Genomic DNA, 57,671 nt, shown 5'->3' with positions numbered 1-57,671 from the left:
GAGCCTGCTTACGACGGTTTTGAACGCTTTGATTGGGGCTTCTCACCAAAACTGGCTCAAACCCTAGGCAACCCTGAAGAGTTCTACCTGTTCAGTGTTGGTTTAAGTGGCAGCGCTTCTTACTGGCTGACAGATAACCTAGAAATTGGAGGCTCGCTATATTGGGATTGGTACAACAACTACGACAAGTTTAACTACGTCACCCCACCAGACGGCACTTCGATTCCTCGTGTACGTACCATGTTCCGTGCCTATCAAAATGAACACGCGGTAACCATGTCCAACCTACAGTTAACTTGGTTCCAAGAGTACTCAGATACCATGGACCAGCAGTTCTACGCTGGTTATCTAGAAAGTATGTTTGCGGGTGTGGGTACCGAATTCCTGTACCGACCGAAAGGCGCAAACTGGGCGATCGGTGCAGATGTAAACTTGATCTCTCAACGTGACCCACAAAGCTACTTCGGTGTATACGATGAGAAATGGCAATACGTTCCAGAATATGGACGTCCGTTTCAAGTTGTAGATAAAGGCTTTACTGGTTTTATGTCGGGTTATTACTACCCTCAATGGGACTTCCTACAAGATTTGATGATTCAAGTTGATGTTGGTCAGTTCTTAGGTGGAGACATTGGCACACAAGTGAACGTGTCTAAACAGTTCAAGAGCGGTGTCATTGCCGGTGCATTCGCATCAATCAGTGATTTGTCGGCTGACGAATTCGGTGAAGGTAGCTTTACTAAAGGCTTCTACATTTCAATTCCATTCGACATCATGACAGTGAAACCAAGCAACAACCGCGCGTTCTTTAGCTGGCAACCACTGACTCGCGATGGCGGTCAGAAGCTAGGTCGTAAGTACAGCTTGATTGAACTTACTGATGAACGTAACCCTTGGTACCAGAGACCAAACGCATCAAACGCTGAATAACAACACTATTTAAGGGAGCTTCGGCTCCCTTTTGTTTATACCCAAGCGCTCTATACCTTTCTTTTCCTTCCAATAGCGCTAATTTCTGTTTCTTGCTAGAATTCCTGAGAAAATTTTAATCTATGGTGGAAGTCTTATGATCATCGTAACTGGTGGTGCTGGCATGATCGGCAGCAACATTGTTAAAGCACTGAACGAAGCAGGTATTAACGATATTCTGGTTGTCGACAACCTAAAAAATGGCAAGAAGTTTAAAAACTTAGTTGATCTTGATATCACAGATTACATGGATCGTGATGACTTCCTTACTCAAATTATGGCAGGTGACGACTTCGGCCCTATCGAAGCTATCTTCCATGAGGGTGCTTGTTCCGCGACAACCGAGTGGGACGGCAAATACATGATGCTAAACAACTATGAGTACTCAAAAGAGTTGCTTCATTACTGTCTAGATCGTGAGATTCCATTCCTGTACGCGTCATCAGCAGCAACATACGGTGAGACAGATACGTTTGTTGAAGAACGTGAATACGAAGGCGCACTTAATGTATACGGTTACTCAAAACAGCAATTTGATAACTATGTGCGTCGCTTATGGCAAGATGCCCAAGAGCATGGTGAGCAGCTTTCTCAAATCACTGGTTTCCGCTACTTCAATGTGTACGGTCCACGTGAAGATCACAAAGGTAGCATGGCATCGGTAGCCTTCCACCTAAATAACCAAATCAATGCAGGTGAAAACCCTAAACTATTTGCTGGTAGCGAATCATTCAAACGCGACTTCGTTTATGTTGGTGATGTGTGCAAAGTAAACCTTTGGTTCCTAGAAAATGGTGTTTCTGGCATCTTCAACTGCGGTACTGGTCGTGCAGAATCTTTTGAAGAAGTGGCAAAAGCAGTGGTCAAACACCACAACAAAGGTGAAATCCAAACCATTCCGTTCCCTGATCACCTAAAAGGCGCTTACCAAGAATTCACTCAAGCGGACCTAACTAAGCTTCGTGCAGCTGGTTGTGATGTAGAATTCAAAACGGTAGCTGAAGGTGTTGCTGAATACCTAGCGATTCAAAACCGTTAATTCCCTTCAAAGGTGGTAGTTAACTCTCTACCACCTTTACTCTGATACGATTACTAGTATCATTTCTACAGACCCCCAATCGCCTTTCTTCAAAAATATAGGTACTTAAAAATTCATGACTAATCAACGTGATGATTTCGATCCTAAAGCTTATAACCCTGAATTTGAGCGCCACTTTTTAGCGCCGAAGTATTGGGGTACGTGGATAGGCATTGTCCTTTCTTTGCCGCTTGCTTTATTACCTTTAGGGATTCAGAAATGGCTAGCAAAAACTATCGCGAAGAAACTGGCTAAATCGCACAAAGGTCCGGCTCACCGAGCTCGAGTCAACTTTGAGCTGTGCTTCCCAGAGAAATCATTTGAAGAGCGCGAAGTACTGATTGAAAAAACACTTTATACCGCAGCATTGTTCTTTTTCCGTTTCAGCTTACTTAGCTTACGTTCATCTAAATGGTTACAGCAACGTTGCCAGATCCGAGGTTTAGACATCCTTCAAAAACACATCGACAATGATGAGAAAGTCATTTTGATGGTTCCACACTCATGGGCAATTGATATTCCCGCGGTATTACTTGCTTCGATGGGAATGCCCGTCTCTGCGATGGCAAAAAAGCAGAAAAATGAAGTGGCAGATTGGCTAATGCACGAACAACGCGTGCAATATGGCGGTCGCGTTTATGAACGCTCTGGTGGTGTTAAGCCGTTTTTGAAATCAGTTCGTGACGGTTACATTGGCTATTACTTACCCGATCAGGATCATGGTCCTGAACACAGCGTTTTTGTCGATTTCTTTGCGACCAGAAAAGCAACGCTTCCAGGCTTAGGTAAAATTGCCAAACTGTCACGCGCTAAAGTGTTACCTATGTTTGCTTCTATGAATACAGAAGATGGTACGTTTGATATCGAAATCTTACCGGCGTTTGAATTAGACAAGGGCGAAGAACAAGATGCTCGCACTTGTAACCAAGCTATTGAGTACTTTGTAGCAAATAAGCCAGAACAATACATGTGGGTGTTGCAGCTTTTACACTCTCAAGAAGATGGCAATAACTATTACAACTTGTTTAAACCAAGATATAACTCTGACTGGCAGCTAAAAAAATGAAAAAGATTTTAATAATTGGACCATCTTGGGTTGGTGATATGGTGATGTCACAGTCACTGTACATCGTTTTAAAGCAACTTCATCCAGAAAGCCAAATTGATGTAATTGCACCAGGTTGGTGTAAACCAATTCTTGAGCGCATGCCAGAGATCCACCAAGCCATTGAAATGCCTATTGGTCATGGTGAGTTCAACTTATTGGGTCGTCGAGAGATTGGTAAATCACTACGAGAAAAACAGTACGACCACGCCTACATCCTGCCGAAGTCTGCAAAGTCAGCACTGATTCCTTGGTTTGCTAATATCCCACTCCGCACTGGTTGGAAAGGTGAAATGCGCTACGGTCTACTCAATGACTTGCGCCCAAATATGAAATCTTTCCAGTTCATGGTTGAGCGCTATGTTGCATTAGCCTATTCACAAGCGGAGATGATCGACTCCTCTTCTCTGGGCGGCTTAGAAACATTGCCTCGCCCTAGCCTGTTTATTGATAAACAAGAACAAAGCGCTACGATTTCTAAGTTTAATCTCAACCAAGAATCTCCTGTTGTTGGTCTATGCCCAGGAGCGGAATTCGGTCCCGCGAAAAAATGGCCCGAAGCGCACTATGCAGAAGTGGCAATTCAAATGGCGAAATCAGGGCATCAGGTATGGTTGTTTGGCTCTCAGAAAGATCTCGAAACCTGCAACAACATCAAGCAATTAGTACCTCAAGAACATCAGCATCAGATTCACGTTCTAGCAGGGCAAACAAGCCTGATTGAAGCGGTTGATCTTCTGGCGGCTTGCCAGACCGTTGTTGCGAACGACTCAGGTCTGATGCACGTGGCAGCGGCCGTTGGCTGTAATGTCGTGGCGGTCTATGGCTCCACCTCACCGAAATACACGCCACCACTTGCAGAGAAGGTAGAGATTGTTCATACGGACATTGACTGCCGTCCATGCTTTAAGCGCGAGTGTCAGTTTAAGCATTTGAAGTGCTTAACTGAGTTATCGCCAAAGCAAGTTTTGGATAGTATTCAAAAACTAGAAGCGATCGCTGTTGGCTCATGTTAATTCGTATTCTTTATACTCTCTTGCTCACAATCGCATCGCCTTTCCTATTGTTTGGCTTATACAAAAGTAAGCCAAACAAACCCAAATTTGGTCAACGTTGGAAAGAGCACTTTGGTATTACTCCGAAATTAACAAGCGACGAAAAGCCGATTTGGATACATGCGGTCTCTGTCGGCGAAAGCATTGCTGCTACGCCTTTTATTAAGGCGCTTAAAGAGCAAAACCCTGAGCAGCCTATTCTGGTTACGACCACGACGAGTACCGGAGCGGAACAGATTGCTAAGCTGGGTGATTTAGTTGAGCACCGCTATATGCCGATTGACTTTGCCTTTTCGGTAAAACGCTTCCTGAAGACAACACAACCGAAGCAAATGCTGATCATCGAGACGGAGCTGTGGCCAAATACGTTAAACGAGGTCCATAAATCCGGTATTCCTATCAGCGTGGTCAATGCCCGCTTATCGGAAAAATCATATAGCAACTACGCCAAAGTTCAGCCTTTGTTTAACCTGATGTTGCCATGCCTAACTCAGGTTCTTTGTCAAACAGAGTCAGACGCAAACCGTTTTGAACGACTGGGAGTTGATAAAGACAAACTGAAAGTCACTGGCTCTATTAAGTTTGATATTCAAATCTCGGATGATGTGAAAGAAAAGAGCAAAAGACTAAGGCAAGAACTAGGTCAAAATCGCCCTGTTTGGATTGCAGCAAGTACTCATAAGGGCGAAGACGAGCAAGTCTTGGCAGCACATAAAAGAGTGTTAGAGTCACACCCAGATGCACTTTTGATCCTTGTACCTCGTCACCCAGAACGTTTTGATGATATGTACGACCTCTGCCAACAGCAAGGCTTTGAAACCGTGCGTAGAACCACACAAGAGAACGTGGCTAATTCAACTCAAGTTTATCTCGGCGATACAATGGGAGAAATGCTTCTATTGTTAGGTGCTGCAGATATCTGCTTTATGGGTGGCAGCTTAGTTGGAGATAAGGTTGGTGGACATAATGTATTAGAGCCAGCAGCTTTAGGCGTCCCTATTATCAGTGGTCCAAGCTTCTTTAATTTCAAAGAGATCGTCGAAACCATGTTGAGAGAAGATTGCATTTTGTTAGTTGACAGCGCACAAAGTCTGGCGTCCTCTATTACAGTGTTACTGCAAGATGTCCATCAACATAATTGTTTTCGTAAAAATGTGATTGAGTTTATGTCAAAGAATACCGGGGCTTTGAAGAAGACGATCAGGATTGCCAAAGAGGATTCATGATGAAAATATACGTAATTAACTTAAAAGAATCAGTAGAGCGTCGCGAACAAGTCAGTAAAGTATTAGATTGTATAAATTTTGATTTTTTCGATGCGGAAAATGTAAAGCAAGACCCTGACCATTTTATTTATGCACTTTATGATCAGAGCAAAACGCAAAGATATAAAGGTTACACACTAACAACACCTGAACTAGGATGCTGGGCTAGCCATATTTCCCTTTGGCGAAAATGCGTTTCAGATAATACAAACTTCCTTATCTTAGAAGACAACATTGAATTATTAGGCAATCTTAAAGAACAACTAGAAAATATCGATAGACTAACTACCCAATACGGATTAGTGAAACTTGGGAATATTTTTGAACGCAAACATGTAGACATTATCAAAATAGACGATAATTATCGACTTGTTTCTAATTTAAAAGGTGCTTGTGGTACTTCCGCTTATGCTATAACGCCTAAGGTTGCTGCGACCTACCTTTCGCAAATCCATGGTTTCTTCGAACCTGTAGATGACTTTATGGATAACGAATGGCGCACTAAACAGTCTATCTATAGCTACAAACCTCAATTAATTTCTCGTAGTAATACCACTTCCACTATTGGGCAACGGAAAGTTAAATCCAATAATGGCTTGCTAAATAAAATAAACATTGAGCTTTACAGACTGTTAAAGCAATGGAATCAAGCAACTTATAATAAGAGCAAGAAATAATGAACCTATTCTTAGCGTCAACTCCATTTCAACTTATTAATGCTTTAGAAGCGATTGAACACTACCAGTGTAATAACAACATAATCATCGTTAGAGAGCAAGAAAATGAAAATGCAGAGCGACAAATGGAGGAGTTGTTAGCACAGCATAATTGGTTTGGTATTATACGTTTAGAGCGTAACCCTACCCGTTCGCTTTATCCAAGATTAGTTTTGGTGCTAAAAAAAGTCAGAAAGCTCAATCCAAGCATGGCGTTCAATTATGTATTTTATACAGAATACCCAAGCCGACGCGTAGCTACTATACTTGGTAACATTACTATTAAAAGCAAAGAAGTTATGTACGATGACGGCACGTGGACACTAAAAGCATATGAAGAACAACTTCGCGATAATATTCGTGTCAGCTATTCTCAGTTAAAAAGAAATCTTACTCTTAACCTTTTTGGCTATAAAAAACCGAGAGATTTTTACATTAGTGAAAAGTTCGAGCTTTTTACATTATTCGACCTAAAAGCTAAACATTTTCATATTGTGGCTAATACATTTCCACGCTTACGACGACAGATATCTAAGCAACCAACCATCTTTAAAGCTAACTCTTCAAGAGCTGTATTTATTGGGGATGGAGCAACTGATGGTGGGATTGATTTAAATGAATATAAGAAAAGCCTGCAATGCTTATGCAAACAGTTTGATGAAGTTATCTACTTTCCACACAGGAATGAAAAACCAAGTGTAAGAGACTTGTTGCAAGAAGTTCCTAATTTACGTTATGCGGAAGAAACCAAAGGACCTATAGAACTTGAGATATGTAAGTACGAGAATATATCTGCAATTTATGGTTATTACTCTACCGCATTGTTTACATTGAGCCGAATTTATCCGCACCTATTAATTTATACACGCCGATTAGCAGATCACGAGATAATTGATAAAAACTTAATCTATAAACTCATGGATCTCGTTGAAACTTACTTAGAAGGTGAAAATATTAAGCCGTGGCTAAATGGTTTACCGGAGCAATAGGCTCCGGTATTTGTATGAGACAAACCAAATAATTAATTATATATCAATGATAGTTTTTTATACTTCAAATTAAATCTTGAGTTTATAATCTCTTTATTTTTTTTAATATCAATATCATTATCAACTATTTTAGTTGCTAGTTCCTTGTAGTCGGTATACCTTCCTACATCGACACCTTCGGCCATAGTTAGTTCTATATCATTTGGAGAGTCTTTCATTACATAAACAACCCCGCGCCCCATACTAATATAACTTCTAGCGGTAGAAAGACTTCCTCTATTCTGCAAAACAAAATGAGAGCAAGATAAAATCATTGCATTATAAGTAATCGAATTCGTCGGTGTTGGGTAAGAAATGTCTACTTTACAGCGTTTTACTCTTCTTAAGCAGCTCAAGTAAAAGTCTAACCATAATCGATAACGTTTTCGCCGACTATCGGTAAAGACCATTAATTTTAAATTATCAATTTTACTTTTAAAAATCAGATTATTAATTATTGAAATAACATCAAAAAAAGGGAGAACTTCTTTTTTACCTCCTAGAAGAACTCTATTTTCTGGTTTTGTATGTGAAGAATTCCCATCATATAAAATAGAAAATTCTTCCCACAATGTTGATGGTAGTGACTTAAAAGCATCTCGACCATCTATAAATTTAAATTTCTGATCTTTAAATAGATATTCTAACTTATCTTTAAAATAGTGTTCTGGGGCTATCACATTTTCAACATGATTAATTACATATAACACATGCTTATCTACGTGATTATCTTTTGTCGGTTTAAGTTTTCCAAACATATTTTTGGTTTTAACCCAACGATCTACTTCATCATCTGTAAGATGGATAAAAAGCTTACTTTTAGAATCCGTCTTTCTAAGAACCTCTTCTAAATAAAACGCATTATTTTTATTTAAAGATATCGCAGTAATTGATTTGCTAACTTTCAATTCTGATGCATCGAAGGATTTGTAATGAACAACAGCAACACCTAAATGCAAACTTTTATTATGGTTATCTTCGTCAAGCGACACTATACATAAATCTGTTTCCTTACATTTACAATAGTTAACAAGAGTATCAATGTATAAATTAAGAAAAATATGGTCTAGATGACCTATTATTATGTTTTTATTCAGCATAAATCACACCAATACAACTCGTTAACTTTGAAAGTACCACCTATAATATCTATAGTATCGATAATATCAACAATATCGATAGATAAAATTACAAACTAAAACCATCATCCACAACAATGTTTTGACCTGTCACATATCTAGACTGATCAGATAACAGGTAAACGATACTACCTGTCATCTCTTCAACGTTAAGCATACCTGCTCCGTGCGTATTTTTACGATACGCATCGAGGAAAGCTTCAGGCTGACCATCTAATATGCCACCAGGACTCACGCTATTCACTCTAAAGCGGCTGTCGTTAATATAACTCACCACATATTTGTTTAAGTGGACAATAGCCGATTTAATCGCAGCATATTCGACGGGCATTGTCATCGGCGTGTTGTCGTATACTGAAAACTTAGGAGCAATAACACCATAGATAGAGGAAATATTTACTAGTGAAAAAGGCTGTTCTTTATTAACAAAGTATGCAGCACATTGCTGAGCAAACAAGAATGCACTACCCAAATGAATACTCACGTTTTCGTTAAAGCTATCTAGGGTTACATCAAAAAACTTAGCACCATAACTCTTAGTTCTTGGGTAAGTACAGTTCACCGCGCCAGTGACTCCGTCCACTTCTTGCCAAAATCGCGTAAGATCGTCGCTGTGGGTAATATCTAACTCATGCATAGTTAAGTGAGTATCGGCAAGATTTACACCAACAGAAGATAAACGAGCTTTTAGATGCTCAAGTGAGACATCTGTTGCGACGACACTCCCACCTGCCTCTAAAATGGATTTAACGACACTGGCACCTAGTAGTCCACCCGCACCAGCAATAACGATTTTTTTATCTTTAAGCATTTGATTCATAGTTTTAATCTACTAACTATTACTGCGAATTTTTGTGTTTCGACCACTGCGCATAAAGCGAGTTACGACGATCTTTGACAAAGGGGAACTGCGTTCGAATTGCCATAACATCTTCCAAATTGATGCTATATAAATCCCAAAATACCCCTTGTTGCAGTGGGTCTAGTCTTTCACCAAGCGGATTAAAAATTACACTAGATCTATCGTAATCTAATCCCTTTCCATCTGTCCCAACTCGGTTCACACCAACAACAAAATACTGATTCTCAATTGCTCTAGCTTGCAATAAACATAGCCATTGGGCAGTTCTTGTCGACGGCCAATTCGCCGTATTGATGACCATGGCTGCCCTTTCCCGATAATGATGAAAAAGCTCAGCAAAACGAAGGTCATAACAAATAGAACCACCAACAGGGATACCATCAATCATACTTACACAAGGTTGTTCACCTTGTGCAATATAATTAGTTTCTCCCGCATAAGAAAACGTATGAACTTTGTCATAAGTTGAAATAAGTCGACCACTTTGGTTTGTTATGTTCTGGCGATTTACCACTTGTCCTGATGACAAGCGAGCAAGCTGACCAAACATAATGTGGCATTGGTAATGCTGACTTAGCTCCGAAAAGAAACGTACAGTATCTGACTGTTCACCATCACCTTCGGCTAGCGCTGAATCATCTACACAAAAACCTGTCAATGTAAGTTCTGGGAAAACAATAAGGTCGATATCAGAGCTTGCGGCTTTGATTTCTTCAACCACGCTTCGACACTGTATTTGATTTGCAAGCTTATCTCGCCACACTTGATCAAGCGAAACCAATGCCACTTTCATTAGTTAATGCTCCTAAATACTGGCTTGATGACATCACCTTTTAGGTAACCTTCAGTACTACCAGCATCAATAGCTTTCTTGTATACGCTCAATGCAGCTTCTAACGCTTTCTCTGTCATTTCTAACTCTTTTTCACCATGGCTATGGCTTAGTGCAATCCATGGAATTAAAACGCCATTTTTTAGCATTTCTTGCGAGAATAGAGTTCGGAAGGCTAAGTCCGCCTGACCATCAGGACCGTAAGTCATATACCAAGGAGAACAAGGAACACCGCCGGCTTGGAAATGTGATTCAACACCTGCTTCTTTTGCTTTGCGGTTCATAAGGTCAATTAACTTTTGACCATAATCCCAAAGATGTTCAATGGTATCGTTCTTTTGAATGTACTCGACCGTTTTTACAAACGCTCCCAACCCACACATTTCTGCACCGTGTGTTGTCGATAGTAGGAATAAACGCTCAGAACCAGCAAACTCAATCGAGCCAAGTTGCATAATTTCACGTTTACCAGCAACAGCAGCAACAGAGAAACCATTTGCCATCGCTTTACCAAACGTACACAAATCTGGCTGAATATTGTAATAGTGTTGAGCACCTTTAATATGCCAACGGAAGCCAGTGATCATTTCATCCAGAATAAAAACAATACCGTGTTTTTTACACAAACGTTGAACATCGTGAAGATAGGTTTCGCCCTCAAATTCAACAGATGGCGCAGGATGGTCCATCGTACTTGGCTCAAGAACCACACAAGCAAATTGATCTGGGTGTTGTTCAATAAGCGCTTTCAAGGAGTTAATGTCATTGTACGAAAACATTTTTGTTTGTTTAATCGTATCTTCTGGAATACCTTTCGTGATAGGTGTAGAGCCAATAAACCAGTCATCGTAAGAGAAGAACGGGTGTTCCGCACAACGCGCAACCAAATTGCGGTTAGTGTATGCACGTGCTAGCTTCACTGCAGCAGAAACTGCAGTGGAACCATTTTTGGTAAATTTAACCATATCGACTGAGTCGATAAGATCAATCAAAAGCTCAGCTGCTTGTAATTCAATTAAAGAAGCACGAGTAAGGTTGTTACCGTTACGCATTTGCTCAAACGCAGCCATATCTACTTCATCATTTGCATAACCAAGGTTCACAGCGCGCAAAGACATTCCATAATCTAGATATTCCGTGCCTTTATCATCGTAGCAATAAGCGCCTTTACCACGAGACAAAATTTGTGGTGCACTTTCTGGATATTGGTCATAACCACGAGAATAAGTATGCGCTCCACCCGGAATAGCTTTTAGTAAACGCTCTTTGTAATTACTCATGCTTTGTTACCTTTCAATTGATCAACCTCTTCTAGTGCCTCAAGCACCTCAAGCACTTTCACATCATCTTGAAGGTTGTTAGGGAAAAGACTTTGGTCACCAGCCAAGGCTGCTGTTACAAAGTCTTTCATCTCATTAATGTATGGTTCTTCTGGGTTAATGTATTGGCTCTCAACAGTGCCTTCTTCCCATGTGCTTTCTACCCAACCGTCTGTTTCTAAGTTGCAGTAAGAGACTGAATTACTATCAGCACTAAATTTAATCTTGCCTCTTGAACCTAGAATCAGCATCTCACGAGTTGCTAGTGGACGAGAAATAACCTCTACCGTTAAGTTTAACAATACACCTGAATCATATTGAAGCAGGCAATGGTATATATCATCAATGTCCGCATTCATATCAGTTTGCTTAGCGACAGCACTCGCTAAGGCTTTTACATCATGACTAAATAAATCATTCAACCAAGTCAGCTCAAATGGAACAATTTCACGAGCCCCACCGCTTTCACGTTTTGACACGTAGAAGTCTTGAATATCTTCCCAAGGGTGCCAATCCGGCAAATACTGACCTGTTTGGTAATTCACTGACAGTGGCAAGCCAATAACGTTTTGTTCAAGCAACTCCTTAACCTTTTTAGGACCAGGGAAGTAACGCATAGTGCAAGATGGAGCAATAACGAGTGAAGCTTCTAGAGCCTTCTTACCAAGTTCACGAATTTCTTCAGTATCGGTTACTGAAGCTTCGATAAAACATGGAACTCGTGCGTCGAAACACATGTTTGCATATGTCATGTGCAATTGCGGTGGTGTTGAAATAACGACAACTTCTGGCTTCACATCTTCAAATGCTTTCTGTACGTCATCAAATGTCGTGATTTGATACTTCGAGCTCGCTTCCTCATTACGATCCGCTCGCACATCAAAACCAAAAACATCAATGTTTCCCAACGCCAATAAGTTTCTTACTCGACGCTTACCCATTGAGCCTAAACCAATTACAAGTGCTCTCGTTTTCATTTTAAGTTCCACTCAAATTTCATAATATTTTCGATAGCTAAAAAGTCATAAATATCGTCGATTTCATAACATTGGTAGCGTTTTATCTCATAAGGAAGAGTTCTTTGCGGGTAGAAGCTCTTCTCTTTTAGTAATACATCTCTTTTGACAACATAAGCGACGCCAAAAGGAAAATATACTTTTGCGCAGTCTTGTCGTCTAATGGCAGAGTCAGCCTGTTCATCGAGAGGAACAACGCTTCCATCATGATCAATAACTTTGACAATAGACGGATGTTCAGACACTTCCCCAAGGCTCACAATGCCATCATGGGTCTGATAATGTTGCTCTAACTTACTCAGCATATTGGATATGTCTGTATTTTCGCGCAGTGGCGAGGTCGGCTCTAATAAAACGATGATGTCAAATTCTCGCCCCAACTCCTGAGCATAATAGTCAAGACTATGTTTGACGGCATCAAAACTGGTTGCCGTATCACTGGCAAGCGCATCTGGACGTAAAAATGGGCATTCGGCACCAACAGCCAGAGCAACAGACTGTATTTCAGGACAATCTGTCGTCACTAAGACAGAATCGATTTCAGTTGTTTGTAAAGCAGTTTCAATGGTCCACTGTATCAGTGGTTTACCATTCATAAGCTTGATGTTTTTTTTAGGTAGCCCTTTACTGCCACCTCTCGCCGGAATAATAGCCAGCACAGACTTCTGATTAATCATTTTTACAACCCTAGAGTATAAATATCAGTTTGAGCTCGATTAAAGTCATCCATACGACCAATATCCAGCCAGTATTCATGAATTGGAAACATTAAAACGTTTTTGCGCTTATTCATATGCTGCTCGAGCAATGTCGGCATATCAATATGATGGTTTTCAGGAACGGATTGGATGACAACTGGTGAAACCACGTAAATTCCCGCATTAACAAAAAAGCGTTGGATCGGTTTCTCGACCATACTTGTAATCCGGTTCCCTTCTCCATTAATCACGCCATAAGGGATCTGGTAGTCATATTCTCGCACGCACATAGTTGCGTCCGCATCATGCTCAGTGTGAAATTCCAGTAACCGTTGAAAATCTACCTTCGTTAAAACATCACCATTCATCATAATTAAAGGCAAATCTTTAGGAAGGTCTTTAGGTAAAAGTCCTAAAGCACCTCCAGTACCAAGCGGAGATTGCTCATGTACATAAGTGATCTTTACACCTAAACTTGAACCATCACCAAAATGCTGTTGAATAAGTTCTGGCATGTAATGGGTTGAGATATAGAAGTTAATAAAGCCTGCTTTGATAAAGTTTCGAATAACTGTTTCTAAAATAGGTTTATCACCAATCTTCAACATTGGTTTTGGGCAGTGATCCGTCAAAGGACGCAAGCGAGTTCCGAAACCACCAGCCATGATAAATACAGGGTTCTCATACACAGGAGTACTTAAAGCATGATGTAAGGTCTCTAACCCAACGACCTTGCCATTGTCTAATAGTGGAATAGACAAAATATCATTGCTTTCCATGATAGCAATGAGCTCATCACGTGGAGTTTCTATTGCAGCAGTGTACGGTGTCGTATTCATAACTTGCGCTATGTCTGCGGTTAGAGGCAAATTACGTAGTAATCCACGCCGAATATCACCATCAGTCACTACACCAAGTAGTGCATCACTTTCATCAACAACCAATACAACTCGTAAGGCTTCATCGTTAATAATCTCCAACGCATCTAATAAAGTACACGCTGGCTTGACTAGTACATTTTTCCAACAATTACTCATGAGTAACCTTTGTATTTCTATATTATTTCGAGTTTATGATGGTCGCTCTGCTCGGATAGCAAACTTGATGAGCACCCAAATGACACGTGACTATAGCACCAGCACCAACAACGACGTTTTGCGCCAGCTTAAGATTTTGGATGACAGTGGCATTAGCACCAACGTAAACATCACTTTGAGTAACAATACCGCCGCATAGAACAGCTCTAGGGGCAATATGATTGTGCTCTCCAATTACGGTATCATGCTCAATCAAAGCCCCAGTGTTAATTATTGAATGTTCGCCGATAACAGCACCGCATTGCACGATTGCGCCCTTTAATACCTGAGCACCATCCTGGAGATGCGCGTGTTTTGAAACCAACGCTTGCTCCGAGATCACTGTTTCAAATTGGTAACCAAGATCCAGAAAGCGTTGATTTACTTTTTTTCTTAACGGCGATTTGGGCATCATTCCGATACCATTGACTAAGCGAACATCATCCGGCGAAAATTGACTGATATCTTCATCATTTGATAGTCGCGGAATACCGTCAAAAGCAGGTCTAGTAGAGGTATCATCTGGACTAATCACTGCGAGAATGGTTCTGTTTTGATGGCGGAGCAAATCAACGAGCACACTTGCATGACCACCACCGCCAATCATAACCAGCGGCATTAACACTTCACTACTCAACTATTAGTTCTCCAGCATCGTAATCTTTAGTCGCTGTTTGCCCGATTAAATCCCACATCTTGTAAGGTGACATACCTGTTCCTGGGCGCTTAATCGCCAAGTTTTCAACACTAAAGGTCTCACCAGAAACAATGACCTTAGCTGCCACTAAGCTTTTACGGGCTACGGATTTGTTTTTTATCTCTGATATTGTGGGAGTTTTCACCCTATTCCCTAGCGCTTTCTCTACTTGTCGAATACCTTGTACCATTGAGGCAAGCTCGTGCGGCTCTAAAGACGCTTTGTGATCCGGTCCTTCCATATTTTTATCAAGAGTAAAGTGTTTTTCGATTAACATTGCACCACGAGCAACTGCAGCAATCGGAATGGTAATACCTTCACTATGGTCAGAATAGCCTGCAGGCAATTCAAACGCTTGATGTAAGGTGTCCATTGCTCTTAAGTTTATTTCATCCATAGGAGCGGGGTACTCTGTTGTACAATGCAATATGGTAACTTTACTCTTTAACGCAGCCTGTCCAGCATCCGAAGCATAAGCTTGTTGAAACGCTTGCTCGTTCGGCAGGTCATCTGCTTTTGCTGTATAACCAAACGCAATTACTCCAAGTACACTTTCAACTTCTGCTAGAGTTGCCATGCCAGTTGATACAATCAAATCGCAACCTGTGCGAGCATGTTCTAGAACAAGAGGAGCATTTGTGATTTCGCCAGAAGGTATCTTTAATCGCTTAAGCCCGAGATCGTTTACCAAAAAATCCAAGCTTTCAGAGTCAAAAGCAGTCGAAAGAAACTCAATACCAAGCTTACTGCAGTGGTCAACTAGTTGGTGGTGCACCTCATAAGACAACTCCAATCGGCTTAACATAGCCAATTGAGATTCTTGCTTTTGAGTATTCACCATTTGGTAGTCAGCTTGTTTGGCTGATTCTGTGACCAGATTTTTAGCTTTAAATGTTTGGAATTTAACAATGTCAGCGCCAGCTTTATGAGCAGCTTCCACTAACTCAAAGGCGAGCTTCTCATTCCCGTTATGGTTAACACCGGCTTCAGCAATTATTAAGGTCATAGAGTCTCTTTCTGTTTTCATTCTTGGTTTACAAGGAAATTATACATTATCGAATGTAAGGTCATAGAACGCTTTGCTACGTTCAAACTGCAAGCCTTTAATCATCTCTATGACTTGCTTGCTACTATCCCCCTGCCCGTAGGGGTTAGCAATATTCTCATTTTCAGCTTTATACTTTCTGCTCACAGCAAGGCTAACCGCGTTACTGATAGATTCTTTTGTAGCAGCTGCGTTTAGAACACTTTTTGCAGCCAAACGCCCTTTTTGTCTAGAACCTATATTCACTGTAGGAACATCAAAGGCTGGCACTTCTATAATACCACTAGATGAGTTGCCGATAACGGCAGCAGCATGTTTGACTGCACTTAGATAACGTACCTGCCCTAACGATGGTATTGCTAATACACGCTCAGGGTTACTTCTAGCATATTCTTCAAGCATTGGGATAATTCGTCGCCCACCATCATCCGCATTGGGATACGTCAAAATTACTTGATGGTCGGGAAACGTATCTAAAGCATCGAGTAGCGCTTGAAAACTTTCTTCAGGAGCTTCTTCACCTAAGGTCACTGGATGATATGTGACAAGAAAGTAAGGCTTATCAATTGAGAAATTAAGAGATTCACTTAATTCCTGCGTATCCATAAAAGAAGCTCTTTTTAGATGATCAAGCCCAATAGCCCCAATATTTTTAACGCGCTCAGGAGATTCTCCTAACTGGATAACTCGCTGACGATACTCTTCTGTCGACGTACCATGCAGGTAACTCAACTTTGTAATAGCATGACGAATCGCATCATCGTAAGCACCTTCCGTTATCTCTCCACCATGAAGATGAACAATTGGAATACGAAGTATCATGGCAGTTTGCGCTGCAGCAAGCGCTTCAAAGCGGTCCCCAAGAATAACAAGAACATCTGGTGCTAATCGCGACAATGCATCAGCAAAACCTAAAACTCCTAACCCCATACTTTTCGCAGTACCTACCGCGGAATCAGAAGATAGCAAAATCTCTATTTTCTCATCGATGCTGAAGCCATCTTTTTCAATTTGTTTATAGGTTTCACCAAACTCCGGTGATAGGTGCATGCCAGAAACAAGCAATTGAAGTGTTAGATCTGGATCGCTTTGTATGTCCTTTAAAAGCCAAAAGAGCAGACCATACTCTGCTCTTGTACCAGTAAAGACTGCAACCTTTTTATCTGTCTGCGTCATGTATGTATTGAACCTACTTAGCTTTTGATTTCCACTGGGGTACTTGGAAGATTGATTACGTGCGCCTCAATAAACTCTGAGTAAGTTAAGTCACCACGTATTGCATTCTCAAACATAGGTAATCTGTGCATGAGCTGCCAAATAGGTCGAGTCATCACACCAGAGCCATTTGTGCAAGCTAGCACCTCTTCGCGACTTTCTTTATCCGGACAGACAATTGCATTTAACCAGTAGTTTGACTTCGCATACTCTGGCTCAGTGACAAAGTTAAAATCTGTACCTTTGAAGAAGTTTTTATAGCCTTCTGCAAGCAATCTCTTTTGCTTCAAATACTGCTGGATAACTTCCATCTGTGCACATCCCAGTGCAGCATTCAGGTTAGGCATACGGTAGTTAAAGCCAGGTTCATCATGGAAAAACTCATAAGGATGAGGAACTTTTGCTGTCGTCGTGACATGCTTAGTACGTGCACCTAATTCTTGAGTCTTACATAACACCATGCCACCACCACCTGTGGTGATGATCTTATTACCATTGAAGCTGACAGCACCAAAATCACCAATAGTACCGGTATGTTTGCCCTTATAGAACGAGCCTAGACTTTCTGCGGCATCTTCAACCAACGTGATGTTCCATTTCAAGCAAACGGCAACCAGCTCATCAAGCTCTACAGGGTGACCAAACGTGTGCATTGGTACAACGGCTTTGATTCTTCTACCTGTTTTTTTATGGATACATCCCACGTCTGTGACTTCAGCATTCTCTTCTAAAAATGCATCCACAGCCTTAGGGCACAACCCTAAACTCACCGGGGAAACATCAACAAAAACCGGCTCAGCTCCCATATGATAAAGAGCATTACAGGTAGCAACGAACGTCAGTGCTTGCGTGATGACCAGATCGCCTCTTTGAACATCAGCCATGTACAATGCCGCATGCAATGCTGCTGTTCCATTCACTGTCGCTACAGCTTTAGCCGTACCAGTGTAAGCTTCAATTTTTCTCTCAAAATCATCAACAAACTTACCGACGCTAGAAACAAATGTACTTTCAATCGTTTCCATTACGTACGCTTTTTCGTTGCCATCAAACGTTGGTGCATGTAAGGGAATAAATTCGTCTGTTTTGTAAGTATCTCTCACAAATTCAACAATAGTTGTCGCTTTCATTGAATACTCCACTTACATCTTGCTATCGAGGTATTTACCCGTTTCTTTGTGCCCAAAATCAGGGATCATGGTAAAGAACAGTTTCACAATCTGCTCTTTAGTCCAAGCTCGCTCACCTTTCATCTCAGAGATGCTGTTTTCAAACAAAGTAAGCAGATCTTGCTCATAAAGAGGTTCATTTTTGATGATGCCCAGATTTTCGAATCGAGACATATCCAGCTCTTCTTTATCTGTAAAAAACTCTTCGAAGTCTTTTTCACCCGTTGTATCACTTGCAGTAAACAAACATGGCCACTTACCTTGCTCTGGGAGCGTATGTGCAAGCTGGCGAGCTTCTTCTTCTGTTTCACATAAGTGAGGTTCGTAGCCAAGCTGCTCTAGGTATTTCACGGCAATATCTGCAAACGAGATAAGGTGCAGAGCTTCACTCAATTTAGGGAAGAAAATGTCACGATTCTCTCCAAAGATACAAGACATCAAACATAACTCACCCGACTCTTGCGGAGTAACAAAGTAACGCTTGATGTCATTGGGAGCAACGATAGGCTGACGTTTTTGAATACGCTGGTTAAACCCATGCAGCAACGAGCCATCAGAGAATGCAACATTCGCAAATCGCGCCGTTGAGATTGCCATTTGCTCACTTTTGCGCATCAGGAACATTTCCATAATACGCTTGGATGCCCCCATCATATTGACTGGGTTTGCAGCTTTATCTGTAGAAACACAAAAGTACTTCTTCGCGCCAGCATCAATAGACTGCTGAATAGTTTTGTCCGTGTTGAACACATTCACATCGATCATACGCATCAATGTGTAAGGGTCTTTTTCACTTCTAACATGCTTAAGCGCAGATAAGTTCAGTATGTAATCAAACTTACCATCAGCCTTTATGAATGCATCGTATTCTAGAGAGCCGATATCTAGAGCAAATGTTTGGAAGTCGCCATCGATGTAACCGAATGAACTGCGGATATCTCGAACAAGTTCCACCATGTTGTTTTCACTAATATCCACAACATGCAATTTCTTAGGATTGCGTTTGAAGATCTCTTTAGTCACGGCTTGACCAATTGATCCTGCGCCGCCAAGCACAAGAAAGCTAGATTCAGAAACAATACGAGATAACTCAACTTCATGCTGAGCGATATCTTGTGTAAACAGGGCGTCAGTGCGACCGATGAGAGGTAAAATAGTATTCATTTGTATGCGTTCTTTTTAAACTTCAGAATTTTAAACCAAACAAGATAGAACAATAACTCACTAGTATTTGATTATAGAGCTTCTAGACTCATATTATTTGATGGCTAAACAAGATAATGCTCAGTAAGCACAGCGAAGTCGCTTTCTTGCCAATGTATTTGACGTTTGTTCAGCTCTTTCAGAAACGAGCGCTTCAAACGCTCTAAGTTGCCTTGCTTCCAATCACCATCCGGTTGCTGAGAGCATTTATCAAAATCGATGATCCATACCTTTTCTTGCTCATCAATTAAGATGTTGTGAATGTTCAGATCGGTATGGTTCACGTTGACGTTGTGCATCTTGGCAATTTCTTGCCCTACCTTCTGGTACATCGCTTCCGGTAATGGGTTTTCTTGCAAAATACTGACCAAGTCTTTGGCATTGGGAATTCTTTCGCTCAAAAGATCCGCTTGGTAAGTTAAGCCAGTTTTAACTGCGCGCGCAGCAATCGGTCGAGGGACATTCACACCTGACTCAATCAGCACTCTGAGTAGGTTAAACTCTTGTAGGCTACGAGTCTGCTCCCATCCAGTAAACCAATAGTGATCTTCAACCAACTTGCCAAATAAACCACCACGGCGGTAATGACGCAAAGCAGCTTGCATGGTATCAAGTTGAACAAACCATGTGGTTCCACGTCCAGATGCGCTGCCCACCACTTTATCTTGCTCTTGCCAATATTGGGCGTCAAACAACGCTTGGCTTGGGTCAGTGATGATTTCATCATCAAACCACACCATGCTATTGCCTTGTTGATAACTCTGAGTCATGTCGAAAGTTGCCGTTAGGTTTTATTAAAAGTAGTGGCTGATAAGAATATACAGCCATGTAAAGCCAGCAAAAAATAGCGCAACCATCACTGCAGCTGAACCAATGTCTTTTGCTCGCCCACTCAGTTCATGATGCTCGACACCAATTCTATCAACAACGGCTTCAATGGCAGAGTTAATCAGTTCAACGATAAACACTAACACTACAACGCCTAACATGAGAATGCGCTCTACAACACTTAAATCAAATACATACACCAATGCAATCGCAAGTACCAGCATGGCTAATTCTTGCCTGATGGCTGCTTCATGTTTAAACGCTGCTTTCAGCCCTTTTACAGAATATCCAGCCGCTTTGATGACGCGCGTCAAACCCGTGTTTCCAGGTTTACCTGAGTTCAATGATTGGTGTTGTTTTGTCTTTGACATTAAGAGGGGCTCGTCAGTACTCATTATAGAAGCGGTGTATTTTACATTTATTGGGGATGTCTGCATAATTTACCTGCATCTATTTATCTTATCAGACAATAACTATGTTCACTTCTGCCCCTTCTTCACTCTGTATATTGCGTTTATCCGCCATCGGCGACGTTTGTAATACCATCGCGACGGTTCAAGCGATTCAAAAACAATGGCCTGATACCCATATCACTTGGATTACTGGCAAGCTTGAAGCTCAATTGCTGCAAGCGATAGATGGTGTTGAAGTGATTGTTTTTGATAAAAAAGCAGGTCTTGATGGTTATAAGTCATTGTGGAAGCAGCTCAAAGGACGCAAGTTCGATGCTTTGCTTCATATGCAATATGCCATTCGAGCGAGCGTGGCGACGTTAGGTATTAAAGCGAAGTACAAACTTGGGTTCTCTTCTGACCGTAGCCAAGACTTTCAAACTTTGTTCACCAATGTCAAAGTTCCTTCACCAAGCTCTTTGCATGTTGCGGATGGTTTAATGGCGTTTGCCCATCAAATTGGTGTGCCTCAGTCAGAACTTACTTGGTCATTGTCGTACTCAGAGCAAGATGCTCTCTGGGCAGAAACTAAGATTTCAGAAACTAAGGTCTCGAAAACTCAGCGCCAAGCTGATAAACCGAATCTATTGTTGGTCCCGGGGGCAAGCAAAGCTTATAAGAACTGGAACGCAGAAGGTTATGTGGATGTTATCAACCATGCTCGAGAGAAAGGCTGGAATGTCATCTTAGCGGGTAGCCCAGCGAAAGTAGAGGTCGACTTAGCTGAGCGCATTCAATCTTTACTTACAGAGCCTTGCTTAAACTTAGTTGGCGAAAGCTCCATCATGCAAATGCTGGCACTGATTGATAAGGTTGAGATGGTGATTGCACCAGATACTGGTCCTGCTCATATGGCAAGCGCGATGCAAACCCCAATTATTGGCTTGTATGCTCACCATAACCCTGTCCGTGTTGGTCCTTATAACTATTTGAAATACGCCGTTTCAGTGTATGAAGAGACCATTTTTGCAGAGACTGGAAAAACCAGCCAAGAGCTAAGCTGGCGAACGCGAGCAAAAGATGAAAAAGCGATGAATCGTATCACGAGTGATCGTGTCATGGTTATGTTTGATCAAGTCGTAGAAGATTTGTATCCCCAATATCAGTAAACTCCCCCTATATAAGATTGTTTAAGAAGGAAACCAACTTGTCTAAACCCACTTTAGCCGTTGCCTTAATCGTGAAAAATGAAGAGAAGCACCTACAAGCTTGTCTAGACACAGTGAAAGATTGGGCTGATGAGATTGTCCTTCTTGATTCAGGCAGTACTGATCGCACTGAAGAAATCGCCAGACAATATACCGACAAGTTTTACACCAACTTGGAGTGGCCAGGATTTGGCAAACAGCGCCAACTTGCTCAGCAATACGTAACCGCAGATTATGTGCTTTGGTTGGATGCCGACGAACAAGTCACGCCAGAGCTGAAAGAAAGCATTTTAAAAGCCGTTGAGAATGACGAGCCAAACACACTGTACAAAGTGAATCGTCTGAGTGCCGCATTTGGTAAGTTTATCTACCACTCAGGATGGTCACCAGATTGGATCGTTCGTCTCTACCGCACCAGTTATACCCACTACAATGATGCTTTAGTGCATGAAAAAGTCGAAGATAAAGGCTTTGCAATCAAGAAGCTGGATGGCAGATTACACCACTATACGTACGAACACCTCCATCATTACATCAACAAAACCACAGGTTACCTCAAAGCTTGGACAGACGAGCGAGAAGGCAGGAAAAAATCCGGTCTCAGCACGGCAATCATCCATGCATTAGCCAGCTTTTTGAAGATGTACATTCTTAAGCGTGGTTTTCTTGATGGTAAGCATGGCTTCATCCTTGCGTGGTTAAGCATGCATTCTACCTTCGTTAAATACATCGACTTATACTTACGCGAACAGGCGAAAAAACAATGAAAACGACTTTAATTATTACCACTTATAACTGGAAAGAAGCCTTAAAATCCGTGTTAGAAAGTGTAAAGCGCCAAACCGTTTTGCCTGATGAAGTTATTGTGGCAGATGATGGTTCTCGTGAAGATACCAAAGCAATGATTGACCAAATGCGTGAAGGTTTTCCGGTTCCACTGGTACACAGTTGGCATGAAGACAATGGCTTCCAGCTTTCTATGAGTCGAAACCGTGCAATCGCTAAAGCATCAGGCGATTACCTGATCATGATCGATGGCGACATGGTATTGTCACAAACCTTTATTGAGTCCCACAAACGCGTGGCAAAACCAAATTGGTTTGTTCAAGGTGGTCGAGTTCTGACTGACGAAGCGTGCAGCCGTGAAATTATGGAAAACGGATTGGTTCCTTCTGTATTTAGCAAAGGGATCCGCAATCGCAAGAACTGTATCACAAACTCACTGCTATCGAACTGGTTCTCATACGAACGCAACAACGATAAGGCGACTCGTGGCTGTAATATGGCGTTTTGGCGACAAGATGTTATCGAGGTGAATGGCTTCAACCAAGATTTTGTCGGTTGGGGACGTGAAGACAGCGAATTTGTTCATCGCATGCTTAACTCAAACAAGTCACGTCTTTACCTAAAATTTGCCGGTGTGGGTTACCACTTATATCACGTAGAAAACTCTCGTGCGTCATTGGGTCAAAACGATGAGATCTTAGATAACACCATTAAAAACAAACTTAAGCGTTGCGAAAACGGTGTTGACCAATTTCTAGAAGCGTAAAAACTATAGAAGCTTATAAAAATATGAAAGGGGCGTTTCGCCCCTTTTTTATTGTTGTTGAGATAAGGTGAAGTACTTATCGGCAACCATCAATGAGATCAAACGCTCTTTACGTTTATCTTTAAACTGCTCAACCCATTGGTGCGCATTCTCAATGATCGCTAATGCTTCTTGCTCATTCGCTAAGTAATAGTCCATCTTTTCAGGCAAATCCGAATAATCATCCTTCACTTCAACATAGTGGATGCCAGCTTCTAGCTTACCTTCCATAAACCATGTTTCGTACTTAGGCTTCGACATAATAACCAATGAGTTCGAGGACATTGCCCACTTCAGGTTGGTTGCAACATCATTGCCTTCAATACACAACAAGAACTTGTATTGAAGCTGCTCCTCAATACTCATAAAGCCTTTTTCCCAAGGCTGTCCTTCTTGTGGTCGAGTCTGACCAATATTGCACTGCGGATGATCGTAGAAAGCATGAATTACCGTTTGACGGTGAGGCTGAAAACCGACGCCTCGCCACGCCACCATGTCTTTCTTATCTCGGTAGCTCATTTCGTCATCCACAAATTTAAAGTGACGAATTTGATTCAGCTTTAAAACGATAGAATTCTGATTGTCACCATGGATAGGACGACTTTTAATAAAGCTCGGCACATTAGGAATATGTGTCACATCACCATTGATGTAGTTAAACGTAAACTCAGATGGGAAATAGCGTATAACTTGGCGCGTATCGAAAAAATAAGTCCAACCTTTTGTTTTTTTGAACTCACCAATCTTAGCGTAACTCTGCTCTCGGCTATCGACCGAAAACAACTGTTCACACTTGTTGTAATAATTCACTCGCTCAAGACAGTACTGCTTCTCTGTTTCCGTTAGAGTCGAAAGTAAACGTTTTGCTTGCTCTCGATAGACAAAACGAGGGATCAGCATCGAGAGAGCGTTTGAGAAATAATAAGGAAACTTACTGTCTTTCATTTACTTTCTTCTCGATAGCCTTAGCCACTGCCGCAGGAACAAATTGCTCAATACTGCCACCATGGATGGCAACCTCACGTACGATGGTCGACGATAAAAAAGCAAACTCTTCTTCAGGGGTCAAAAATACACTCTCAATCCCAGGCAATAACTTGCGATACATGTTGGTCAAACCAAACTCATACTCAAAATCGACCGTTGTTCTTAACCCACGAATCAATACTTTAGCCTGCTCTTGACGAGCAAAGTCCACCAGTAACCCAGAAAAGCCTTTCACTGTTACACCAGGTAAATGCGCCACGACCTCTTCCATCAAAGCAACGCGTTCTTCCAATGTGAACATCGTATTCTTTGAAGGGCTTGCTGCGACTCCGATAACGACTTCATCGAACATTTCATGGGTGCGCTCGATAAGATTTAAGTGACCATTGGTAACTGGGTCAAATGTTCCTGGGTAAATGACTTTCATAGGATGTACTGATTTATTCAAAACTGTATGAATTATTGAAGGAAAGGTCGGCGATTACAACTGCTTGATAGAAATACACCGGAGACGATCTTATTTCTACTGCTGACACACATTGCAAAAGAAGGTATTACGTTGCCCTATTTTCTGCTCTTGGAGCACTTCACCGCATTCTGGACATGGCTCTCCGGCTTTTCCGTAAACTAATAACTCTTGTGCAAAGTAACCAGGTTTGCCGTCCGCTTGGGCGAAGTCTTTAAGTGTAGTTCCACCTTGCTGAATCGCGATTTCTAACGTAGCTTTGATGTTCTCCACCAGTAATCGCCACTCTTTCTTAGCTAGTTTTCCTGCTGGGCGAGTTGGGTGAATGCGGGTTTTAAATAAAGACTCATTGGCGTAGATATTCCCAACGCCAACCACCACTTTATTGTCCATGATGAACTGTTTAACCGCAACACGCTTACCTTTGGCTTTGTCTGCCATATATTCAGCGTTGAACTCCTCGGTTAAAGGCTCAGGTCCCATATGATCTAACACGGTGTGAGACTCATTAGGAGCGCTCCAAAGCCAAGCACCAAAACGACGCGGGTCGTTGTAGCGTAGCACTTTGCCATTGGTGAGTTTAAGGTCAACATGATCGTGCTTTGCCGCAGGGAAGTCAGCGTCGAGTACACGCAATGATCCAGACATGCCAAGGTGAACAATCGCTGTACCTTGGTCAGTATCAATCAATAAGTACTTGGCACGACGACGAATATTACGAATAACCTGCCCTTCCAAAAGCTTAAGCTCTTGAGGAATATCCCAACGTAGCTTCGGAGTACGAAAAACAAATGCCTTGATCGTCTGCCCAATCATATGAGGGCTGATACCCATTCGGCTTACTTCAACTTCTGGTAATTCAGGCATTTGACTCTCCTTAACAGCGTCAGAAACAACATTAGTGAGCGCTTAGCATAATAGAAAAGCAGCATGACAAACACAGTTTCAACGAAAGGTTATTACGCAACTTTTACTTAGGCATGATGTAGTTACCATCAACAGAAATCGCGATCCACTTGTCTTGCCAATTTTTAAATAGCCAAAAATCGTCAAGGCGGTAAAAGGTGATACGTTGTGGCTCTTCCAAACCTTGATACCAGACTTCGATGCTTTCCGGCGATGAAAGACGAGGCTTTAACTGTTCATACTGCTGAGAGTTCAGTTCTGTGCCTTCAAGTGATTGCCAGCGAGTCACTATTTCTTGTACGGGGATATTGGCTTTAATGTTGGATTGCCACTGTCCATTTTGCTTGTCTAATTCCCAACCAGCATAGTAAATGGCACTGACATCATGATCGGAGCGCAACAAGTTTGGATACGGATCCACTTGTTCATCGATAAGGTAGGTTTTGATCCAAGTTGGCGCATTAAGGATCACCATGAACACGATGATGCCTAAGATTAGAATATTGTTCCAACGACGGCGGCGGTGCACCTTTTTAGACATAATTCACCTCATCGCGTAAATCAGCAGCAGCTTAACCAAGCTGCTGCTATTTAGAGAATCTACATTAAACTATGATTGAATCGGATCATCTTTTAACGTACTTAGCGGAACCAATTTACCTTCTCCATTATTCACTTCCGGCACATCCGCATGTGAAGAGAAGAAAGAAGGTAACGCATCCAACCTCTGACTGGAGACACCCATCAATTCAGAGATTGCTTTGATCATTGTGAAGCCATTACGTGGATAATCAACTACTTTTCGTTCATTGAAGTCCGAACCAATAACAAACAAAGGCACTTCGTAAGATTGTTTTACCGATGGATCATGACGCAAGTTTTCACCACTATTGCGATGCCCAAGTCCGTGATCGGAAACATAAATCAAGTTGTATGGCAGCGACTGCTTCCCAGCAAGTTGGTTAATTTTCTCTAGCATTGTGTCTGTTTGCTTTATCGACTCAATGTAACAAGAGATCTTGCTGCCATTGAAGTCAAACTCAACATCACCTTCCACACGATCACAGAAACCTGGGTGTGAGCCAATTAAGTGGATCACAATCAATTTTGATTTATCGTCACTCGACAGCGCTTTTTGAATGCTTGGCAGCAGTGTGCTGTCATAAACGTTCGAGTCTCTAAAGCTACCGCTGCGTGTAAAGGAAACATGCTCAGCATAGTTAGCAATTGAACTGATCCCGGTATCGAATTCTCCCATTCGACCCTGGTTAGAAATCCAATAGGTTTCCACACCAGCCATTTGCGCTAAGGTGTTGATGTTGTTATTCAGCTCAATATCAAGACCATCATTCATTGTGACGTAGCGCATTACCGAAGTGAACGTGTTCGGACCTGGGGACAAAAAGTTTGTCCAAAGCTGCCCTTTGGCCGTCGACATAAACGGCGTGTTTTCCATCGGCAGACCATACGCATTCATGTAGTCTTTTCGTACACTTTCACCAATCACAAAAATGGTGTTCTTAGCCTCGCTCGGTGTTTTAGTAATTTGCCAAGAGGCTGGGATTTCACGCTGAGCCATGATCTCTGCATTGTATTGATGGTACATGTTGTACGAATCAAACCAATCAAAGATAAATCGAACTGGTGGGTAACGCATGTAAGAGAGCAATGCATGCGTGTAGTCGCTATTAACATTACGGTCTTTAATGGTGCGAATAGGCTTATCTAAGAGTAAGAACGAAAACAAGATCAGACAGAATACTGATGTTTTACGACCTTTAAGTTGTGGTACCCATTTGAACAGGTAAAAGGACGCTGCAGCGAAAAGTGCCGCGACTGCCAACGTTTTGAGCTCCAAGTCATTAAAGAACTCAAGCGCTTCTGAAGGGTTGGTCTCAATCAGTGAAGAAATGATGGTCAAATTAGGATGACCATAATTCCAAGAAACAGGAATATAGAAAGTCGCAGTCACAGCTAACAAGGCATATACCCAGTGACCAATACGATGAGCTTTAAGAAAAGCAATCGTAATCGACATTAAGATAAGACAGTCCGCTTTTATTTCATAACCCAGTGCGGCACTAAACATCACAGCTAAGATAATTAATGCAACAAACTTCAAGGCTTGTAACCCTAAATGCATACTTACTTTACTCCTATAACTACAGCAAATAATAAAAAACCCAGCTCGAGAGCTGGGTTTTTTAAATCGTCAAAGAGACAAAATCAATTATTTGATTTTCGCTTCTTTGTACATAACGTGCTGGCGTACAACTGGATCAAATTTCTTGATCTCAAATTTGCCTGGCATGTTACGCTTGTTCTTATCAGTTGTGTAGAAGTGGCCTGTACCTGCTGAAGATACTAGACGGATTTTCTCACGAACGCCTTTCTTTGCCATTGCCTATTTCCTCTTAAACGTTTTCGCCACGTGCACGCATATCAGCAAGAACAGTATCAATACCCTTCTTGTCGATGATACGCATACCTTTTGCAGATAGGCGTAGTTTAACAAAACGTTTTTCGCTCTCTACCCAGAAACGATGAGTTTGTAGGTTCGGCAGAAAACGACGCTTAGTAGCATTTCGTGCGTGTGAACGGTTGTTACCCGTTACTGGACGCTTACCAGTTACTTGGCATACTCGTGACATGAATGTCTTCTCCAAAATCGTTTCAGCTCGATATCAACCTTGGTGGCCGAACCTCTCTATTTCTTGGAAAGAAGTTAGAGGTTAAGAACCGCTATGGAAAATCCATACAAGGCTATCAAAGGTCGCGCATTATACTAACTTGATATGCATTGCTCAAGACCCGAACAGATCCTTTTTACAGGTTTTCGTGATCTTTTTTTAGACAGCAGGTTTTTTCTAGCAGTCCAAGCTGAATTCAGTTAAAAATTTAGTGGCGAGGATGATAGCAGATTTTTAGCAACTAACAACCTAAAAAACGCACAGTTATATCCAACCTCTTTCGGCAAAAGAGACGCTTTCCCCATCTCCGATAACGAAATGGTCCAAAATCCGAATATCCACCAGTGCTAATGCATCAACTAAACGCCGCGTAATCCTTCTGTCTGCTTGGCTCGGCTCCGCTACACCAGATGGATGGTTGTGTGCCAGAATTAACGCAGCGGCATTATGGTGCAAGGCGCGTTTGACCACTTCTCTTGGATAAACTGACGCCGCATCGAGTGTGCCTTCAAATAAAATCTCATCTTTTATCACTCGATGCTGGTTATCTAAGAAAAGAATGTAAAAAGCCTCTCTTTGACGGTCTCTTAATATAGAGGAAAGGTAAAGTTTGGTTTGTTCTGGACTGGTTAACGCATCACCACGCTTTAATGTCTCGGCTAAATAGCGTTGTGTCATTTCCAAAACAGCTTGCAACTGCACATACTTGGCTTGCCCTAACCCTTTATGCTGGCAAAACTCTTTCTCTGAAGCCGAAAACAACTGGCGCAGTGATCCAAAGTCTTGAATAAGAAAGTCAGAAAGCTCTATTACGTTCATGCCTTGCGTGCCTGTACGTAGGAAAATTGCAAGTAACTCCGCATCCGATAGCGCTTGCGGACCGCGTTGCAGCAATTTTTCTCTTGGCATGGACTCGTTAGGCAAGGTTTTCAGTGTCATTAGTCGGCTCGATTGATGAGTGAGCGCCTATTGCACAAAATAAAAAGCGAAAGTCGAACCTGACTTTCGCTTTTTTCGTTAGTTACTGCTTTTCTATGTAATCAAGCGATCCATCAAAGCTTGAAATTTCCAACCAGATCGTGAATTTCAGATCCTGACTGTGACAACTGAGTACTGATGCCTTCCGCATGCTGAAGTGTGTCATTAATACGATTCACGATTTGCTGAATCGCCACTAGATTCTGGTTGATGTCTTCAGCAACAGCACTTTGCTCTTCAGCCGCAGAAGCGGTTTGAATGCCCATATCTCGAATAGTTCCGATAGAATGCTGCACGCCGGACAGCGATTGCTGAATCATTGACGACTCTTCAACGGTCTTCGCGCCGCGCTCTTGGCTAGCCGACATAGTGGTCACCGCTCTCGAAACACCAGTTTGTAGTTGCTTGAGCATATCGCCAATTTCATGGGTGCTGTTTTGCGTTCGACTGGCTAACGAGCGAACCTCATCAGCCACCACAGCAAAACCTCGACCTTGCTCGCCAGCACGTGCAGCTTCAATCGCAGCATTCAATGCGAGTAAGTTGGTCTGCTCGGCAATTTCACCAATAACATCGAGCACCTTAGTAATCTGCTCAGTTTGTTGGCTCAGTTCTGCAATCGCATCAGAAGTACTGTTCACTTCATCGACCAGCTTGCTAATGCCATCAATTGCTTGATCGACTTCGCGCTGCGCCGCGGTCACTTGTTCGTTCGCATCGTCAATCGCCTGAGCAGTAGCATTAGTATTACTTGCGACCTCTTTTGCCGTCATGCTCATTTGTGTTACTGCAGTTACCACCTTATCAGTTTCGAGGCAGTGGTTTTGCATTTGAGCACTGGCTTGAGACGTTTGCTGATCCAATTGTCCAGAGACGCTTTGTACTGTATTGGCAGAGCGCTGAATGTCCTGCATTAGCGGATGAAGCTTATCCATAAACTCATTAAATGCCGATGCCACCTCACCGACTTCATCTTTACTTTCAATTTTCAGACGAGCCGTCAAGTCGCCGCCACCGGCAGCTACGTCTTGTAAAGAAGCGGCAATGTGTTGCAACGGAAGAATACCTTTGGAGACGATGATGCTGGTAAGTATGCTAGTAATAATGAGCCCGATAACCGAGATTGTTACCGCTGAGATCGTATGTTCATTCAACTCTTGTGTACGCAGTTCACGCTGCATCGCCACTTGCTGATCAATATCATCAATATAGATGCCCGTACCAAGCACCCAGTCCCACTTAGACAAGTACTCGGCATAACCTAATTTTGGAGCTTGCGCATCAATAGTTGGTTTATGCCAAGAGAAATAAAGGAAACCATCTCCGTTCTTAGATGCATCAATCAGTCCGCCAATCACTGCTACGCCATTTTCATCTTTCAAGCCGATAAGGTTTTTACCTTCTAGGGATGGCTTAATCGCATGCAGCGTGTTGACCCCTTTCGAATCATAAGCAAAGAAATAACCGTCGCTTTCAAAACGCATCGCTTTGAGAATTTCTTTTGCCGCTTCTTTGTTATTGCCGTTTACGTCCGTATCGTAAAGCGGCTTTATCGCTGTAACACCCATCATCATGTAGGCTTGCAGCTCTTTTTTACGTGTATCAATCAGCTCTTGTCTATCTCGAGCTAATTCCGCTTCTAAGCTATTACTACCATTGATGTAATACACCACCGAGATCAATGTGGTGATCAACAACAAAGGGATCAGAGTCACCAGCAGCAATTTACTTCGACTTTTCAACACCATCTTATTCCACTACCTCATTATTGTTATTTTTCCCTTTCTATCTTGCAGAGCAGACAGAGATTGTCTGTGAAGTAAGCAAAAGTTTTATATAAGGCTCAGCAATTAATATTCGGTAGTTTGATATGGATTAGCTTCTGATCAGATTTGCGTGGGCGGTGAGAGATTCAGTTGTGCTAAACTCGTCGCCAGAAAAATTGGAGATCTCACATGCAAACACTCGCAGGAAAGAAAATTCTACTCGGCATCAGTGGCGGTATTGCCGCGTATAAATGTGCGGAGCTAACCCGTCGCCTAATAGAAAGAGGCGCACAAGTTCAAGTAGTGATGACCAAAGCGGCGAAGGAGTTCATTACTCCCTTAACCATGCAGGCAGTCTCTGGGCGTCCGGTGTCGGACAGCTTGTTAGACCCTGCGGCAGAAGCATCAATGGGTCACATTGAACTGGCAAAATGGGCAGATTTGGTTCTTCTTGCACCTGCAACTGCAGATTTGATTGCACGTATGTCGGCAGGTATGGGCAATGATTTGCTCACTACGTTAGTACTTGCGACAGATTCTCCTATCGCTGTTTCACCAGCAATGAATCAGCAGATGTACCGTAACGTCGCAACCCAAGAAAATATCGCAACACTGGCACACCGTGGTATGCATATCTGGGGACCTGCGGCAGGTGAACAAGCATGTGGTGACATTGGTCCTGGTCGAATGCTAGAGCCAATGCAACTTGTCGGTTTGTGTGAACAGTTCTTCCAACCAAAACTGTTAGCAGGAAAATCAGTACTGATCACCGCGGGTCCGACTCGTGAAGCGATTGACCCAGTGCGATACATCTCTAACCACAGCTCAGGAAAAATGGGCTTTGCATTAGCGAATGCCGCAGCACAGTTGGGAGCCAAAGTAACGCTTATCAGCGGACCTGTAAGCTTGAATACGCCAGCAGGTGTTGAGCGTATCAACGTTGCGAGTGCTCAAGAGATGCATGCTGCTGTGACAGCTCACGCGCCTAACCACGATGCTTTCATTAGCTGTGCGGCAGTGGCGGATTACCGCCCAGAAAATGTAGCGTCTCAAAAGTTAAAAAAGACTGAAAACAACGACCAGATGACCATCAATATGGTGAAAAACCCTGATATCGTAGCGACCGTTGCCAATATGACTGAGCAACGTCCATTCACGGTTGGCTTCGCAGCCGAAACCAACGATGTCGCTACTTACGCTCGTGGCAAACTGGTGAAGAAGAACCTCGACATGATTTGTGCGAACGATGTATCAGTTGAAGGTCAAGGCTTTAACAGTAACGACAACGCCATCACCCTGTTCTGGTCGCAAGGCGAACTGGCGTTAGCATTGGAATCAAAAGAAGCATTGAGCTTCAAAATCTTAGAAAAGATGCATGATTTAATGTAATAACCCTTTCGTTTTCATCGAAAACTGGCACAAATTTGGTACAAACATGACAACTGAGGGTGTTAAAGCTCCCATTACACCCTCGCTAGTCTAGTTTGATGCCAAATAGCGTCTTATAATCCCCTCCGCTCAACTTTGTATTTTGAAAGGAAGTAACTAATGGCCGGCAGTAAAAAATCCAATCGTCGTGAAGAAATCTTGCAAGCTCTCGCACAGATGCTTGAATCTACAGAAGGCGCTTCACGCATTACTACGGCAAAATTGGCTAAGCAAGTCGGTGTTTCAGAAGCGGCACTTTACCGTCACTTCCCAAGTAAAGCTCGCATGTTTGAAGGCTTGATTGAGTTCATTGAAGAAGCACTCATGACACGTATCAACCGTATTTTGGATGATGAGAAAGACACGCTAGAACGCATTCGCTTGGTTATGCATCTTATCTTGGCATTCTCAGAACGTAACCCAGGTTTGACACGCATTCTTTCTGGTCATGCTCTAATGTTTGAAAATGAGCGCCTACGCGATCGCATCAACCAGTTGTTTGAGCGCATCGAAACGCAACTTCGTCAAATCCTGCGTGAACGTAAGATCCGTGAAGGTAAATCTTTCCCCGTTGAAGAGCGCATTTTAGCCGCTCAGATCCTAGGGCAAGTTGAAGGTAGCTTGAACCGCTTTGTTCGCAGTGACTTCAAATACCAACCAACGGCAAACTTTGACGAGTACTGGGCACTTCTTAGCGCACAAATTAAGTAGAGATTATGAGTAAAGACAAATTCACTAAGCCGGAGTTTTCTCTTTCCCTTCTCCACCCTCGCCACTGGGGCGTTTGGCTCGGCTTTGGCTTTTTGGCTATCGTAGTTAATATTCTTCCATACCGCATGCTACTATCGTTAGGTCGTACGCTTGGTCACATCGGCATGCGCTATGGTAAAAAGCGTGTGCATGTTGCAACGCGTAACCTAGAGTTGGCATTTCCAGATAAGCCAGCAGAAGAGATTCAACATATTGTTGAAGAGAACTTCAAAAACACCGGTATGGCGTTAATTGAAACGGGCATCACTTGGTTTTGGCCAACGTGGCGTTTCAAAACGCTGATCATTGAGAAAGACCTAGTCGCACTTCGTGAGAAAGCCGCAGAAGGCAAAGGTGTCCTACTGTGCTGTGTTCATGCTCTTAACCTTGAGATCACAGCACGCGCTTTTGCGGTTCTTGGCGTGGCTGGGTACGGTGCGTTCCGTCCACATGACAACCCTGCGTACAACTTCATCCAGTATTGGGGGCGCACACATAACGGCAACAAACTGATTGACCGTAAAGACGTTAAACAGATGATTCGCGTTCTACGCAGCGGTGAGCGCTTGTTCTACCTGCCGGACCACGATTACGGTCGCAACAAATCTGTATTTGTGCCGTTCTTTGCGGTCGAAGATGCATGCACCACAACTGGCACTAGTATTTTGGCTTACACATCTAAGTGCTCGATTATTCCGGGTTCTGGTTTCCGCAATAAAGATGGCAAGTATGAAATCATTGCTGATAAGTGCATTGAAGCCGACTATCCGAAAAAGGATGAAGTCGCAGCAGCGGCTTATATGAACACCTTTGTAGAAGAAGTGATTCTGCGCGCACCAGAGCAATGGATGTGGCTACACAAACGCTATAAAACAATGCCTGACGAAAGCACGCCGAAAGGTATTCGCTACAAATAGGTGACGTCGACAGATTAAAAAGGGGCTGATGGATAACCACCAGCCCCTTTTTCTTTCTGGTAAAACCAGACTCCCAATTCATCGTTCTTCCTCTTGAAAATAACGATGACCAATGAACAATCTCATTAACGTCATTTCCTACAGTGAGGGGCAAACGCGATAGGAAATCTCGCTTTCCAAATTCAGAATTAAATGCCGTATTCTGCGCGGTACGCTTTGACTGCTTCTAGATGCTCTTTGTCTGTACCTTTCTCTTCAAGGAAAGTCACAAGGTCAGTCAGGCTCACGATTGAAATGATTGCACAACCAAAGTCACGCTCTACTTCTTGAATCGCAGACAACTCACCTTTGCCTTTTTCTTGGCGGTCAATCGCAACCAACACACCAGCAAGGTCAGCGCCATTTGCTTGAATGATTTCCATCGATTCACGAATCGCAGTACCTGCTGTGATTACGTCATCCACTAGCATAATACGACCTTCAAGCGCAGAGCCTACAAGGTTACCGCCTTCGCCGTGGTCTTTCGCTTCTTTACGGTTGAAGCAGTAAGGCGTGTCGATATCGTGGTGATCCGCTAGCGCTACTGCTGTTGTCGTCGCGATTGGAATACCTTTGTACGCTGGACCAAACAGCACATCAAACTCAATGCCTGAATCTGCAAGCGCTGCGGCATAAAAACGACCAAGACGCGCTAGGTCACGACCAGTATTGAAAAGACCAGCGTTAAAGAAGTACGGGCTTTTACGGCCAGATTTCAAAGTAAACTCACCAAACTTAAGAACTTCTTTCTCAAGTGCAAACTCAATAAATTCACGCTGGTATGCTTTCATTATTTTCTCTCTAAATGCAGGCTTGGTATCCATATTCCCAAGCAGTTAATAAACACTAATGCGTTATCTCCTAAGTAGATGGATTTACAGCTAGGCAGCAAGTTTTTCTATCCCTATGAGCATAGTTTTCTATGTGATTAGGGTAGAAAAATGAAGCGAACAACGCTGTAGATTCATATACGACGGAGATAAAAAAATAGCCCCCATAATGGGAGCTATCTAAATCAATTGGCTAACGCCGCCTTCTGCGCTGCGACAATTTCCGTAATGCCGACTTTCGCCGACTCTAACAGAGCCATTAGTTGCTCATGACTGAACGGTTCACCTTCTGCGGTGCCCTGAATTTCAATCATCTTGCCTTCTTCTGTCATCACAACGTTCATGTCTGTGTCTGCCGCTGAATCTTCAACGTACTCAAGGTCACACAGAACATCATCGCCTAGCAAACCAACTGAAACTGCCGCTACGTGACCTTTCATTGGGTTTGCTTTCAGCTTGCCGCTATCCACTAGGTGTTGGAACGCGTCTGCCATTGCAACGCTTGCGCCGCTGATAGATGCAGTGCGAGTGCCGCCGTCGGCTTGGATGACATCACAGTCAACCGTGATCATGAACTCACCCATCGCTTGTAGATCAACCACTGCGCGTAGGCTACGTGCGATCAAGCGTTGGATTTCCATCGTACGACCACCTTGCTTACCGTTTGCCGCTTCACGACGAGTACGCGAGTGAGTTGCACGAGGTAGCATGCCGTATTCAGCCGTTACCCAGCCTTTACCTTGACCTTTTAGCCAACGAGGCACAGATTCTTCAACGGTCGCATTACACAACACTTTGGTGTTACCAAATTCAACTAACACTGAGCCTTCAGCGTAAGCTGTGTAGTTACGAGTAATTTTGATTGGGCGAACTTGGTCCGCCTTGCGATCGTTTGGACGCATGGGCATCTACCTTAAGTAATGAGGAGAAGACGATTTGGTTGGGCGCAGATTATAACGGAATCGATTAAATAAAGCTATCTGGACAATCTCGACTCAGAATAGCAAAGCCACTGCCTTCTGGCTGTGCTACTATTGCGGGGTAATTTTCAGCAAATTAGAAGACAGGAAAATTCAATGATTTACAGCATGACAGCGTACGCGCGTAAAGAAGTGAAAGGCGATTGGGGTAGCGCAGTGTGGGAAATCCGCAGTGTAAACCAACGCTACCTAGAAACTTATTTCCGTATGCCTGAGCAGTTCCGTGCTCTTGAGCCAGTACTGCGTGAGCGTTTTCGTAAGCGCCTAGCACGCGGCAAAGTAGAATGTAGCCTGCGTTTTGAAGCTAACCCAGCAGCAAAAGCTGAACTAAGCATCAATGAAGCACTGGCAAACCAAGTGATCAAAGCCGCTGAGCAAGTGATGCACATGACTGGTGAGCTAAGCCGCATTAACCCATTCCAAGTAATGCAATGGCCAGGTGTGATGGAAACACCAGAGCAAAACATGGATGAGGTAAACAAAGAACTGCTTGCTGCTTTTGACGAAGCAATCAACGAGTTCATCGACGCGCGTGGTCGTGAAGGCGACAACATGAAAGCGCTTATCGAGCAACGCCTAGAAGCAATCACTGCAGAAGTTGTAAAAGTTCGTGCACGCATGCCAGAAATTCTTGAGTGGCAACGTGAGCGTCTGTTCTCGAAGTTTGAAGATGCAAAAGTAGAGCTAGACCCATCTCGCGTTGAACAAGAACTTATCCTTCTGGCACAAAAATCAGACGTAGCAGAAGAGCTAGACCGTCTTGACTCTCACGTGAAAGAGACCACAAACATCTTGAAAAAAGGTGGCGCAGTCGGTCGTCGTCTGGACTTCATGATGCAAGAGTTCAACCGTGAATCGAACACACTAGCGTCAAAATCTATCAGCACAGACATCACCGCATCAGGTGTTGAACTGAAAGTTCTGATTGAGCAAATGCGCGAACAGATCCAGAACATCGAGTAATAAAAGACCTTGATGAGATATCAAAAAGCCTCGCACTGCGGGGCTTTTTATTTGCTGATGCTGAACTTGCTTCCTATTTATAAAACCAATAGTCTTGTGTGGTTACTTCTAAACCATTGAATCGCTATGACTCGCTCGCATTGCTTCATCCTGCAACATGACTCCCCTATTTCCTTCTATCCTGACAAAAATCAGTTGATGATTGATAGTGAGGAGATTCATTTAGAACCATTGCAAGCAAGACTGCTGAGCTACTTTATCGAGAACCGTGGGAAAGTAGTGAGTACCCAGCAAATAGCCGCCGATGTCTGGCAAAGAACGCAGGTTTCCGACAACTTGGTGAGACAAGTGATTAGTCTACTGCGCAGTCAGCTTCAGGACAAAATGCGTCCGTATCGCATCATTCAGACCATTCCTAAGCAAGGTTACTTATTTGATATCGAAGTGACTGAGCCAAGCATAAAGCACTCTCCAATCCCTGAAGAATCTACTCCTCTTACTCGTACCGCCAAGCCTAAAAATAAGCGTATGGTTTTAGCTGTAGCGGCAATCCTAACGGTTGGGCTTATTGTGGCTTGGGCAGTACAAAATGGTGACACCACTGATGACACCACGGTGATCACCGCACAACAAAGTGACGTAGTGCCCGTTTATATTCATGATATTACGCTTGATTCCGCCAGCAACTTTGAAATGGCAGAAAGCGTATATAACTATCTCTTCTATGGGTTAAATTCAGCCAAAAACCTATCTGGTTATCACTATTCTCAGTTATCCCAACAAAGTAAGCAGTCTCTTGCCAACCACGGTGTTGAGCTCAAAAGCTGGATTAAGAAAGTAGATAGCAATTATGTGCTTAGCGTCTTGGTGCAAAACAACCATCAACCCAACCAGAGCCAAAAGGTAGAGAAGACGTTTAACCAAGATAACTTCTTCGATGCTATCGGCGATGTAATTTTAGAAATCAAAGCCATCATTGCACCAATGAGTTCCAATTACGAAGTGACTAGCCATCGCGTGACTTCCATCAGTAACTATGACGATTGGAAAGTGATCTCTGAAGGGATTTCTCTTTTCTATCAAGGTAAAGGTGGTCCTACTTTTTCGGATATTGCTCAGCAGCTTAATGCGATTCAACAACAAGGGCGAGACAGCTATTTGGTCAGCGCTTTGTTGTCTTACTCTGAATCTTTAGCTTACTTACGCGAGCACAAACAAGAAGACCGAGAACAGGCACTTCACTCAGCTAAGCAGGCGTTCGAACTGAACCCACGCTGTGATATTGCCAACCTCACTTTGGGGCTCGCTTTGCTTATCAACCAGCACCCTAATCAAGCCTTCCCGTACTTGTTTTACGCAGCAGAAAGCACGCCAAGCCCAATCAGTTTTTACTTACTCAGCGTGGCTGACAAACTCGCAGATAACCCGAAAGGCTCGCAATACAACTACCAACGCTATACTGAGATGAAAAAAGAGCATAACGGGCAACTGTTTGATCTTATTGAATCTTCACAAAAAGCAAACCTATTCCAAACAGCAGAATAGCCTCAAAAAACCGCTGCTCTCGCCTATTGTAAAGTCAGCCTCCTCAATGCTGATGGGTATTCTGGATGTTTGATTTTTGTTTGGAGTTCAACTCGCTTGCCTTGCATCAAGCGTAAAAAACGCACCTTCCACATACTTGTAAACCAAATCATTCATTTCTTGGGATACACACATGTTGAAGAAGTTTGCTTTTCAGATCATTCCAATCCAGATCTTTCTGTTCGTCTTTTGGTTCAAAAATGGCTTTATCGATAAAGTGATGGGTGTGCTACTTGGCATCATCACGCCTGATACCGCCTATGCAGGTGATACTTGGGCTGGCTGGAAAGGTTATATCGTTGGAACGTGGGATAAGAGCCAAGTCGGTCATGCACTGCTGAGCCCAACGTTTGACTTTATGTTCCCGATTCTCATTGCTTTGCAGTGCTTACCGTTTTTATTGGTGATTCGCTCGGTGCTGGCAGGCGAGTTTATGGCTGGTAAAGAACGTCCGTGGCTACTCTATGCGGCTTTTGCATCTCTGTTCGTAACGGGTTGTATGGCTTTCACCCAAACCATTACGGGAGCAAGTGATGGGCAATATCTATGGCAATTTATTGGCTTTAGCATGGTTGCCATCATGTATCTGCGTAACGAACAAGGTAAATAGCATTACGCCAAAAGCCCCAACTAAATGGGGCTTTTTCATGATGTTTAGCCTATGTTAGGCATTGATATTCTTCATACAATGTTCACATAGCACAGGCTTTTTCTCAGCAGGTTTTAGGCGAAAACGCTGCCAAAAAGCAGGCTCGGCTTTAGTCACAAAAATACCTCCGAGCAATGGCAGCAGCAGAGCAACGGAAACTAATGACAAACTGTTACCTGCAATCCATGTTGAAAGGCTAAGCGCTATCAACGGGAAGAACAGGAAACAAATCGAGGCGGTAAACGGCGTAGACACTTGTCCAAGCTTAAAGTACGCCACGATGCCACCGACGCTAGCAAACATACCGAGATAAATCACAGCGGTAATCGAATCCATCGAGAACTGAGAAAGATCCGGCTGTTCGACAATCAGTGAAGTGATAAAGAGCAACGCTGAGGCAACAAAGCTTGGAAAGGCGTTGTAAGTCAGCACTGGAATGCCTTTACAGAACTTTTCAACAAACACATACATCACCGCATGAATCGAGACCGCGCCGCCTAAAGCGAGAAAGCCCAGTATGTAATCCTCGCCACCTAAACTCATCTCTTTCGCCAGAATCAAAACTAAGCTCAGAACCGCAACCAAAAGACCAGCAATCTGAGATTTACGTAACCTAAGCCCAAGGAACAAGCTCGATGTCACCATGACTGCGATTGGCATATTGGCGAAGATGATCGAAGCAAGACCTGATGAAATATACTGTTCGCCAAAAATCATCAAGGTAAATGGAATCGCGAAATAGAAAATCGCGACCACAAACATCCAGAATACTTTTCCCTTAGGAAAGAACAGGGGTTGATTGAGGTGTTTCGCCAACATGATTAATAGCGGCGCAGCGATCAGGAAGCGCAGACCGGTGGCAAAGATGGGCGGAATAGTTTGCACTGCCACTTCCATCGCAAACCACGTGGTGCCCCAAATCAAGCACACAGACACAAACAAGATAATTGGTAGATGCTTATGCGTCATGGCGACCTCCCGCTTGTCGGTTGATAACAAGGTTTGGTCGGCACGCAGCAAGGTGCTCAGTACGAGCAATTAGATTGGTTTTCATTTTTCATTCCCATCACAGGATGGTGCAAATAGAAAGCTATTTACACGCGTAACAAATTCGCACGGCATTACGTGCAGTAAAATTGTTGGCAGCGAAATGCTGCGAGATAGGAATTAAGCTATCGGAGGACGATAGTGAGAGTGCATTTCTGCACTGGTATAGAGCGCGATTTTGCTTATCGCCAGTTCATCTCTGTAAGGCGCTTCATAAGATCTTGGCTGAGTTTCAACAACAGCCGTCCCCGATGCGTGACCATGAGAACAACACTGCTTTTCAAAGCATGTTCCGCCCGGTTCACAGCAACCTGACTCGTTCTTTTCTACCGAGCCAAAGGTCAAATCACAGTAGCTAATATGCAAAGAATCAGCCATCGCCATGTGATTCGCCGTTGATGGTATTTCTGCACGAGCGAGACCGCTTGAAAGCGCAAAAGCAATCAAGACACTCAGCAGAAAGTAAATTGTCGATGTGCTTTTCGCTAGCATCACAATATCTCATCAAACAGGCAGAAAAAGAAAAGGTTAGTGTGAAGATACTCATCAATAGAGCAAGAAACAAGATGGCTTGAGATGACTTTACACTTTTTTACCCCCCAAGCCATTTGGATGCGATTTCCCTTCACGCAAAAATAAAGCCTCGCACTGAGCGAGGCTTAACATCATTCGTCTTTTTCGGCGGTTTGATTATCTATATACGGCCAATAATGGTGACCAACTCGAATAACCAAGGTTGCCGCAGCCAGAATAAACGCAGCTAAAGAGAGCCATACTATCATCACGGAATCGAGCTCTTTCATACCAAGCGTGATGTAGCGAGCAATGGCCATCATGGCAATATAAATTGGGTAACGAACTGGTATCTTACCATTCATCACAAACTGCCCGACCATGGCGAGCACTTCCAAATAAATAAACATCAATAAGATGTCATCAAGCGATACACGCTTTTGTACATAAATGTGGATAAACTCTTCCACCATCGCCCACACAGTTGCCAAAGTAATGGCGACCAGAAGCACGGCTTCAAGCACATGAAAGATTTTCAGAAATGGACGACTGAATGATTTAGGTAAATGCGACGGCATAGCCAACTATCCAAACAAATCAAAGGAATAAGTTTGCAGTGTAGCACGCTCTTTTCAAGAAGCTGAAGAGCGCCCTCTCTCAGCGAGAAAAAACGCACATAATAAAAACGCTCCAACCAAGTGGAGCGTTTTTCGATGATGATTTTACTCAGCGGATGGCGTTACGCCACTTGCTGCTTTTTTTCTGCTAAACGCTTTTTCTTGCGGTATTTCGGGTGTGTAATCGGAATCGCGGACAAGAGTTTCTTGGTGTAATCATTTTGAGGGTTTGCGTAGATTTCCTTCGCGTTACCTGCTTCCACTACTTTACCAAAATACATCACCGCCACTTTATCAGACACATGTTTCACCACAGACAAATCATGAGAGATAAAGATGATTGCAAGGTTCATTTCTTGCTGAAGTTGCAGTAACAAATTCAAGATCTGCGCCTGAACAGACACATCCAATGCAGAGACCGACTCATCACAGATTAGCAATTTAGGTTTTAGCGCAATGGCACGAGCAATACCGATACGCTGACGTTGACCGCCAGAAAATTCGTGTGGATAACGGTTTACAGCGGTTTCAGGTAAACCGACTTTTACAAGCAACTCCTTCACCCACTGTTTTCGCTCTGCAGATGTACCAATCTTATGAATCACATACGGCTCTTCGAGAATCATACCAATCGTATGACGTTGATTGAGTGACTCCATTGGGTCCTGAAAGACAATCTGCATGTCCTTACGTAACGAACGCATTTCTTTGACGGAAAACTTGGTAATGTCTTTACCTTCAAAGAAAATCTTACCTTCTGTCGGTTCGTACAGCTTTAGGATCGTTCGACCTAGTGTGCTTTTTCCACAACCAGACTCACCGACGAGCCCTAGGGTCTCGCCCTGACCTACTGACAACGACACACCATCAACAGCTTTAATGGTATATCCCTTCTTAAACAGTCCTTTACCAGATACAAAGTGCTGCTTAAGATTTTCAATTCTTAATACTTCTTTTGCCATAACATCCTCTTTTATGACTTGTTCACTTTGCACCAGTTAGCTAGCAAACATACTGGCATCAATCGGTTTAATGTCGATCATCTGCTTAGGTTCATTATCTAAACTTGGCATCAAGCCCATCAATCGCTCTGTGTAAGGGTGTTGCGGGTTGTCAAACAGTTCGAAAATTTCAGCTTTTTCGACAATACGACCGCCATACATGACTGCCACGTCATCGCACACTTCCGCAACAACACCAAGGTCATGAGTAATGAAGATCATCGCCATACCCGTTTCTTCTTGAAGTTCATTCATTAGTTCAAGAATAGACGCCTGTACCGTTACATCCAATGCCGTAGTTGGCTCATCACAGATAAGAATGTCTGGTTTACACGCCAACGCCATTGCAATCATCACACGCTGACGCATACCACCCGATAGATTATGCGGGTACTCATTCAAGCGTTTTTCCGGCATCGGAATTTTCACTTTCGCCAACATTTCTATCGCGTAAGCTTCACGCTCTTTCTTACCAAGTTCAGGTCGATGCAGCTCTAGCACTTCACAAAGCTGACGACCGATTGAATGAACTGGATTCAACGCTGTCATTGGATCTTGAAAGATGATTGAGATGCGGTCACCACGCATGGCATACATCTCTTCTGCTGGTAAGGTAACTAAATTAGTACCACGGTAATCAATCTCACCATTGACGATATTGCCATAAGGTTTTGGCAACAGCCCCATGATAGACATGGAGGTAACACTCTTACCACTACCGGATTCACCTACTAGGCCCAGCGTACGACCAGCGCGAACATCAAAATTCACACCATGCAGCACTTTTACCGGACCATCATCAGTAGTGAATTCAACCTCAAGGTCTTTAACACTCAGGATTACATCGTTTTCCATAACACATCCTTACAGCTTATACGTGTCATCAACGACAACAACAGGTTCAAAGGTTTTACCCGACTTCATCGCTTTCTGGGTTTCTTTCTTCACGTCTTTGTCGATCCAATACGTGCCATCACCGATAATTCCGCCACTAAACAACGCTTCTGTCATTCGATTCATTGGTTTCTCTGGCAATTTCAACCAACGCCAGTGTCCATAACGAACGTAAGGAACCATGTAGCCAGAAACAATCACGTGCGCATCAATAATGTCTCGCTGAATCTCATGACCTAGTTGGATCTTCTTATCCATGTCCATGTTAAAGCGATACGCAATGATCTTTTCATCTAACTCTGGCGTGCTGTAGTTAGTGAATGAGTTCGTTTGCGGTTTGTTGGCGTTCACGGAATGGAAGTATTCCCAGTAAGTTGGGATTTCCGAAGTACCCATATCAAAGAAAGCAAGTTCGTGTTTTTTCTCACGTACATACTTAAACATCGATGAACCATCAATCAGCTTCAGCTCAATGTCCAACCCTGCCAATTTTGCCTGTTCACGTAAGAAAGCAATACGCGGTGTATGAACTGGAGAGGAGTACGTCAATTCAAAGCTCAAACGCTGACCTTTATCATTCACGCGAATACCATCGGAACCAATCTTATCGAAGCCTGCAGCTTCAAACGCTGCCGCCGCTTTTTCTGGTTCAAACTTGGGCGCTTTCACATCTGGTAAAGTGTACTTACCATGCCCAAAGCCTGTTGGGTTGGGTTTACGGCTGTAGTCTCCGCGCATAACATTCTCAATCATGCCGTCGAAATCTGTCGCGTAAGTGATCCCTTTGCGAATGTTTAAATCATCAAGTAGAGGCATAGCAGTGTTTATCCACACGCCACCTGCACCAACGGGATATTGGTTGTAACCCCAGAACTTCTCAATGTAACCCTTTTGGTAAGGGGCAGTATTGGATTTATCATGCCATAGACTTGGCAAAACCAACGCAAATGCGTCCAACTTACCTTTTTCAAAGTGCTTCATCGCAATATCACTATCGCGGATAACTGTGATACGAATTTTGTCGACGTTATAGCGATTCTCGTAGTACTTGTTGGTGTAACCCCACCAGTCCTCTCCTACATGCTTAAAGGTAACGCTTTTACCTTTTTTGATGTCCGCTAAGTAATAAGCACTGGTCGTTGGTTCACTTTTAAAGTTGTAGTAGCGCACAAAATCATCATGAATGCCGTCACCGTTCGCGTCTTTCTTCGGATTCGCATAGAAATGAGCAGGACGAGGACGTAGCGCCCCCATTCTCAACAACAACTCTTCTGGGTTGAGCTCTTTCGCAGCCTTCACGGCGAAGGTGTGATCGTCAAATTTGATAACATCAGCTACCGTTTTGTTGTAATAGTCGTTGTACCAAGGCTCTAAAATGTCTTTCGAGCGGTAAAACTTAAGCATAAAAACAAAATCGTCTGCCGTGACTGGCTTGCCATCCGACCATTTAGCTTGTGGGTTCAGTTTGAAATAAACCGTTTTATTGTCACCCGCTAATGCCCACTCATTGGCTAGCTCTGGGATGAATTCAAGCGTATCTGGATGGCGAACCACCAACCCTGGTGTTTCATCGAAGATGAAAGAGCGTAAGCCAGAGTTAGCATCAGGACCAACACTGCGTAGAGTCTGGGGAAAGCTCGACATATAAGTGCGGTAAGTCCCACCACGCTTTGCTTCAGGAGAGCCATATTGCGGCTCATCCCAGTTCGTTTGCCAGTTTAAGTCAGTCGGAAGCGCCGCTGACATCGCACCAAAACTTAGGGCGCTTAGCGTGGACGCTAAAATTATTTTTTTCATAAAACTTCCCTTTTTTATGTTTTGCTCACAATGCATGCTTAAACATAGCGTGTGAATTTTTTCGGGTCGAATGCTGCTCGAATCGCTTCACCGATAAAGGTCACCATAACCAGTACAAGAACAATCGAGCTCACTACTGATGCAACGATCCATGGCGAGTCTAGGTTCGACTTACCTTGTTGCAACAACTCACCCCAACTTGGCGTTGGAGGCATCAAACCAAGACCTAGGTAATCCAGTGCCGTCAGTGCAGTGATGTTTGCAGCGATAGTAAATGGTGCAAGAGTCACAATCATAACCATGGTATTTGGCAAGATGTGGTTGAATAGAATACGTCCAGTGGATGCACCAAGTGCGCGCGCAGCCATCACGTATTCACGAGCTGATTCTTTATAAGTCATGGTACGCATGTACCACGTCATCCCCATCCATCCAAAGAGTACGTTGATGGCAACAAATAAGGTGAATGTGGGCTGAACTATCGAAACTAAAATCATGATGACGTACAAAAACGGCACCATAGACCACACTTCGATCAAACGTTGAACAAACAGGTCAAACTTACCGCCCCAAAAGCCCATCGCACAGCCAACAGCAGTACCAATCGCGTACGAGATTGCCATTGTCAGCAAGGCAAACCCCATCGCCGTTCGAAAGCCGTAAACCAATCGAGCTAAGATGTCTCGGCCAATCACGTCCGTACCAAGGTAGTGTTTACTCTCAGCATCTGGAGCCGTTGGCGGGAAGTCACCACTAAAATCTTGCTCGTACGGGTTCCACGGCACAATCGGCAGAATAACGAAGTTATCACCACCTTCCGCTTCGAAGACTTTTTGCAGCTCGCGGTAATCCGCTTCACTGGAAGACGCTTGACCAAACTCGCTGCCTAAACGCACATCACTCACCACAGGAAAGTAAAAGCTACCGTCGTATTTGACGACAAGCGCTTTACTGTTGATCAACAACTCCGCAAATAGAGAAAGGATCAACATGGTCGATAAGATCACAAATGACCAGTAACCACGTTTGATTTCTTTAAAGTGGCGGATTTTCTTTTGAGTTAACGGGCTAACTTTAATCATATTACGCTCCAAACTTCACACGTGGGTCGACTAAAGCAACACAGATATCTGAAATGATATTACCGATCAGCAGTAATACCGCGTTGATAGCTACGATGCCCATTACTACAGGATAATCGCGCTCCATGATGGACTCATAACCAAGCAGACCGATGCCATCAATGTTGAAAATTACTTCAATAAGGAATGCACCTGTCATAAAGAACAACAGAGAGTTACCGAAGTGAGAGGCGATAGGAATTAAGCTATTGCGTAGTGCGTGCTTACGTACCGCTTTCTTAAATGGCAAACCTTTCGCAATGGCAGTACGAATGTAATCAGATGATAGGTTTTCCATTAGGTTGTTCTTCATCGTCATCGTCAACGTTGCAAAATCACCGATGAGATAACAGATCAAAGGCAGCACCGCGTGCCACATAATGTCTTTCGCTCGCTCAAAAAAGGTCTCATAGTCATCAAAATCATCACCAACGAAGCCTCCCATCGGGAACCACTCTAGGTGATAACTGAACAAGGTAATAAGGAGGACACCTACCACATACCCAGGCAAGGCGTAACCAACGAAAATAAGAATAGAAGACGCGGAGTCAAACACGGAACCGTGCTTCAACGCTTTATAGTAACCAAGTGGGATAGAGATAAAGTAACTGATAAAGAAGGTCATCCCACCATAGAATAAGGAGACAGGTAGACGCTCCGCAATCATGTCTGATACTGGCTCGTAGTAACGTGTTGACTCACCTAGGTCCAGCGTCACTAAGCGGCTCAGCCATTCAACGTACGCTTCCATAACTGGCTTATCTAAACCGTAGAAAGCATTAAGCTCCGCGATTTGGTCATCGGAAAGAGCGGTGTTACCACCCGCAGAAGTCATTGATGCGGCACCATCACCTTGCGCTTGCATTTGAGACAGCATGCGCTCAACCGGACCACCAGGTACGAATCGCGTGATAGCAAAGATAAGAATGGTAATTCCGAGAAACGTTGGAATCACCAACGCCAATCGACGTAAAAAGTACGACAGCATATACAACTTGCTCCTTGTCTACTGTCCATTATTAGGCGGGGTTGGAGAGGAAAGATCCGGCCCAAAATGGTGCATTTCTATCCCGTAGTAACTAAAGCTGTTGAAACACACTCCCTGAGTTTCAAAAGTCAGTTTTTTCCACTACTGCAATAATTTCAGCGTCATATTTATCTTGAATCCGAGCAAGCTTCAAGTGTTTGAATCCAAAACATGACAAACTTCTTCCGATGTCGAAAAACAGAAATGTTTTTGTAAATAATTATAAAAAACCACAAAAACAATTCATACAGAATATCAATCTAGGCACTTTAGAGCCAAAAGCCTATATAAACATGCAGATATCCAGAATAAATAGACAAAACCACCTAAGCAATATTTGACCCAAAAATACGAGTGAGCCCTTTGATAACGGTGGGTATCATATTCTGATACCACCCAGTGCGAGCGAGTTAACATACCTACCATTCCGTAAAAAGCATAGATCAGAATTATTCTCTAGATATACATCCATTTTCAGTGCTAATCGCCCACTTAAAATCCATAGGCGATATAAGTCATTAGTGTTTACAAGAAACACAAAATACGGTGTTTTATTAAGATTTGATCTCGATTTATAAACGTCATGCAGTAAATTATTCTGTGATTTAGGTCACTTTTGGTTTTTTACATCTTTTTTACATTTCTTTATCTCTGTTTACCACTGGTTTGACTTCCTTTTTTCATCTCAGGTATACATGTTCCGAACGTTAACGAAATATTAACGTCACAATTGGTCGTTATATGGCCAGACATAGGAAATAATAATAATCGGAGCAACAAGGATGTATAAAAACACAACCGCTTTATCTGTTGCGATCAGCCTTGCACTGGGAACCGCAGCAGTGGCACCTCTAGCAGCACAGGCAGAAGAGCAGCAAGTTGAACAACTTCAGAAGATGAAGGTAACAGGTTCACGTATCTCCACTACGGACATGGAAGGTCCAAACCCAGTAGACGTATATACAGCAGATGACATCGCTAAGATGGGTGCTGTAAGCGTAGATGATGTTCTACGTGGACTAACACAGAATGGTGCAGGCAGCTACGGCAGCTCATTTACTAACAGTTTTGCTGCAGGTACTTCTGGTGTTTCTCTTCGTGGTCTTGGTGCGAGCCGTACTCTAGTTCTACTTAACGGTCGCCGTGTAGCAAACTACGCGTTTGCACAAAACCTAAACGACACTTTCGTTGACCTAAACTCAATCCCACTTTCAGCTGTTGAGCGCATCGACGTTCTTAAAGATGGCGCATCAGCAATCTACGGTTCAGATGCTATCGGTGGTGTAGTAAACGTAATCCTTAAGCGTGACTACGAAGGCTTTGATGTTCGCCTAAACGGTGGTCAAACATCTTACAGCGATGGTGAAGACCTAGATGTTACGCTAACTGGCGGTAAAACATTCAATGACGCAACAAACATCATGGCGTCTCTAAACGTTGTCCAAAAAGGCAACATCATGATGAAAGATCGTCCAAACACGAAAACTGCTGACCACTCTTCTCAAGGTGGTTATGACTGGCGTAGCTCTGCAGGTACACCAGGTCGTGTTTACAAAGAAGATGGTACATGGGAATCACTATGTACTGGTGGTAGCGCAGAATGTAACTACAACTACAACGAAGAAATTGCAATGATCCCAGAAAGTGATCGTTACAACTTCCTAACTAGCCTTAACCACCAACTAAACGAAGATACCAACCTGTTTGCGGAGCTAAGTTTAAACCGAGTTGAGTCAACAACTATCTCGGCACCGACGCCAGACTTCCAAAACGTGACTATCTCGAAAGACAACCCGAACAACACGTACGGTGAAGACGTCACTATGCGTCACCGTATTCTTGAAGCTGGTAACCGTATCAACGAAATCACAACGGATTCTATCCGCGTTGTGGCAGGTGCAGAAGGTTACGCAAACTGGTTTGATACTGACGTAGACTGGACAGCTGATGCTGGTTACCACTACACAGAAACCGAAAACGTAGGTAAGAATTACCTAACAATCGCAGGCTACCAAGCGGCGATCGACAGCGGTGCTTATAACCCATTCGTTACGAACAACCCATCATCATCACTAGACGGTGCTCGCGTTGAAACAAAACGTAAGGGTGAATCTAAACTTGGCTTCATCAATGCTGGTGCTTCTTTCCCAGTATTCGAGCTATCAGGCGGTGACGCATACGTTGCTGTTGGTGGTGAGTTCCGTTACGAAGCAGGTTCTGATACGCCAGACGCAAGTGTTGAAGCAAACCAAATCGTTGGTAGTGGTGGCACAAGCTCTGATGGTGACCGTACTGTATTTGCAGGTTACGTAGAACTTGTTGCACCGGTTATCGAAGAAGTGGAAGTACAACTTGCTGGTCGTGCAGAGCACTACAGCGACTTTGGTTCAGCATTCAGCCCGAAAGTGGCAGTTCGCTACCAACCAATGGATGAAGTGCTATTCCGTGCATCATACAGCCACGGCTTCAAAGCACCGACTCTACCAGAAGTTAACGCGGGTGCATCTACAAGCTATCAAACACTTTACGACCCGCAAACTGACACTCGTGGTCAATACCGCGTTGTTAGCCAAGGTAACAAAGACCTAGATGCGGAAACAGCACAGTCATTCAACATCGGTACTGTAATCGAGCCGCTTGAAGACCTATCTGTAAAAGTTGATTACTTCTACATTGTGAACGATGACAAGATCGACACACTAGGTGCACAGAAGCTTATCGACGAAAACAGCCCTAATGTTGTTCGTAAAGCGAACGGTGATATCGACTACATCCTAGATGAGTACGTGAACGTTGCTAAGCAACAAGTAAGCGGTATCGATAGTGAAGTGAAGTACGACCTATCAACTGATAGCTACGGTGACTTCCTAGTGAAACTAGCTGGTACTTACAACATTGAGTACAAGCAAAGTGACTCAGACGGCAACCTAGAAGATTACATTGGTACTTACTTCGGTGGTCCTCGCTTCAAAGGTAAAGCAACGCTTGGTTACGGCTACGAAGACTTCGCATTCACAAACATCGTGAACTACACGCACTCTTACGACACTCGTTACGAGACTGCAGAGCACTCTGAAGTTGACGCTCTAACAACTTGGGATACACAGCTTGCGTACACAGGTATCGAAAATGCAACGATTGCTGTTGGTATCCGTAACGTAACTGACGAATTGGCGCCATTCTACAATGAAGCAGAAGGCTACCACTTCGCATTCCACGACAACACAGGCCGTTTCTACTACCTACAACTTGAATACGGCTTCTAAAAACCTTTTTGGCGCGGGGCTTTCCCGCGCCCTTATCGACTGACTTTATACACTGACAAGGATGCTACTATGACGTTAAAGAGATTTGGCGTGAGTGCTATTACCGCTGCACTGCTGTCTGTAAGTGCTGGTTCTATAGCGGCAGATTCAGGTTCGGTAATTTCTACTCAAGCAAAAACCAACACCTCTGCACAAGTTTCTCAACAAAAAATCGACGGATATGCTGAAAGCGCGGAAAGCATGCTAGCTGAATACAAAGGCTTGCTTCGCCAAATCGACAGCATGAAAGTCTACAACGAGCAAATCAATCGTATGGTTCAATCGCAACAAGGCGAGTTGGATTCATTAAACAACCAGATTGCTCAAATCGACCAAACAGCGACAGAAGTTGTACCTCTAACGCTTAAAATGATCGATGCCCTAGATGAGTTCGTTACTCTTGATCTTCCATTTCAAAAAGAAGAGCGCACCAAACGTGTTACTGAGCTGCGTGACCTAATGGATCGTGCAGACGTAACGACTTCAGAAAAATTCCGTAAAGTGATGGAAGCGTATCAAATCGAAGAAGGCTTCTCTCGCTCCATTGAATCTTACAAAGCTAGCCTAGAGCGCAACGGTGAAACCGTGACTTACGACTTCCTACGTATTGGTCGTACTGCGCTTCTATTCCAATCTCCGGATGGCGGTGAAACAGGCATGTGGAATCAACAAACCCGTCAATGGGAATCACTACCTGAAAACTACCGTATCGCTGTACAGCAAGGCCTTCGTATCGCTAAGAAACAAGCGCCACCAGCGCTGATCAAACTGCCTGTATTTGCTGGGGAGGAATAAGAAATGAAAGGATTCAAAACTCTAGCCGCTGGTTTGCTAGCGAGCTTATTCATGATTTCTGGTGCGCAAGCTGAAGCACCTAAAAACCTATCTGAGCTACTGAAAAACGTAAAATCAGAAAGTATTGTTGAATCAAAAGAGAACAAAGCTCGTGAAGCTGAGTTCAAAAACAACCGCGACAAGCAAGCTGCATTGCTACAACAAGCTCGTGACGAGCTAGCTGCCCAACAAGCACTTGGTGATGAGCTAAAAGCAACATTTGATGAAAACGACAAGCAGCTAACTGAGCTAACTGAAACACTTCGCGTTCGTTCAGGTACTTTAGGTGAGATGTTTGGTGTGGTTCGCCAATATGCGGGTGAATTTAAAGGTCTATTTGCAGCTTCGCAAAACGCCGTTCTTTTCCCTGAGCGTGACGTACTACTTTCTAAACTAGCGGAAAGTAAAGAACTGCCATCTACGCAAGAACTTGAAGCGTTTTGGCACACAATCCTACAACAAGTAGTCGCATCAGGTGATACAACAACAGCTCAAGCGACCGTTGTATACGGCGAAGGTAAAGAAGCGGTACGTGACGTAACCCTAGTGGGTGAGTTTAACGCAATCGCAGATGGCAAATACGTAACTTACGTACCTCAAACTGGTAAGTTCGAAGAGCTATCACGTCAACCGAGCAAGAACATCACTCGCCTAGTTGGCGGTTTTGAAGCAGCAGAAGGCACATACGAACCACTATTTATCGACCCATCTCGTGGTGTGATTCTGTCTCTACTAGTACAAAGCCCTACCGTTCAGGAGCGTATTGACCAAGGTGGTATCGTTGGTTACGTAATCCTAGCTATGGGTGCAATTGGTGCACTGATCGCACTCGTTTGTTACCTACGCCTACTCGTTATCGGTGGCAAAATGCGTAAGCAAGCGAAATCAGACACTGTTATTCCTGGCAACCCTCTGGGTGAAGTTATCCAAGCTTACCAAGAACACAAAGGTGACAACCTTGAAGATCTTGAAGCGAAACTGGACGAAATCATCCTACGTAACGCACCGAGCATTGAACGCTTTATCAGCTCAATCAAACTGTTCGCTTCTGTAGCACCACTTCTAGGTCTACTGGGTACGGTTATGGGTATGATCGGTACGTTCCAAGCAATCACACTATTTGGTACAGGTGATCCTAAGCTAATGGCTGGCGGTATCTCAGAAGCACTTGTTACTACGATGCTTGGTCTGGTTGTCGCAATTCCTCTACTGTTCCTGTACACCATCGTACACAGTAAAGGTCGTCGTTTGGTTCAAACTCTTGAAGAACAGAGTGCAGGCTTCATCGCTCGCTATCAGGAAAAACTGCATAAAGCCGAAAGCTAAGGAGGCGTTATGTGGTGGTTAGTTGGAGAACTTGAATCAATCAGACGCTTCTTGGGAATGGGTGGTGATGTACTCGTCGCCATCTTTATCCTCAGCTTCATGTTGTGGGCAGTATTGCTAGAACGTTGGTTTTACTTCGCTGCCGTCGCTCCAAAAGCAATGAAAAAAGCCGTTGGCTTTTGGGAAGAGCGCTCAGAACATAAAAGCTGGAACGCTAAGATGATCCGACAAGAAATCGTTTCTCGTCAGGATATTGAGAATAAAAAGGGACTACCAATCGTTAAAGTGCTGATTGCGCTTTGTCCCCTACTTGGTCTACTCGGCACCGTTGTCGGCATGATTCAGGTATTCGATATCTTAGCGGTTACAGGTACAGGAAGCCCTCGAGCAATGGCCTCGGGGATCTCAAAGGCAACAATCCCAACATTAGCGGGAATGGTGGCTTCACTATCAGGACTGTTCTTTAGTACTCGTCTTGATCATTTAGCCAAAGTCACCACGCAGAAGCTTGAAGACAAGCTAAAGCACATTGCCTGAGTAAACGGAATTAGAGGTATAGGTCATGAAGAGACGCTATAGCAATGACAGCAGTGATGAAGCTGCTATCGATATGACACCGATGCTCGACATCGTCTTCATCATGTTGATCTTCTTTATCGTAACAACATCGTTCGTTAAAGAAGCCGGTCTAGAAGTAAATCGCCCAACGGCTAGCTCAGCGCAAACCGTGAAGAAAGGTAACATCATGGTTGCCATTGGTGCCGCTGGTGACGTTTGGGTTGATAAACGTCGCATCGAAGTAGACGCCGTACGTGCAAACATCGAACGTCTACGTGCAGAAAGCCCAGATGGTGCAGTTGTTATCCAAGCGGATACTGAAGCTAACGCTGGTGTAGTCGTGAAGGTTATGGACCAGATTAAGATGGCAGGTGTAGAAAGCATCTCCATTGCCGCAACCAATAAGGATTAAGCCTATGCGGTATCTGGCCTCAATTGCACTGGCGCTCATTGTCTCCCTCGGATTGTTCTGGGGGATGGACAAGCTAGTAAACAAAGAGCGCCACGAGCTAGTGTCGAATGATGATCTACGTATGGTTGAATTCATTCGCATTAAACCGGACGAAAAAATACAGGAGAAAAAGCGCGAACTACCAAAACCACCACCGCCGAAGCGTCCGCCACCGCCACCTGAAATGAAGGTGACGTCAACGGTCAAACCGGTGATGGATCAAATCCCGATGGACATGCCGAAACTTGATCTACCAGTTAATGTTACGGGTGGCTCAGTACTTGGTCACTACTCTCAGGGCGGTGGTTCAGTTGCGGGATCGGGTGGTCCAGTACCATTGGCGACTTTCCAACCTCAAATGCCTCGTAAAGCGGCGAAGTCAGGTCTAGAGAAAGGCGTGGTATTGATTGAATTCACCGTTAACGCTCGCGGCGCGGTTGAAGACATCAAGGTAGTAAAAGAGACACCTCGTCGACTTGGTTTAGGTAAAGCAGCAAGAAAGACCGTATCGAAATGGACTTTCAAACCTAAGATGGTTGATGGACAACCGGTGGCCTCGCGCATGGCTCAAGAAATTGAGTTCACCACCAACTAGGGAGTCACAATATGAAATTACTCAAGACATTGCTGGCTTCTGTTGCGTTAACAATGGGTGTGCTTAGCACACCTGTTGTTGCCAAAGATTCGCCACAGCTTTCTGATAAAACATTTAAAGTCGTTAACAAAGTTCAAGAACTGATTGCGACTGAGAAATACTCTGATGCAATCGAAAGGTTGAACAAGGCACTCGGTAAAACTTCAAAGAAGTATGACCGTGCAGTACTGCTGCAACAGATGGGCTTCTTGTACTCAATGAGAGACGACTATGTAAAGGCATCTAAGTACTTTGCAGAAGCGCTTTCTCTGGATGCTCTTCCAGTACCCGTTGCACAGCAAGTTCGTTACAGCCTTGCTCAGTTATATCTTGCTGAAGAACAGTTTAAGAAATCGGTTAAAACCATGGAAAAGTGGTTTGCCGTAGCTGAAACAACGAAAGAAAAACCACAAGCACACGCTTACATCACGCTAGCAAGTGCTTACGTTCAAATGGAAGACTACCGTAAAGCAATCGCACCAACTAAAAAAGCGATTGCAATGACGAAGAATCCAAGTGAATCGTGGTACATGCTTCTGATGGCTTCTCATTACGAGCTAGGTCAAATGAAGAGCGTTGCTAGTGTTCTTAAGATCCTAACCACTAAGTACCCACAGAAAAAGCGCTACTGGATGCAACTTTCTGGTACTTACATGGAGCTAAACCAAGACAAGAATGCACTTTCTGCTTTAGAAATGGCGTACAAACTGGACTTGTTTGAAGAAGAGAAAGAGTACTTACGTCTAGTCAACTTCCTTGCTTATCAAGAGATACCTTACCGCGCGGCGAAGATTCTAAAAGATGAAATGGCAAACGGTAATATCGAAACAAACCAAGAAAACTTAGAGCGTTTAGCGTCATTTTGGCAGCAGTCGAAAGAGCTTGATAATGCGATTGATACCTATCAAACCGCTTATCAATTGGCTCCTAAGACAAAAAGCCAGCTAAAAATTGCCCGTTTGATGATTCAAGCGAAGCAATACCAAGCTGCTTCTAAGTTTGCTGCGACGCCTGCCTCAGACGCATCGCGCTCGCAAGCCGCAGAATTGCAATACATCCGCGGCATGGCTTTCTTTGAATTGAATCAGCCAACTCAGGCGCTTAAATCAATGAAGAAAGCAGCACAATCGGATTCGATGAGACAAGTAGTGAGTCCATGGATCAACTACCTAGAGTCGCAAGGCTAATAGGCGCTCATCATCTGCAAAGTAGTAACCAAAGTGGTTGTGGTTGCTCCGAAAATTAAGTGTGAGTCAGTCGCACGCCTGGGGAAGTGAAAGCTTCCCCTTTTTTCGCTTCTATATATAGAGGGGGAATTCATACCACACCTCAAAGATCCAAAAGATCGGCTAGCAACATCAGGGAGATCATGATACTCTTCGCCTCCATTTTTCTGGCGGGTTTATCACCAATCTCAAGCAGTTTGATGAAGAAATCATCAACGCCAGTGCTATCGTTATACCAATCTCGTGAATAAACGTCGTTGGCATGACAACAAGGTCGAGACTTCTTTCGGCATTCACTCAATCCAACCAAAAGTGGAACAGTACAATGGGCAAAGGTACTCTCTATATCGTATCTGCACCTAGCGGCGCAGGTAAATCTAGCTTGATCTCAGCAATGTTGGAACGTAACCCAACATATGCAATGAAAGTGTCTGTGTCTCATACTACTCGTGGCATGCGCCCTGGCGAAGAAAACGGTATCCACTACCATTTCGTTGCAAAAGAAGAGTTTGAAGCTCTGATTGCACAAGGCGACTTCCTAGAATACGCAGAAGTGTTTGGTAACTATTACGGCACATCACGCGTATGGATTGAAGAAACGCTAAACAAAGGCATCGACGTTTTCCTAGACATCGACTGGCAAGGTGCACGTCAAATCCGTGAGCAAATGTCAGAAGCGAAAAGCATCTTTATCCTGCCACCATCAAATGGTGAGCTAGAACGCCGTCTAAACACTCGTGGTCAAGACAGCGAAGAAGTGATCGCAAAACGCATGGCAGAAGCAAAATCTGAAATCTCACACTACAACGAGTACGATTACGTAATCGTAAACGATGATTTCGATACTGCATTAATGGACTTTAAAGCCATCCTACGTGCGGAAAGATTGAAGGAAGAAAAGCAAGCTGCTAAATATAAAGGTATGCTTGATGCGCTTCTAGCAGAGTAATTCTGCACTGAAACACAAATTTTCGCTTCTTTATTACGGTAAGGAAGCTTATATTGCTTATATAGAAAGTCATTGTTGTTGCACGTCTTATCGCTAGTAAATATTACGCTGAGACTGTATACTTTCTCGTCATTCAAAATTTAGTTAACTATTTGGAGTCCTCATGGCACGCGTAACTGTTCAAGACGCTGTTGAAAAAGTTGGCAACCGTTTCGACCTAGTACTGATTGCGGCTCGCCGCGCTCGTCAAATGCAAACTGGCGGTAAAGATGCACTAGTGCCAGAAGAGAACGATAAGCCAACGGTTATCGCTCTACGTGAAATCGAAGAAGGTTTAATTACTAAAGAAGTTCTAGACGCTCGTGAACGTCAAGAACAGCAAGAGCAAGAAGCGGCAGAGCTAGCGGCAGTAAGCAGCATCGCTCACAACCGTTAATTCTGACTTTAGAATTCAACAACCTCCCGGGCCTATAATTTGTATCTATTCGATAGCCTCAAAGACGTTGCCCAAGAATACCTAACAGAGCCTCAAATTGAGGCTCTGCGTCAATCTTATGTGGTAGCAAGAGATGCCCATGAAGGGCAAACCCGCTCAAGCGGTGAACCATACATCATCCACCCAGTCGCTGTGGCTCGAATCTTGGCCGAAATGCGCCTCGATATCGAAACCCTCCAAGCTGCTTTGCTGCATGACGTCATCGAAGACTGTGACGTTACAAAAGAAGATCTCGAAGAGAAATTCGGCAATACCGTCGCTGAGCTGGTTGATGGTGTATCTAAACTGGACAAACTCAAATTCCGCGATAGGAAAGAGGCTCAAGCCGAGAACTTCCGTAAGATGGTTCTGGCGATGGTGCAAGACATCCGCGTTATCCTGATCAAACTGGCTGACCGTACGCACAACATGCGCACGTTAGGTGCCCTGCGCCCCG

Annotated in this window: 59 protein-coding genes (2 of these 59 only partly in view); 26 read left to right on the top strand and 33 right to left on the bottom strand. The window is 43.5% G+C overall.

The window, feature by feature from the left end:
* The 7 genes from NL647_RS14860 to NL647_RS14830 all read left to right on the top strand — a co-directional run.
* On the top strand, positions 1-930 hold the final stretch of the coding sequence (locus tag NL647_RS14860; protein WP_253650353.1) for a YjbH domain-containing protein. 1,269 nt of this gene lie to the left of the window's left edge; the window shows 930 of its 2,199 coding nt (coding positions 1,270-2,199); the start codon falls outside the window, past its left edge; the stop codon is at positions 928-930.
* A 136-nt stretch (positions 931-1,066) separates the two neighbouring features.
* The gene (gene rfaD / locus NL647_RS14855) at positions 1,067-2,008 is read left to right on the top strand and encodes an ADP-glyceromanno-heptose 6-epimerase (RefSeq protein ID WP_038897723.1); all 942 of its coding nucleotides are present in this window, start codon (positions 1,067-1,069) and stop codon (positions 2,006-2,008) included.
* A gap of 115 nt (positions 2,009-2,123) precedes the next feature.
* The gene (gene lpxM / locus NL647_RS14850) at positions 2,124-3,113 is read left to right on the top strand and encodes a lauroyl-Kdo(2)-lipid IV(A) myristoyltransferase (protein WP_253650352.1); all 990 of its coding nucleotides are present in this window, start codon (positions 2,124-2,126) and stop codon (positions 3,111-3,113) included.
* Positions 3,110-4,168 (top strand): lipopolysaccharide heptosyltransferase II, encoded by a 1,059-nt coding sequence (waaF, locus tag NL647_RS14845; RefSeq protein ID WP_050908811.1) that lies wholly within the window; start codon positions 3,110-3,112, stop codon positions 4,166-4,168. The genes lpxM and waaF overlap by 4 nt, the downstream gene beginning before the upstream one ends.
* Positions 4,162-5,433, top strand: coding sequence for a lipid IV(A) 3-deoxy-D-manno-octulosonic acid transferase (gene waaA, locus NL647_RS14840; RefSeq protein WP_253650351.1), 1,272 nt, complete (start codon positions 4,162-4,164; stop codon positions 5,431-5,433). The genes waaF and waaA overlap by 7 nt, the downstream gene beginning before the upstream one ends.
* Complete coding sequence (locus NL647_RS14835; protein ID WP_228176025.1) at positions 5,430-6,149, top strand: glycosyltransferase family 25 protein; 720 nt, start codon at positions 5,430-5,432, stop codon at positions 6,147-6,149. The genes waaA and NL647_RS14835 overlap by 4 nt, the downstream gene beginning before the upstream one ends.
* The gene (locus NL647_RS14830) at positions 6,149-7,177 is read left to right on the top strand and encodes an alpha-2,8-polysialyltransferase family protein (RefSeq protein WP_239924064.1); all 1,029 of its coding nucleotides are present in this window, start codon (positions 6,149-6,151) and stop codon (positions 7,175-7,177) included. The genes NL647_RS14835 and NL647_RS14830 overlap by 1 nt, the downstream gene beginning before the upstream one ends.
* 32 nt (positions 7,178-7,209) lie before the next feature.
* Here NL647_RS14830 and NL647_RS14825 read toward each other — a convergent pair whose 3' ends face one another.
* From NL647_RS14825 to NL647_RS14760, 14 genes are all read right to left on the bottom strand, one after another.
* Positions 7,210-8,316, bottom strand: a complete 1,107-nt coding sequence (locus tag NL647_RS14825; RefSeq protein WP_253650350.1) for a hypothetical protein — start codon at positions 8,314-8,316, stop codon at positions 7,210-7,212.
* An 88-nt stretch (positions 8,317-8,404) separates the two neighbouring features.
* Complete coding sequence (locus NL647_RS14820; RefSeq protein WP_005449324.1) at positions 8,405-9,175, bottom strand: oxidoreductase; 771 nt, start codon at positions 9,173-9,175, stop codon at positions 8,405-8,407.
* A gap of 19 nt (positions 9,176-9,194) precedes the next feature.
* The gene (locus NL647_RS14815; RefSeq protein ID WP_005449326.1) at positions 9,195-10,010 is read right to left on the bottom strand and encodes a carbon-nitrogen family hydrolase; all 816 of its coding nucleotides are present in this window, start codon (positions 10,008-10,010) and stop codon (positions 9,195-9,197) included.
* Entirely contained in the window at positions 10,010-11,329 is a 1,320-nt protein-coding gene (locus NL647_RS14810) for a glutamate-1-semialdehyde 2,1-aminomutase (protein ID WP_253650349.1), read from the bottom strand. The genes NL647_RS14815 and NL647_RS14810 overlap by 1 nt, the downstream gene beginning before the upstream one ends.
* Positions 11,326-12,345 carry a Gfo/Idh/MocA family protein gene (locus tag NL647_RS14805; protein WP_005449330.1) on the bottom strand — a complete coding sequence of 340 codons (1,020 nt, stop codon included), beginning with the start codon at positions 12,343-12,345 and terminating at the stop codon, positions 11,326-11,328. The genes NL647_RS14810 and NL647_RS14805 overlap by 4 nt, the downstream gene beginning before the upstream one ends.
* Positions 12,342-13,061 carry an acylneuraminate cytidylyltransferase family protein gene (locus NL647_RS14800; protein ID WP_005449332.1) on the bottom strand — a complete coding sequence of 240 codons (720 nt, stop codon included), beginning with the start codon at positions 13,059-13,061 and terminating at the stop codon, positions 12,342-12,344. The genes NL647_RS14805 and NL647_RS14800 overlap by 4 nt, the downstream gene beginning before the upstream one ends.
* Positions 13,062-13,063: 2 nt before the next feature.
* The gene (locus NL647_RS14795) at positions 13,064-14,119 is read right to left on the bottom strand and encodes a nucleotidyltransferase family protein (protein WP_253650348.1); all 1,056 of its coding nucleotides are present in this window, start codon (positions 14,117-14,119) and stop codon (positions 13,064-13,066) included.
* A gap of 22 nt (positions 14,120-14,141) precedes the next feature.
* Positions 14,142-14,777, bottom strand: a complete 636-nt coding sequence (locus tag NL647_RS14790) for an acetyltransferase (protein WP_188052811.1) — start codon at positions 14,775-14,777, stop codon at positions 14,142-14,144.
* A 10-nt stretch (positions 14,778-14,787) separates the two neighbouring features.
* Entirely contained in the window at positions 14,788-15,861 is a 1,074-nt protein-coding gene (gene neuB / locus NL647_RS14785) for an N-acetylneuraminate synthase (protein ID WP_253650400.1), read from the bottom strand.
* 39 nt (positions 15,862-15,900) lie between these two features.
* A complete protein-coding gene (gene neuC, locus NL647_RS14780; RefSeq protein ID WP_005449340.1) occupies positions 15,901-17,076 on the bottom strand; it encodes a UDP-N-acetylglucosamine 2-epimerase in 1,176 nt (391 codons plus the stop codon).
* A gap of 17 nt (positions 17,077-17,093) precedes the next feature.
* The gene (locus tag NL647_RS14775) at positions 17,094-18,245 is read right to left on the bottom strand and encodes a LegC family aminotransferase (protein WP_005449342.1); all 1,152 of its coding nucleotides are present in this window, start codon (positions 18,243-18,245) and stop codon (positions 17,094-17,096) included.
* A gap of 12 nt (positions 18,246-18,257) precedes the next feature.
* A complete protein-coding gene (locus tag NL647_RS14770) occupies positions 18,258-19,448 on the bottom strand; it encodes a UDP-N-acetylglucosamine 4,6-dehydratase (protein ID WP_005449344.1) in 1,191 nt (396 codons plus the stop codon).
* Positions 19,449-19,552: 104 nt separating this feature from the next.
* Positions 19,553-20,257 carry a 3-deoxy-D-manno-octulosonic acid kinase gene (locus NL647_RS14765; protein WP_050922289.1) on the bottom strand — a complete coding sequence of 235 codons (705 nt, stop codon included), beginning with the start codon at positions 20,255-20,257 and terminating at the stop codon, positions 19,553-19,555.
* 24 nt (positions 20,258-20,281) lie between these two features.
* Entirely contained in the window at positions 20,282-20,686 is a 405-nt protein-coding gene (locus NL647_RS14760; protein ID WP_253650347.1) for a diacylglycerol kinase, read from the bottom strand.
* 104 nt (positions 20,687-20,790) lie between these two features.
* Between NL647_RS14760 and NL647_RS14755 the strand changes: the two genes are divergently transcribed.
* The 3 genes from NL647_RS14755 to NL647_RS14745 are packed head-to-tail and all read left to right on the top strand — an operon-like array spanning position 20,791 to position 23,467.
* Positions 20,791-21,876 carry a glycosyltransferase family 9 protein gene (locus NL647_RS14755; RefSeq protein ID WP_029788914.1) on the top strand — a complete coding sequence of 362 codons (1,086 nt, stop codon included), beginning with the start codon at positions 20,791-20,793 and terminating at the stop codon, positions 21,874-21,876.
* A 38-nt stretch (positions 21,877-21,914) separates the two neighbouring features.
* Positions 21,915-22,682, top strand: a complete 768-nt coding sequence (locus NL647_RS14750; RefSeq protein WP_009698950.1) for a glycosyltransferase family 2 protein — start codon at positions 21,915-21,917, stop codon at positions 22,680-22,682.
* Entirely contained in the window at positions 22,679-23,467 is a 789-nt protein-coding gene (locus NL647_RS14745; protein WP_005535598.1) for a glycosyltransferase family 2 protein, read from the top strand. Before NL647_RS14750 ends, NL647_RS14745 begins: the two co-directional genes overlap by 4 nt.
* Positions 23,468-23,515: 48 nt before the next feature.
* On the opposite strand, the gene NL647_RS14740 is transcribed toward NL647_RS14745, so the two are convergent.
* The 9 genes from NL647_RS14740 to NL647_RS14700 form a co-directional block, all read right to left on the bottom strand.
* Positions 23,516-24,451, bottom strand: coding sequence for a glycosyl transferase family 90 (locus NL647_RS14740; RefSeq protein WP_253650346.1), 936 nt, complete (start codon positions 24,449-24,451; stop codon positions 23,516-23,518).
* Complete coding sequence (coaD, locus tag NL647_RS14735; protein ID WP_005449352.1) at positions 24,438-24,920, bottom strand: pantetheine-phosphate adenylyltransferase; 483 nt, start codon at positions 24,918-24,920, stop codon at positions 24,438-24,440. The genes NL647_RS14740 and coaD overlap by 14 nt, the downstream gene beginning before the upstream one ends.
* 96 nt (positions 24,921-25,016) lie before the next feature.
* Positions 25,017-25,826, bottom strand: coding sequence for a bifunctional DNA-formamidopyrimidine glycosylase/DNA-(apurinic or apyrimidinic site) lyase (gene mutM, locus NL647_RS14730; RefSeq protein ID WP_017817197.1), 810 nt, complete (start codon positions 25,824-25,826; stop codon positions 25,017-25,019).
* Positions 25,827-25,929: 103 nt separating this feature from the next.
* A complete protein-coding gene (locus NL647_RS14725) occupies positions 25,930-26,406 on the bottom strand; it encodes a hypothetical protein (RefSeq protein ID WP_005449354.1) in 477 nt (158 codons plus the stop codon).
* 69 nt (positions 26,407-26,475) lie between these two features.
* Positions 26,476-28,008 (bottom strand): phosphoethanolamine transferase, encoded by a 1,533-nt coding sequence (locus NL647_RS14720; protein ID WP_017817195.1) that lies wholly within the window; start codon positions 28,006-28,008, stop codon positions 26,476-26,478.
* Positions 28,009-28,095: 87 nt separating this feature from the next.
* Positions 28,096-28,266 carry a 50S ribosomal protein L33 gene (gene rpmG / locus NL647_RS14715; protein ID WP_004410866.1) on the bottom strand — a complete coding sequence of 57 codons (171 nt, stop codon included), beginning with the start codon at positions 28,264-28,266 and terminating at the stop codon, positions 28,096-28,098.
* A gap of 13 nt (positions 28,267-28,279) precedes the next feature.
* Entirely contained in the window at positions 28,280-28,516 is a 237-nt protein-coding gene (gene rpmB / locus NL647_RS14710) for a 50S ribosomal protein L28 (RefSeq protein ID WP_005384783.1), read from the bottom strand.
* A 303-nt stretch (positions 28,517-28,819) separates the two neighbouring features.
* Positions 28,820-29,494 (bottom strand): DNA repair protein RadC, encoded by a 675-nt coding sequence (gene radC, locus NL647_RS14705; RefSeq protein WP_005449356.1) that lies wholly within the window; start codon positions 29,492-29,494, stop codon positions 28,820-28,822.
* Positions 29,495-29,607: 113 nt separating this feature from the next.
* On the bottom strand, positions 29,608-31,281 hold the full coding sequence (locus tag NL647_RS14700; protein WP_253650345.1) for a methyl-accepting chemotaxis protein: 1,674 nt from the start codon (positions 31,279-31,281) through the stop codon (positions 29,608-29,610).
* A 207-nt stretch (positions 31,282-31,488) separates the two neighbouring features.
* Between NL647_RS14700 and coaBC the strand changes: the two genes are divergently transcribed.
* The 3 genes from coaBC (at position 31,489) to NL647_RS14685 (ending at position 34,394) form a co-directional block, all read left to right on the top strand.
* Positions 31,489-32,688, top strand: a complete 1,200-nt coding sequence (gene coaBC / locus NL647_RS14695; RefSeq protein ID WP_253650344.1) for a bifunctional phosphopantothenoylcysteine decarboxylase/phosphopantothenate--cysteine ligase CoaBC — start codon at positions 31,489-31,491, stop codon at positions 32,686-32,688.
* 159 nt (positions 32,689-32,847) lie between these two features.
* Positions 32,848-33,438, top strand: coding sequence for a nucleoid occlusion factor SlmA (gene slmA, locus NL647_RS14690; RefSeq protein ID WP_005449362.1), 591 nt, complete (start codon positions 32,848-32,850; stop codon positions 33,436-33,438).
* A gap of 5 nt (positions 33,439-33,443) precedes the next feature.
* Entirely contained in the window at positions 33,444-34,394 is a 951-nt protein-coding gene (locus NL647_RS14685) for a Kdo(2)-lipid IV(A) acyltransferase (RefSeq protein WP_005449364.1), read from the top strand.
* A gap of 188 nt (positions 34,395-34,582) precedes the next feature.
* Here the strand turns inward: NL647_RS14685 and pyrE are convergent, their stop codons facing one another.
* Positions 34,583-35,224, bottom strand: coding sequence for an orotate phosphoribosyltransferase (pyrE, locus tag NL647_RS14680; protein WP_005379384.1), 642 nt, complete (start codon positions 35,222-35,224; stop codon positions 34,583-34,585).
* A 224-nt stretch (positions 35,225-35,448) separates the two neighbouring features.
* On the bottom strand, positions 35,449-36,165 hold the full coding sequence (gene rph / locus NL647_RS14675; RefSeq protein WP_005430192.1) for a ribonuclease PH: 717 nt from the start codon (positions 36,163-36,165) through the stop codon (positions 35,449-35,451).
* A 174-nt stretch (positions 36,166-36,339) separates the two neighbouring features.
* Here rph and NL647_RS14670 point away from each other — a divergent pair, with 174 nt between their 5' ends.
* The 3 genes from NL647_RS14670 to NL647_RS14660 all read left to right on the top strand — a co-directional run bounded on the left by NL647_RS14670 (position 36,340) and on the right by NL647_RS14660 (position 39,400).
* Positions 36,340-37,206: a YicC/YloC family endoribonuclease gene (locus tag NL647_RS14670; RefSeq protein ID WP_009698958.1), complete on the top strand. Its 867-nt coding sequence runs from the start codon at positions 36,340-36,342 to the stop codon at positions 37,204-37,206.
* A gap of 126 nt (positions 37,207-37,332) precedes the next feature.
* The gene (locus tag NL647_RS14665) at positions 37,333-38,751 is read left to right on the top strand and encodes a winged helix-turn-helix domain-containing protein (RefSeq protein WP_253650343.1); all 1,419 of its coding nucleotides are present in this window, start codon (positions 37,333-37,335) and stop codon (positions 38,749-38,751) included.
* A 172-nt stretch (positions 38,752-38,923) separates the two neighbouring features.
* Positions 38,924-39,400 carry a hypothetical protein gene (locus NL647_RS14660; RefSeq protein ID WP_009698961.1) on the top strand — a complete coding sequence of 159 codons (477 nt, stop codon included), beginning with the start codon at positions 38,924-38,926 and terminating at the stop codon, positions 39,398-39,400.
* Between the two features lie 54 nt (positions 39,401-39,454).
* Here the strand turns inward: NL647_RS14660 and NL647_RS14655 are convergent, their stop codons facing one another.
* The 8 genes from NL647_RS14655 to NL647_RS14620 all read right to left on the bottom strand — a co-directional run bounded on the left by NL647_RS14655 (position 39,455) and on the right by NL647_RS14620 (position 47,417).
* Complete coding sequence (locus NL647_RS14655; protein ID WP_050925332.1) at positions 39,455-40,408, bottom strand: DMT family transporter; 954 nt, start codon at positions 40,406-40,408, stop codon at positions 39,455-39,457.
* A gap of 198 nt (positions 40,409-40,606) precedes the next feature.
* Positions 40,607-40,978 (bottom strand): hypothetical protein, encoded by a 372-nt coding sequence (locus NL647_RS14650; RefSeq protein ID WP_253650399.1) that lies wholly within the window; start codon positions 40,976-40,978, stop codon positions 40,607-40,609.
* Positions 40,979-41,151: 173 nt separating this feature from the next.
* Entirely contained in the window at positions 41,152-41,577 is a 426-nt protein-coding gene (locus NL647_RS14645) for a phosphate-starvation-inducible protein PsiE (RefSeq protein ID WP_005449378.1), read from the bottom strand.
* 161 nt (positions 41,578-41,738) lie between these two features.
* Positions 41,739-42,578 (bottom strand): ABC transporter ATP-binding protein, encoded by an 840-nt coding sequence (locus tag NL647_RS14640; RefSeq protein ID WP_017817188.1) that lies wholly within the window; start codon positions 42,576-42,578, stop codon positions 41,739-41,741.
* Between the two features lie 36 nt (positions 42,579-42,614).
* Complete coding sequence (locus NL647_RS14635; protein WP_005449382.1) at positions 42,615-43,472, bottom strand: ABC transporter ATP-binding protein; 858 nt, start codon at positions 43,470-43,472, stop codon at positions 42,615-42,617.
* 9 nt (positions 43,473-43,481) lie between these two features.
* On the bottom strand, positions 43,482-45,308 hold the full coding sequence (locus NL647_RS14630; RefSeq protein WP_069218250.1) for an extracellular solute-binding protein: 1,827 nt from the start codon (positions 45,306-45,308) through the stop codon (positions 43,482-43,484).
* Positions 45,309-45,346: 38 nt separating this feature from the next.
* On the bottom strand, positions 45,347-46,390 hold the full coding sequence (locus NL647_RS14625) for an ABC transporter permease (RefSeq protein ID WP_005449386.1): 1,044 nt from the start codon (positions 46,388-46,390) through the stop codon (positions 45,347-45,349).
* A 1-nt stretch (position 46,391) separates the two neighbouring features.
* Positions 46,392-47,417: an ABC transporter permease subunit gene (locus NL647_RS14620; protein ID WP_005434432.1), complete on the bottom strand. Its 1,026-nt coding sequence runs from the start codon at positions 47,415-47,417 to the stop codon at positions 46,392-46,394.
* 821 nt (positions 47,418-48,238) lie between these two features.
* On the opposite strand from NL647_RS14620, the gene NL647_RS14615 reads away from it, so the two are divergent.
* The 10 genes from NL647_RS14615 to spoT all read left to right on the top strand — a co-directional run.
* Complete coding sequence (locus tag NL647_RS14615) at positions 48,239-50,722, top strand: TonB-dependent receptor (protein ID WP_005448453.1); 2,484 nt, start codon at positions 48,239-48,241, stop codon at positions 50,720-50,722.
* Between the two features lie 69 nt (positions 50,723-50,791).
* Positions 50,792-51,556: a DUF3450 domain-containing protein gene (locus tag NL647_RS14610; protein WP_005448454.1), complete on the top strand. Its 765-nt coding sequence runs from the start codon at positions 50,792-50,794 to the stop codon at positions 51,554-51,556.
* A 3-nt stretch (positions 51,557-51,559) separates the two neighbouring features.
* Positions 51,560-52,921 carry a MotA/TolQ/ExbB proton channel family protein gene (locus NL647_RS14605; RefSeq protein ID WP_005448456.1) on the top strand — a complete coding sequence of 454 codons (1,362 nt, stop codon included), beginning with the start codon at positions 51,560-51,562 and terminating at the stop codon, positions 52,919-52,921.
* A gap of 9 nt (positions 52,922-52,930) precedes the next feature.
* Complete coding sequence (locus NL647_RS14600) at positions 52,931-53,458, top strand: MotA/TolQ/ExbB proton channel family protein (RefSeq protein ID WP_005448458.1); 528 nt, start codon at positions 52,931-52,933, stop codon at positions 53,456-53,458.
* A 25-nt stretch (positions 53,459-53,483) separates the two neighbouring features.
* On the top strand, positions 53,484-53,891 hold the full coding sequence (locus NL647_RS14595) for a biopolymer transporter ExbD (RefSeq protein WP_005430119.1): 408 nt from the start codon (positions 53,484-53,486) through the stop codon (positions 53,889-53,891).
* A 4-nt stretch (positions 53,892-53,895) separates the two neighbouring features.
* Positions 53,896-54,525 carry an energy transducer TonB gene (locus tag NL647_RS14590; RefSeq protein ID WP_005430078.1) on the top strand — a complete coding sequence of 210 codons (630 nt, stop codon included), beginning with the start codon at positions 53,896-53,898 and terminating at the stop codon, positions 54,523-54,525.
* Between the two features lie 11 nt (positions 54,526-54,536).
* Positions 54,537-55,751 (top strand): lipopolysaccharide assembly protein LapB, encoded by a 1,215-nt coding sequence (locus tag NL647_RS14585; RefSeq protein ID WP_199449580.1) that lies wholly within the window; start codon positions 54,537-54,539, stop codon positions 55,749-55,751.
* Positions 55,752-56,115: 364 nt separating this feature from the next.
* Positions 56,116-56,739: a guanylate kinase gene (gene gmk / locus NL647_RS14580; protein ID WP_005430186.1), complete on the top strand. Its 624-nt coding sequence runs from the start codon at positions 56,116-56,118 to the stop codon at positions 56,737-56,739.
* Between the two features lie 163 nt (positions 56,740-56,902).
* The gene (rpoZ, locus tag NL647_RS14575) at positions 56,903-57,175 is read left to right on the top strand and encodes a DNA-directed RNA polymerase subunit omega (protein ID WP_005379346.1); all 273 of its coding nucleotides are present in this window, start codon (positions 56,903-56,905) and stop codon (positions 57,173-57,175) included.
* A 39-nt stretch (positions 57,176-57,214) separates the two neighbouring features.
* Positions 57,215-57,671: the start of a bifunctional GTP diphosphokinase/guanosine-3',5'-bis pyrophosphate 3'-pyrophosphohydrolase gene (spoT, locus tag NL647_RS14570; RefSeq protein ID WP_005434453.1), read on the top strand. The gene runs 1,664 nt beyond the window's last position; the window shows 457 of its 2,121 coding nt (coding positions 1-457); it begins with the start codon at positions 57,215-57,217; the stop codon falls past the right edge of the window.

The organism is Vibrio sp. Y29_XK_CS5 (genome assembly GCF_024181835.1).
GTDB lineage: Bacteria > Pseudomonadota > Gammaproteobacteria > Enterobacterales > Vibrionaceae > Vibrio > Vibrio harveyi.
The sequence above is the reverse complement of the archived record's forward strand: the minus strand, read 5'-3'. Positions and strand labels throughout refer to the sequence as shown.

Excerpts from the sequence above, each read along its gene's own strand:
- rfaD (WP_038897723.1), top strand. The coding sequence starts at position 1,067 with ATGATCATCGTAACTGGTGGTGCTGGCATGATCGGCAGCAACATTGTT.
- lpxM (WP_253650352.1), top strand. The coding sequence starts at position 2,124 with ATGACTAATCAACGTGATGATTTCGATCCTAAAGCTTATAACCCTGAA.
- waaF (WP_050908811.1), top strand. The coding sequence starts at position 3,110 with ATGAAAAAGATTTTAATAATTGGACCATCTTGGGTTGGTGATATGGTG.
- waaA (WP_253650351.1), top strand. The coding sequence starts at position 4,162 with ATGTTAATTCGTATTCTTTATACTCTCTTGCTCACAATCGCATCGCCT.
- NL647_RS14835 (WP_228176025.1), top strand. The coding sequence starts at position 5,430 with ATGATGAAAATATACGTAATTAACTTAAAAGAATCAGTAGAGCGTCGC.
- NL647_RS14830 (WP_239924064.1), top strand. The coding sequence starts at position 6,149 with ATGAACCTATTCTTAGCGTCAACTCCATTTCAACTTATTAATGCTTTA.
- NL647_RS14825 (WP_253650350.1), bottom strand. The coding sequence starts at position 8,316 with ATGCTGAATAAAAACATAATAATAGGTCATCTAGACCATATTTTTCTT.
- NL647_RS14820 (WP_005449324.1), bottom strand. The coding sequence starts at position 9,175 with ATGAATCAAATGCTTAAAGATAAAAAAATCGTTATTGCTGGTGCGGGT.
- NL647_RS14815 (WP_005449326.1), bottom strand. The coding sequence starts at position 10,010 with ATGAAAGTGGCATTGGTTTCGCTTGATCAAGTGTGGCGAGATAAGCTT.
- NL647_RS14810 (WP_253650349.1), bottom strand. The coding sequence starts at position 11,329 with ATGAGTAATTACAAAGAGCGTTTACTAAAAGCTATTCCGGGTGGAGCG.
- NL647_RS14805 (WP_005449330.1), bottom strand. The coding sequence starts at position 12,345 with ATGAAAACGAGAGCACTTGTAATTGGTTTAGGCTCAATGGGTAAGCGT.
- NL647_RS14800 (WP_005449332.1), bottom strand. The coding sequence starts at position 13,061 with ATGATTAATCAGAAGTCTGTGCTGGCTATTATTCCGGCGAGAGGTGGC.
- NL647_RS14795 (WP_253650348.1), bottom strand. The coding sequence starts at position 14,119 with ATGAGTAATTGTTGGAAAAATGTACTAGTCAAGCCAGCGTGTACTTTA.
- NL647_RS14790 (WP_188052811.1), bottom strand. The coding sequence starts at position 14,777 with ATGCCGCTGGTTATGATTGGCGGTGGTGGTCATGCAAGTGTGCTCGTT.
- neuB (WP_253650400.1), bottom strand. The coding sequence starts at position 15,861 with ATGACCTTAATAATTGCTGAAGCCGGTGTTAACCATAACGGGAATGAG.
- neuC (WP_005449340.1), bottom strand. The coding sequence starts at position 17,076 with ATGACGCAGACAGATAAAAAGGTTGCAGTCTTTACTGGTACAAGAGCA.
- NL647_RS14775 (WP_005449342.1), bottom strand. The coding sequence starts at position 18,245 with ATGAAAGCGACAACTATTGTTGAATTTGTGAGAGATACTTACAAAACA.
- NL647_RS14770 (WP_005449344.1), bottom strand. The coding sequence starts at position 19,448 with ATGAATACTATTTTACCTCTCATCGGTCGCACTGACGCCCTGTTTACA.
- NL647_RS14765 (WP_050922289.1), bottom strand. The coding sequence starts at position 20,257 with ATGACTCAGAGTTATCAACAAGGCAATAGCATGGTGTGGTTTGATGAT.
- NL647_RS14760 (WP_253650347.1), bottom strand. The coding sequence starts at position 20,686 with ATGTCAAAGACAAAACAACACCAATCATTGAACTCAGGTAAACCTGGA.
- NL647_RS14755 (WP_029788914.1), top strand. The coding sequence starts at position 20,791 with ATGTTCACTTCTGCCCCTTCTTCACTCTGTATATTGCGTTTATCCGCC.
- NL647_RS14745 (WP_005535598.1), top strand. The coding sequence starts at position 22,679 with ATGAAAACGACTTTAATTATTACCACTTATAACTGGAAAGAAGCCTTA.
- NL647_RS14740 (WP_253650346.1), bottom strand. The coding sequence starts at position 24,451 with ATGAAAGACAGTAAGTTTCCTTATTATTTCTCAAACGCTCTCTCGATG.
- coaD (WP_005449352.1), bottom strand. The coding sequence starts at position 24,920 with ATGAAAGTCATTTACCCAGGAACATTTGACCCAGTTACCAATGGTCAC.
- mutM (WP_017817197.1), bottom strand. The coding sequence starts at position 25,826 with ATGCCTGAATTACCAGAAGTTGAAGTAAGCCGAATGGGTATCAGCCCT.
- NL647_RS14725 (WP_005449354.1), bottom strand. The coding sequence starts at position 26,406 with ATGTCTAAAAAGGTGCACCGCCGCCGTCGTTGGAACAATATTCTAATC.
- NL647_RS14720 (WP_017817195.1), bottom strand. The coding sequence starts at position 28,008 with ATGCATTTAGGGTTACAAGCCTTGAAGTTTGTTGCATTAATTATCTTA.
- rpmG (WP_004410866.1), bottom strand. The coding sequence starts at position 28,266 with ATGGCAAAGAAAGGCGTTCGTGAGAAAATCCGTCTAGTATCTTCAGCA.
- rpmB (WP_005384783.1), bottom strand. The coding sequence starts at position 28,516 with ATGTCACGAGTATGCCAAGTAACTGGTAAGCGTCCAGTAACGGGTAAC.
- radC (WP_005449356.1), bottom strand. The coding sequence starts at position 29,494 with ATGACACTGAAAACCTTGCCTAACGAGTCCATGCCAAGAGAAAAATTG.
- NL647_RS14700 (WP_253650345.1), bottom strand. The coding sequence starts at position 31,281 with ATGGTGTTGAAAAGTCGAAGTAAATTGCTGCTGGTGACTCTGATCCCT.
- coaBC (WP_253650344.1), top strand. The coding sequence starts at position 31,489 with ATGCAAACACTCGCAGGAAAGAAAATTCTACTCGGCATCAGTGGCGGT.
- slmA (WP_005449362.1), top strand. The coding sequence starts at position 32,848 with ATGGCCGGCAGTAAAAAATCCAATCGTCGTGAAGAAATCTTGCAAGCT.
- NL647_RS14685 (WP_005449364.1), top strand. The coding sequence starts at position 33,444 with ATGAGTAAAGACAAATTCACTAAGCCGGAGTTTTCTCTTTCCCTTCTC.
- pyrE (WP_005379384.1), bottom strand. The coding sequence starts at position 35,224 with ATGAAAGCATACCAGCGTGAATTTATTGAGTTTGCACTTGAGAAAGAA.
- rph (WP_005430192.1), bottom strand. The coding sequence starts at position 36,165 with ATGCGTCCAAACGATCGCAAGGCGGACCAAGTTCGCCCAATCAAAATT.
- NL647_RS14670 (WP_009698958.1), top strand. The coding sequence starts at position 36,340 with ATGATTTACAGCATGACAGCGTACGCGCGTAAAGAAGTGAAAGGCGAT.
- NL647_RS14665 (WP_253650343.1), top strand. The coding sequence starts at position 37,333 with ATGACTCGCTCGCATTGCTTCATCCTGCAACATGACTCCCCTATTTCC.
- NL647_RS14660 (WP_009698961.1), top strand. The coding sequence starts at position 38,924 with ATGTTGAAGAAGTTTGCTTTTCAGATCATTCCAATCCAGATCTTTCTG.
- NL647_RS14655 (WP_050925332.1), bottom strand. The coding sequence starts at position 40,408 with ATGACGCATAAGCATCTACCAATTATCTTGTTTGTGTCTGTGTGCTTG.
- NL647_RS14650 (WP_253650399.1), bottom strand. The coding sequence starts at position 40,978 with ATGCTAGCGAAAAGCACATCGACAATTTACTTTCTGCTGAGTGTCTTG.
- NL647_RS14645 (WP_005449378.1), bottom strand. The coding sequence starts at position 41,577 with ATGCCGTCGCATTTACCTAAATCATTCAGTCGTCCATTTCTGAAAATC.
- NL647_RS14640 (WP_017817188.1), bottom strand. The coding sequence starts at position 42,578 with ATGGCAAAAGAAGTATTAAGAATTGAAAATCTTAAGCAGCACTTTGTA.
- NL647_RS14635 (WP_005449382.1), bottom strand. The coding sequence starts at position 43,472 with ATGGAAAACGATGTAATCCTGAGTGTTAAAGACCTTGAGGTTGAATTC.
- NL647_RS14630 (WP_069218250.1), bottom strand. The coding sequence starts at position 45,308 with ATGAAAAAAATAATTTTAGCGTCCACGCTAAGCGCCCTAAGTTTTGGT.
- NL647_RS14625 (WP_005449386.1), bottom strand. The coding sequence starts at position 46,390 with ATGATTAAAGTTAGCCCGTTAACTCAAAAGAAAATCCGCCACTTTAAA.
- NL647_RS14620 (WP_005434432.1), bottom strand. The coding sequence starts at position 47,417 with ATGCTGTCGTACTTTTTACGTCGATTGGCGTTGGTGATTCCAACGTTT.
- NL647_RS14615 (WP_005448453.1), top strand. The coding sequence starts at position 48,239 with ATGTATAAAAACACAACCGCTTTATCTGTTGCGATCAGCCTTGCACTG.
- NL647_RS14610 (WP_005448454.1), top strand. The coding sequence starts at position 50,792 with ATGACGTTAAAGAGATTTGGCGTGAGTGCTATTACCGCTGCACTGCTG.
- NL647_RS14605 (WP_005448456.1), top strand. The coding sequence starts at position 51,560 with ATGAAAGGATTCAAAACTCTAGCCGCTGGTTTGCTAGCGAGCTTATTC.
- NL647_RS14600 (WP_005448458.1), top strand. The coding sequence starts at position 52,931 with ATGTGGTGGTTAGTTGGAGAACTTGAATCAATCAGACGCTTCTTGGGA.
- NL647_RS14595 (WP_005430119.1), top strand. The coding sequence starts at position 53,484 with ATGAAGAGACGCTATAGCAATGACAGCAGTGATGAAGCTGCTATCGAT.
- NL647_RS14590 (WP_005430078.1), top strand. The coding sequence starts at position 53,896 with ATGCGGTATCTGGCCTCAATTGCACTGGCGCTCATTGTCTCCCTCGGA.
- NL647_RS14585 (WP_199449580.1), top strand. The coding sequence starts at position 54,537 with ATGAAATTACTCAAGACATTGCTGGCTTCTGTTGCGTTAACAATGGGT.
- gmk (WP_005430186.1), top strand. The coding sequence starts at position 56,116 with ATGGGCAAAGGTACTCTCTATATCGTATCTGCACCTAGCGGCGCAGGT.
- rpoZ (WP_005379346.1), top strand. The coding sequence starts at position 56,903 with ATGGCACGCGTAACTGTTCAAGACGCTGTTGAAAAAGTTGGCAACCGT.